Origin of the sequence: Pseudomonas sp. Z4-20 (genome assembly GCF_051131955.1) — a bacterium.
In the GTDB taxonomy this organism is placed as follows: domain Bacteria; phylum Pseudomonadota; class Gammaproteobacteria; order Pseudomonadales; family Pseudomonadaceae; genus Aquipseudomonas; species Aquipseudomonas marvdashtae.
Window position 1 is genome coordinate 5,231,270 of record NZ_CP071641.1, and the last position, 57,671, is coordinate 5,288,940.

The 57,671-nt window shown below is 61.2% G+C and carries 50 protein-coding genes and 1 pseudogene (1 of these 51 cut by a window edge); 22 read left to right on the plus strand and 29 right to left on the minus strand.

Annotated features, from left to right (window positions below):
• The 7 genes from aroB to J3P82_RS23870 all read right to left on the minus strand — a co-directional run.
• Positions 1–99 carry the 5' portion of a 3-dehydroquinate synthase gene (aroB, locus tag J3P82_RS23840; protein WP_434559063.1) on the minus strand. It extends 1,002 nt beyond the left edge of the window, so the window shows 99 of its 1,101 coding nt (coding positions 1–99); it begins with the start codon at positions 97–99; its stop codon lies off the left edge, out of view.
• 148 nt (positions 100–247) lie between these two features.
• Entirely contained in the window at positions 248–766 is a 519-nt protein-coding gene (aroK, locus tag J3P82_RS23845; RefSeq protein ID WP_186611754.1) for a shikimate kinase AroK, read from the minus strand.
• Between the two features lie 4 nt (positions 767–770).
• Positions 771–2,843, minus strand: coding sequence for a type IV pilus secretin PilQ (gene pilQ / locus J3P82_RS23850; RefSeq protein ID WP_434559065.1), 2,073 nt, complete (start codon positions 2,841–2,843; stop codon positions 771–773).
• Between the two features lie 13 nt (positions 2,844–2,856).
• A complete protein-coding gene (locus J3P82_RS23855) occupies positions 2,857–3,384 on the minus strand; it encodes a pilus assembly protein PilP (protein WP_434559067.1) in 528 nt (175 codons plus the stop codon).
• Complete coding sequence (gene pilO / locus J3P82_RS23860) at positions 3,381–4,004, minus strand: type 4a pilus biogenesis protein PilO (RefSeq protein WP_186611751.1); 624 nt, start codon at positions 4,002–4,004, stop codon at positions 3,381–3,383. The genes J3P82_RS23855 and pilO overlap by 4 nt, the downstream gene beginning before the upstream one ends.
• On the minus strand, positions 4,001–4,567 hold the full coding sequence (locus J3P82_RS23865; RefSeq protein WP_434559069.1) for a PilN domain-containing protein: 567 nt from the start codon (positions 4,565–4,567) through the stop codon (positions 4,001–4,003). The genes pilO and J3P82_RS23865 overlap by 4 nt, the downstream gene beginning before the upstream one ends.
• Entirely contained in the window at positions 4,567–5,631 is a 1,065-nt protein-coding gene (locus J3P82_RS23870; protein ID WP_434559071.1) for a pilus assembly protein PilM, read from the minus strand. The genes J3P82_RS23865 and J3P82_RS23870 overlap by 1 nt, the downstream gene beginning before the upstream one ends.
• A gap of 207 nt (positions 5,632–5,838) precedes the next feature.
• On the opposite strand from J3P82_RS23870, the gene J3P82_RS23875 reads away from it, so the two are divergent.
• On the plus strand, positions 5,839–8,283 hold the full coding sequence (locus J3P82_RS23875) for a penicillin-binding protein 1A (protein WP_434563947.1): 2,445 nt from the start codon (positions 5,839–5,841) through the stop codon (positions 8,281–8,283).
• Between the two features lie 163 nt (positions 8,284–8,446).
• Here the strand turns inward: J3P82_RS23875 and J3P82_RS23880 are convergent, their stop codons facing one another.
• From J3P82_RS23880 to rpmE, 3 genes are all read right to left on the minus strand, one after another.
• Complete coding sequence (locus J3P82_RS23880) at positions 8,447–9,715, minus strand: malic enzyme-like NAD(P)-binding protein (RefSeq protein WP_434559072.1); 1,269 nt, start codon at positions 9,713–9,715, stop codon at positions 8,447–8,449.
• A gap of 185 nt (positions 9,716–9,900) precedes the next feature.
• Positions 9,901–10,683: a thermonuclease family protein gene (locus tag J3P82_RS23885; protein WP_434559074.1), complete on the minus strand. Its 783-nt coding sequence runs from the start codon at positions 10,681–10,683 to the stop codon at positions 9,901–9,903.
• Positions 10,684–10,724: 41 nt separating this feature from the next.
• A complete protein-coding gene (gene rpmE / locus J3P82_RS23890) occupies positions 10,725–10,949 on the minus strand; it encodes a 50S ribosomal protein L31 (protein ID WP_434559076.1) in 225 nt (74 codons plus the stop codon).
• 169 nt (positions 10,950–11,118) lie between these two features.
• Here rpmE and J3P82_RS23895 point away from each other — a divergent pair, with 169 nt between their 5' ends.
• The 10 genes from J3P82_RS23895 (at position 11,119) to J3P82_RS23940 (ending at position 23,955) form a co-directional block, all read left to right on the plus strand.
• Positions 11,119–13,338 carry a primosomal protein N' gene (locus J3P82_RS23895; RefSeq protein ID WP_434559078.1) on the plus strand — a complete coding sequence of 740 codons (2,220 nt, stop codon included), beginning with the start codon at positions 11,119–11,121 and terminating at the stop codon, positions 13,336–13,338.
• Between the two features lie 155 nt (positions 13,339–13,493).
• The gene (argS, locus tag J3P82_RS23900; protein WP_434559080.1) at positions 13,494–15,230 is read left to right on the plus strand and encodes an arginine--tRNA ligase; all 1,737 of its coding nucleotides are present in this window, start codon (positions 13,494–13,496) and stop codon (positions 15,228–15,230) included.
• Between the two features lies 1 nt (position 15,231).
• Positions 15,232–15,927 carry an SPOR domain-containing protein gene (locus J3P82_RS23905; RefSeq protein WP_434559082.1) on the plus strand — a complete coding sequence of 232 codons (696 nt, stop codon included), beginning with the start codon at positions 15,232–15,234 and terminating at the stop codon, positions 15,925–15,927.
• A 269-nt stretch (positions 15,928–16,196) separates the two neighbouring features.
• The gene (gene hslV, locus J3P82_RS23910) at positions 16,197–16,727 is read left to right on the plus strand and encodes an ATP-dependent protease subunit HslV (protein WP_003186641.1); all 531 of its coding nucleotides are present in this window, start codon (positions 16,197–16,199) and stop codon (positions 16,725–16,727) included.
• A 41-nt stretch (positions 16,728–16,768) separates the two neighbouring features.
• Positions 16,769–18,106, plus strand: a complete 1,338-nt coding sequence (hslU, locus tag J3P82_RS23915; RefSeq protein WP_186615681.1) for an ATP-dependent protease ATPase subunit HslU — start codon at positions 16,769–16,771, stop codon at positions 18,104–18,106.
• A 95-nt stretch (positions 18,107–18,201) separates the two neighbouring features.
• Positions 18,202–18,579, plus strand: coding sequence for a gamma-butyrobetaine hydroxylase-like domain-containing protein (locus J3P82_RS23920; RefSeq protein WP_434559084.1), 378 nt, complete (start codon positions 18,202–18,204; stop codon positions 18,577–18,579).
• Positions 18,580–18,857: 278 nt separating this feature from the next.
• Positions 18,858–20,537 (plus strand): class II poly(R)-hydroxyalkanoic acid synthase, encoded by a 1,680-nt coding sequence (gene phaC, locus J3P82_RS23925; RefSeq protein WP_434559086.1) that lies wholly within the window; start codon positions 18,858–18,860, stop codon positions 20,535–20,537.
• Between the two features lie 85 nt (positions 20,538–20,622).
• Positions 20,623–21,480 (plus strand): poly(3-hydroxyalkanoate) depolymerase, encoded by an 858-nt coding sequence (gene phaZ / locus J3P82_RS23930; RefSeq protein ID WP_186639630.1) that lies wholly within the window; start codon positions 20,623–20,625, stop codon positions 21,478–21,480.
• 111 nt (positions 21,481–21,591) lie between these two features.
• Positions 21,592–23,274: a class II poly(R)-hydroxyalkanoic acid synthase gene (gene phaC / locus J3P82_RS23935; RefSeq protein ID WP_434559088.1), complete on the plus strand. Its 1,683-nt coding sequence runs from the start codon at positions 21,592–21,594 to the stop codon at positions 23,272–23,274.
• A gap of 60 nt (positions 23,275–23,334) precedes the next feature.
• The gene (locus tag J3P82_RS23940) at positions 23,335–23,955 is read left to right on the plus strand and encodes a TetR/AcrR family transcriptional regulator (RefSeq protein WP_434559090.1); all 621 of its coding nucleotides are present in this window, start codon (positions 23,335–23,337) and stop codon (positions 23,953–23,955) included.
• Between the two features lie 119 nt (positions 23,956–24,074).
• Here the strand turns inward: J3P82_RS23940 and J3P82_RS23945 are convergent, their stop codons facing one another.
• The 3 genes from J3P82_RS23945 to J3P82_RS23955 all read right to left on the minus strand — a co-directional run bounded on the left by J3P82_RS23945 (position 24,075) and on the right by J3P82_RS23955 (position 25,883).
• Positions 24,075–24,974, minus strand: a complete 900-nt coding sequence (locus J3P82_RS23945; protein WP_434559092.1) for a phasin family protein — start codon at positions 24,972–24,974, stop codon at positions 24,075–24,077.
• Positions 24,975–24,984: 10 nt separating this feature from the next.
• Positions 24,985–25,407 (minus strand): phasin family protein, encoded by a 423-nt coding sequence (locus J3P82_RS23950; protein ID WP_434559094.1) that lies wholly within the window; start codon positions 25,405–25,407, stop codon positions 24,985–24,987.
• A gap of 200 nt (positions 25,408–25,607) precedes the next feature.
• Positions 25,608–25,883, minus strand: coding sequence for a polyhydroxyalkanoic acid system family protein (locus tag J3P82_RS23955; RefSeq protein ID WP_186615665.1), 276 nt, complete (start codon positions 25,881–25,883; stop codon positions 25,608–25,610).
• Positions 25,884–26,038: 155 nt separating this feature from the next.
• Here J3P82_RS23955 and ubiE point away from each other — a divergent pair, with 155 nt between their 5' ends.
• The 11 genes and pseudogenes from ubiE to J3P82_RS24010 all read left to right on the plus strand — a co-directional run bounded on the left by ubiE (position 26,039) and on the right by J3P82_RS24010 (position 35,906).
• Positions 26,039–26,809, plus strand: a complete 771-nt coding sequence (ubiE, locus tag J3P82_RS23960; RefSeq protein WP_186615663.1) for a bifunctional demethylmenaquinone methyltransferase/2-methoxy-6-polyprenyl-1,4-benzoquinol methylase UbiE — start codon at positions 26,039–26,041, stop codon at positions 26,807–26,809.
• Positions 26,809–27,433 (plus strand): annotated as a pseudogene (locus J3P82_RS23965) (ubiquinone biosynthesis accessory factor UbiJ). The gene ubiE and the pseudogene J3P82_RS23965 overlap by 1 nt, the downstream one beginning before the upstream one ends.
• Complete coding sequence (ubiB, locus tag J3P82_RS23970; protein ID WP_434559096.1) at positions 27,430–29,034, plus strand: ubiquinone biosynthesis regulatory protein kinase UbiB; 1,605 nt, start codon at positions 27,430–27,432, stop codon at positions 29,032–29,034. Before J3P82_RS23965 ends, ubiB begins: the two are co-directional and overlap by 4 nt.
• A 132-nt stretch (positions 29,035–29,166) precedes the next feature.
• Positions 29,167–29,565: a phosphoribosyl-AMP cyclohydrolase gene (gene hisI / locus J3P82_RS23975; RefSeq protein ID WP_434559098.1), complete on the plus strand. Its 399-nt coding sequence runs from the start codon at positions 29,167–29,169 to the stop codon at positions 29,563–29,565.
• Positions 29,558–29,890: a phosphoribosyl-ATP diphosphatase gene (locus tag J3P82_RS23980; protein ID WP_003186671.1), complete on the plus strand. Its 333-nt coding sequence runs from the start codon at positions 29,558–29,560 to the stop codon at positions 29,888–29,890. Before hisI ends, J3P82_RS23980 begins: the two co-directional genes overlap by 8 nt.
• A 24-nt stretch (positions 29,891–29,914) precedes the next feature.
• Positions 29,915–30,199, plus strand: coding sequence for a twin-arginine translocase TatA/TatE family subunit (locus J3P82_RS23985; protein WP_186639612.1), 285 nt, complete (start codon positions 29,915–29,917; stop codon positions 30,197–30,199).
• Positions 30,200–30,209: 10 nt separating this feature from the next.
• Positions 30,210–30,623: a Sec-independent protein translocase protein TatB gene (gene tatB / locus J3P82_RS23990; protein WP_434559100.1), complete on the plus strand. Its 414-nt coding sequence runs from the start codon at positions 30,210–30,212 to the stop codon at positions 30,621–30,623.
• A complete protein-coding gene (gene tatC / locus J3P82_RS23995) occupies positions 30,620–31,417 on the plus strand; it encodes a twin-arginine translocase subunit TatC (protein ID WP_434559102.1) in 798 nt (265 codons plus the stop codon). Before tatB ends, tatC begins: the two co-directional genes overlap by 4 nt.
• Positions 31,414–32,121, plus strand: a complete 708-nt coding sequence (locus tag J3P82_RS24000) for a 16S rRNA (uracil(1498)-N(3))-methyltransferase (protein WP_434559104.1) — start codon at positions 31,414–31,416, stop codon at positions 32,119–32,121. The genes tatC and J3P82_RS24000 overlap by 4 nt, the downstream gene beginning before the upstream one ends.
• A gap of 213 nt (positions 32,122–32,334) precedes the next feature.
• Positions 32,335–34,251, plus strand: coding sequence for a methyl-accepting chemotaxis protein (locus J3P82_RS24005; RefSeq protein ID WP_434559106.1), 1,917 nt, complete (start codon positions 32,335–32,337; stop codon positions 34,249–34,251).
• 1,313 nt (positions 34,252–35,564) lie between these two features.
• Positions 35,565–35,906 carry a DUF6124 family protein gene (locus tag J3P82_RS24010; protein WP_434559108.1) on the plus strand — a complete coding sequence of 114 codons (342 nt, stop codon included), beginning with the start codon at positions 35,565–35,567 and terminating at the stop codon, positions 35,904–35,906.
• 84 nt (positions 35,907–35,990) lie between these two features.
• Here J3P82_RS24010 and J3P82_RS24015 read toward each other — a convergent pair whose 3' ends face one another.
• From J3P82_RS24015 to hutU, 16 genes are all read right to left on the minus strand, one after another.
• Positions 35,991–37,139, minus strand: coding sequence for a hypothetical protein (locus J3P82_RS24015; protein WP_434559110.1), 1,149 nt, complete (start codon positions 37,137–37,139; stop codon positions 35,991–35,993).
• A gap of 651 nt (positions 37,140–37,790) precedes the next feature.
• Positions 37,791–40,361, minus strand: a complete 2,571-nt coding sequence (gene mdoH, locus J3P82_RS24020) for a glucans biosynthesis glucosyltransferase MdoH (protein ID WP_434559112.1) — start codon at positions 40,359–40,361, stop codon at positions 37,791–37,793.
• Positions 40,354–42,096, minus strand: coding sequence for a glucan biosynthesis protein G (locus tag J3P82_RS24025; RefSeq protein WP_434559114.1), 1,743 nt, complete (start codon positions 42,094–42,096; stop codon positions 40,354–40,356). The genes mdoH and J3P82_RS24025 overlap by 8 nt, the downstream gene beginning before the upstream one ends.
• 350 nt (positions 42,097–42,446) lie before the next feature.
• Positions 42,447–42,884: a D-aminoacyl-tRNA deacylase gene (gene dtd / locus J3P82_RS24030; RefSeq protein ID WP_434559116.1), complete on the minus strand. Its 438-nt coding sequence runs from the start codon at positions 42,882–42,884 to the stop codon at positions 42,447–42,449.
• The gene (gene pip, locus J3P82_RS24035; protein ID WP_434559118.1) at positions 42,881–43,852 is read right to left on the minus strand and encodes a prolyl aminopeptidase; all 972 of its coding nucleotides are present in this window, start codon (positions 43,850–43,852) and stop codon (positions 42,881–42,883) included. The genes dtd and pip overlap by 4 nt, the downstream gene beginning before the upstream one ends.
• A gap of 105 nt (positions 43,853–43,957) precedes the next feature.
• Entirely contained in the window at positions 43,958–44,869 is a 912-nt protein-coding gene (locus tag J3P82_RS24040; protein WP_434559120.1) for an alpha/beta hydrolase, read from the minus strand.
• Between the two features lie 93 nt (positions 44,870–44,962).
• Entirely contained in the window at positions 44,963–45,910 is a 948-nt protein-coding gene (locus tag J3P82_RS24045) for a choline ABC transporter substrate-binding protein (RefSeq protein ID WP_434559122.1), read from the minus strand.
• A gap of 258 nt (positions 45,911–46,168) precedes the next feature.
• A complete protein-coding gene (gene hutG / locus J3P82_RS24050) occupies positions 46,169–46,972 on the minus strand; it encodes an N-formylglutamate deformylase (RefSeq protein WP_434559124.1) in 804 nt (267 codons plus the stop codon).
• A gap of 11 nt (positions 46,973–46,983) precedes the next feature.
• Complete coding sequence (gene hutI / locus J3P82_RS24055) at positions 46,984–48,186, minus strand: imidazolonepropionase (protein ID WP_434559126.1); 1,203 nt, start codon at positions 48,184–48,186, stop codon at positions 46,984–46,986.
• Between the two features lie 18 nt (positions 48,187–48,204).
• Positions 48,205–49,743, minus strand: a complete 1,539-nt coding sequence (hutH, locus tag J3P82_RS24060; RefSeq protein ID WP_434559128.1) for a histidine ammonia-lyase — start codon at positions 49,741–49,743, stop codon at positions 48,205–48,207.
• Between the two features lie 130 nt (positions 49,744–49,873).
• Positions 49,874–51,397, minus strand: coding sequence for a histidine ammonia-lyase (hutH, locus tag J3P82_RS24065; protein ID WP_434559130.1), 1,524 nt, complete (start codon positions 51,395–51,397; stop codon positions 49,874–49,876).
• Positions 51,398–51,591: 194 nt separating this feature from the next.
• Positions 51,592–52,422 carry a quaternary amine ABC transporter ATP-binding protein gene (locus tag J3P82_RS24070; RefSeq protein ID WP_434559132.1) on the minus strand — a complete coding sequence of 277 codons (831 nt, stop codon included), beginning with the start codon at positions 52,420–52,422 and terminating at the stop codon, positions 51,592–51,594.
• Positions 52,419–53,270, minus strand: coding sequence for an ABC transporter permease (locus J3P82_RS24075; RefSeq protein ID WP_186613288.1), 852 nt, complete (start codon positions 53,268–53,270; stop codon positions 52,419–52,421). Before J3P82_RS24075 ends, J3P82_RS24070 begins: the two co-directional genes overlap by 4 nt.
• Before the next feature lie 71 nt (positions 53,271–53,341).
• Positions 53,342–54,310 (minus strand): ABC transporter substrate-binding protein, encoded by a 969-nt coding sequence (locus J3P82_RS24080; protein WP_434559134.1) that lies wholly within the window; start codon positions 54,308–54,310, stop codon positions 53,342–53,344.
• A 70-nt stretch (positions 54,311–54,380) separates the two neighbouring features.
• A complete protein-coding gene (locus J3P82_RS24085; RefSeq protein ID WP_434559136.1) occupies positions 54,381–55,844 on the minus strand; it encodes a purine-cytosine permease family protein in 1,464 nt (487 codons plus the stop codon).
• A gap of 49 nt (positions 55,845–55,893) precedes the next feature.
• Positions 55,894–57,582, minus strand: coding sequence for a urocanate hydratase (gene hutU, locus J3P82_RS24090; protein WP_434559138.1), 1,689 nt, complete (start codon positions 57,580–57,582; stop codon positions 55,894–55,896).
• Positions 57,583–57,671: the final 89 nt, after the last annotated feature.

The window sequence follows — 57,671 nt, forward strand, 5'->3', positions numbered from 1 at the left end:
AGCGATGTGTGGCGCCAGCAGTTCTGGCTGGTCCAGCAAGCCTTCGCCAATGTGAATCGGGTAGCTGCGCTCGCCCAGATCGACCTTAAGTGTCTGCATGTGTCCCCACAGTGAAGATGAAATCAGGCGTCCTGCCTGCAATTAACGAAAGTCCGTGGCGCCTGCCATGGCGCCAGTTAATGGCCATCCGCCACGCCCCAGTCGGGCTTGGACGGGATGCCGAGGATAGCGCATTTCGCGCGGCGCATTAACGGGGGGGCAATTGTTGGAGGCGCTCCAGAATTTCCAGCACCACCATCCGTGGCGGACGCTCATCGGTTTCGATGACCAGATCGGCTATTTCCCGGTACAGCGGGTCACGCACCTCCAGCAGGTCCCGCAAGGTCCTGGCCGGGTCGGCGGTACGCAACAGCGGGCGGTTGCGATCACGGGCGGTGCGGCCGACCTGCTGTTCAACGGATGCATGCAGATAGACCACTCGTCCGCCGGCATGCAGCGCCCGACGATTGGCTTCGCGCATCACCGCGCCGCCGCCGGTGGCCAGCACCACGCCTTCGAAACCACACAGCTCGGCAATCATCGCCTGCTCGCGGTCGCGAAAGCCCGGCTCGCCTTCCTTATCGAAGATCCACGGGATATTGGCACCCGTGCGCAATTCAATTTCCTTGTCGGAATCTTTGAATGGCAGGCGCAGCTCTTTGGCCAGCAGACGGCCGATGGTGCTTTTTCCAGCCCCCATCGGTCCAACAAGAATCAAATTTCGCACAGAATCAACGACTCACAGCAATCGCCTGGTTGTTCATGATACGCGGAGTGAGAAACACCAGCAGCTCGGATTTTTTCTCCGAAACCACATCACGCCGGAAAAGGCGGCCAAGATACGGCACATCGCCAAGAAATGGCACCTTATCTACGACCTTGCTCTGAGTATTTGAGAAAACCCCGCCGATCACAATGGTCTCGCCATCATTGACCAGCACCTTGGCGTTGACCTCGTTTTTCTTGATGGGCGGTACATCCTGGACCTTGTTCAAGTAGTCCGGCTCATCCTTGGTGACCTTGACCTCCATGATGATTCGGTTGTCCGGGGTGATCTGCGGCGTGACTTCCAGCGATAGCGAGGCTTCCTTGAACGACACCGAGGTGGCGCCGCTGGAGCTGGCTTCCTGGTAAGGGATTTCGGTGCCCTTGAGGATTTTCGCGGTCTCCTTGTCGGAGGTCACCACTTTGGGCTGGGAGACGATTTCCCCATTGCCGGTTTTTTCCATCGCCGTCAGCTCCAGGTCCAGCAACACGTTGTCGGTGATGAACGCGATACCGATTCCCGAAGTATTGCCTGACGCGCCCAGGTCGACGAATGGCTGGTTGGTGCTGGTGCTGCCCGGCGTGCCAATGGTGGTGGAGTCACCGGTGGAGACGCCGGAAGAATTCCAGTTGCCCTTGTTCTGGATCGAGCCGCCCCAACGCACGCCCAGGCTTTTGTCGTAATCGACGTTGGCCTCGACGATTCGCGCCTCGATCATCACTTGGCGCACCGGAATATCCAGCTGCGCCACGATCCGGCGCAGCTCGTCGAGCCGGTCCTGGGTCTGGTAGGCAATGATGTTGTTGGTCCGCTCATCGACCGTGATCGTGCCACGCTCGTCAGCCTTCGCCTCGGCACTGGTCACCGACTGGAACAGCTTGGCAATGTCGGCCGCCTTCGCATAGTTGACCTGCAACAGCTCGCGCCGCAGCGGCGCCAGGTCGGCAATCTGCTTCTGGGATTCCAGCTCCTGGCGCTCGCGTGCTGCAATCTCATCCGCTGGCGCCACCAGCAGCACATTGCCAACCATGCGCTTGTCCAGCCCCTTGGTCTTGAGCACAAGGTCCAACGCTTGGTCCCAAGGTACGTTCTGCAAGCGCAGGGTGATCCCGCCCTGCACCGTGTCGCTGGCCACCAGGTTCAGATTGGTGAAGTCGGCGATCAACTGCAGTACCGAGCGCACTTCAATGTCCTGGAAGTTGAGGGACAACTTTTCGCCGTTATAGGCGGCACGATCGGTGTTGCGTTTTTGCAGGTCCTCGACGCTCATTGGCCGGACACTGACGGTCAGCTTGTTGTCGGTCTGGTAGGTCGAATAGTCGAACGTGCCGCTGGGCTCGATGCTGATGGTGGCGCGGTCGGCGCCAGCACTGGCATTGACGAATTGCACCGGGGTGGCGAAGTCCTTGACGTCCAGGCGCACCCGCAACGGTTCGGGCAACTGCGTCCTGGCAAAATTGAGGATGATCTTGCCTTCGCGCTCCTGGATGTCGGGAGCGATGGATGGGTCCGACAGGTCGATCACTACATTGCCTTCACCCTGGGTGCCACGCTGGAAATCCACCCCCCTGATGGCTTTGCCCACCGGGGCGCTGGCCCTGGCGGGCGCAGGGCTGGCGATTGCCGGGCGCGGGGGTTGCGCGGAGGTCCTGGCAGCCGCGCCCTTGCCGACCACCACGAACAGGTTGTTTCCCTCGATTCGCGTGTCATAAGGCGCCAATTGCGTAAGACCGATGATCAACCGGGTTCGCTCACCCGCCTCTACCACCGTGGCGCTGCGCGCATTGCCTGCGCCAAGGTCACGGCTCTTGCTGGCTAATTTACTGGTCACGCCAGGCAGGTCCAGCGCGATACGGGCCGGTTGTTCGGTGGTATAGCCTCGCGGCGTCGGAGGTGGCCCGTCGAAGGTGAGCTTCAGCTCGATACGGTCACCCGGCAGCGTCGCGACGTCGAGCGTCTTCAGGCTGGCCCCATGAACCATCGGCGACAGCAGCGCTATCCATAGCGAAATACCGAGGGCTGGAAAAATCCTGTTCATTGTTCGAATTCCACTATGAGTGCTCTTTCAAAGGAATGGTCCGCGGCCGCTCCAGCCAGGCACCTTCGCCGTCCGGAACGATTTCGACCACATCGACCTGGGTGGCGCTGATGGCGACGATCCGTCCGTCGTTGCGCCCCAGATAGTCACCGACCTTCAACCGATGCACCCCACCCGCGCCGCGCAAGAGCGCAAATGAGCCACTGGCATTGGAGATCGTCCCGACCATTTCAAACTGCTCGATGTTGAAGCCTTCCAGGTATTGCTTGGCTCGATTGGGGTCGGGCCGCACGTTGCGCGAGCCCTGTTGCCGGCCGGCCTGGTCCACGCGCACCTGCTGGGAGAATGGGCTACGCAGATTGGCGGCGCTGTAGGTAAAGGTTTCGTTAGGCCTGAAGGTCGGCGTGGGTTCTATCTTGCCGGGCGGGCGCAGGCGCACCTCGTTCATGTAGGCGTCCAGGTCGCTGAAGCCGTCGCCGTTGTTGCATCCAGCCAACGCGAGTAACCCGACCAGCAGGCTGATGCGACAGGTCGACCTCATGGCTGGGCCTCCTGCTCGTTGTACCGGTAGGTCTTGGCCTGGATGCTCATGCGCAGCTTCGCCCCTGCTTCGGGCTCCATCGGTGCGATTTCGAAATCGTGCAGGGTGACGATCCGGGGCAATCCGGCCACACCGCTGACGAAAGTCGCCAGGTCATGGTAGCCGCCCGTCACGGTGATCTGGATCGGCAACTCGATGTAGAACGGCTGGGTGACTTCCGGCAACAGCTTGATTTCCTCGAACTCCAGGCCGCTGCCCAGGCCCGTGCGAGTGATATCTTCCAACAGGCCGGGCACCTCGGTATCACTGGGCAGTTGCCGCAACAGCACGCCGAAGGACGTCTCCATCTGCTTCATCTGTTCGGTGTAGCGCTCCAGGTTCGCCGCCATGTGGGCCTTGCCCGCAAATTGCGCCTTGAGGGTATTTTCTTCCTCGCGCACCTGCTGCAGCTGGGTTTGCAGGTCGCTCAAAGCAAAGTTATAGCCCAGTCCCAGCACCAGGATGACCAACAAGATGCCGGCCAGCCACTTGACCGCCATGGGCCACGAACCGACGTTGTTGGTATCCAGGTCGCTGATGTCGATCTTGCGCAGCGCGTCCAGCCACTCCCCCGGCTTCATTGGGCGTCCTCCGCATCGGCCGGGCGGGTCTGGCGAACCGTCAGCTGGAAAACGTTCGCCTGGTCAAGCTGGCCTGCCGTGGTGGCCTTGACTTCCGTCAGGCTGGGCGCGTCGAACAGGTCCGATGAGTCCAGGTTGCGCATCAGGTCCGAGACGCGGTTGTTGGACTGCGCCGCGCCCTTGATGGAGAGCGTGCCCTCCTCCATCTTTACCTCGGTGAAATACACGCCGTCCGGCAAGGTCCGCGCCAGCTGGTCGAAAATGCGTGCGCTGACCGGTCGGTTACCTTGCAAGTCCTGGATGATGCGCATGCGCTCCAGCAGTTGCTGCCGACGAGCCTTGAGCTCGCTGATCTGCTGGATGCGTTCGTCGAGTATCGCAATCTGCCCGGTGATGTGGCCGTTACGCGCCGTTTGATAGTCGATGGCACTGTTCAGGTACTGCACCGCAATCAGCGTCAGCCCTACCGCGCCGACCAGCGCTCCCACCAGCGCCAGTAAAAAGCGTTTGCGACGCTCTTCGCGCAGCTCTTCGCGCCAGGGTAGAAGGTTGATCCGCGCCATCAGTCAAAACTCCTGAGGGCCAGCCCGCAGGCGATCATCAGCGCCGGCGCGTCACTGGCCAGGGCGCCCGCATTGACCTTGCTGCTCAAGGCCATGTTGGTGAACGGGTTGGCCACTTGGGTCGGTGTGCCCAAGCGCTGTTCGATCAGCCGATCCAGGCCCGCAACCGACGCCGTGCCACCGGCCAGCAGAATGTGATCCACCGCGCTGTACTGGCCCGAAGCGAAGAAGAACTGCAAGGAGCGCGACACCTGCTGGACCAGCGCTTCGCGAAACGGTTGCAGCACCTCGCTGAGATAGTCGTCCGGCAAGCCGCCCTGTTTTTTCGCCTGGCCGGCCTGCTCGGGGGTCAGGCCATAGCGGCGCTGGATCTCCTCGGTCAGCTGGCGACCACCAAACAGTTGTTCCCGGGTATAAATGATGCGGCCATTGTGTAGCACGCTGAGCGTGGTCATCGTGGCACCGATGTCGATCACCGCCACGGTCAGGCGCTCCTGGGACGCGGCCAGCTGCGTGGCGAGCAGGCCAAAGGCGCGCTCCAGCGCGTAGGCTTCCACGTCAACCACGCGAGCGGTCAGCCCGGCGAGCGCCAATGCGGCCTCGCGAACCTCGACGTTTTCCTTGCGACACGCCGCCAGCAGCACTTCGACCCGCTCGGTACTGCGGGGCGATGCACCCACCACTTCGAAATCGATCGCCACCTCATCCAAGGGATAAGGGATGTACTGGTCGGCTTCGATCTTGAGCTGGTTTTCCATGTCGTCGTCGGACAGCCCGGCGTCCATCTCGATGGTCTTGGTGATGACCGCCGAACCCGCAACGGCCACCGCCACGTTGCGCAAGGGCGTCTTGGCCTTGGCCAGGACCCGCGATAGCGCCTGTCCCACGCCCTCGAGCTCGGCAATGTTCTTTTCAACCACTGCGTTGGCCGGCAACGGTTCGACCGCATACGACTCGACGCGGTAACGGTCCCCCTGGCGACTCAATTCGAGCAGCTTCACCGACGTCGAGCTGATGTCGATCCCCAGAAGCGCATGGGCTTTTTTATTGAAGAGTCGTAGCACTACCAATTCCCTATGACTATCCGTGAGTTACGGACTCTCTAATATGCGTTGCGTTCAATCCCCCCGGTCCGATGGACGTCCGGATGGCGTTTCCAACGAAAAAAAATGCTTATAATGCCCAGCGTTTTTTTCGCTTTGTTGCAAGCACGGGTCCTTCCCTGCACCTGGCGCCTTTTTCATTCTTTGCCTGGATATCCAAAAGCCTTGATTCGTCTGCTGAAATTTTTCGGATGGTCCATCGTCGCCGTTTTCTGCGGACTGCTCCTGGGTCTGAGCGGTGCGTTTCTTTACCTTAGTCCGGGATTGCCGTCCGTGGAGGCGCTGAGAAGTATTCAGTTGCAGATTCCTTTGCGGGTGTACAGCAGCGACAACAAGTTGATCGCCGAATTTGGCGAAATGCGCCGCACGCCGATCCGTTTCGCCGACATTCCCCCCAATTTCATCAATGCGTTACTAAGTGCTGAAGACGACAACTTCGCCAATCACTATGGTGTTGATCCAGGCAGCCTGATGCGCGCGGCCAGCCAATTGATCAAGAGTGGTCATATCCAGTCGGGCGGCAGCACCATCACCATGCAGGTGGCCAAGAACTTCTTCTTGACCAGCGAGCGCAGCTTTTCGCGCAAGACCACCGAGATTCTCCTGGCCTTGCAAATCGAGCGGCAGCTGACCAAGGACGAAATCCTCGAGCTGTACGTGAACAAGATTTACCTGGGCAACCGCGCCTACGGCATCGAGGCGGCGGCGCAGGTGTATTACGGCAAGTCGATTCGCGACGTCAGCCTGGCGCAGATGGCGATGATCGCCGGCCTGCCCAAGGCACCGTCGCGTTTCAATCCCCTGGCCAACCCGGCACGAAGCAAAGAGCGCCGCGACTGGATCCTGGGGCGCATGTACAAGCTCGGAAAAATCAGCGAAGCCGACTACACCGCCGCGATCAACGAGCCGTTGAACGCCAGCTATCACGTGCCGACCCCTGAAGTGAACGCCCCGTACATCGCCGAAATGGCCCGGGCCGAGATGGTCGGGCGCTATGGCAGCGACGCCTACACCGAAGGTTTTCGCGTGACCACCACGGTACCGAGCAATCTGCAGGAAATGGCCAATACCGCGCTGCATGAAGGCCTGATGTCTTATGACCAGCGCCACGGCTACCGGGGTCCTGAATCGCGCCTGCCGGGCAAGACCAAGGAAGCCTGGGCCCTTGAGCTGACCAAGCAACGCACCATCAGCAGCCTGGAACCGGCCATTGTCACCCAAGTGGACAAGGACGGAATCAAGGTGCTGACGCGCAATGGCCAATCGGAAGAGCACGTGGCCTGGGACACCATGAAATGGGCCCGCCAGTTCCTCAATACCAACAGCATGGGGACCAATCCTCGCCAGCCCTCGGACGTTGCCCAGGTCGGCGATCTGATCCGGGTGCAGCGACAGCCGGACAACGCCCTTAAATTCAGCCAGATTCCCGCCGCCCAAGGCGCGCTGGTGTCGTTGGATCCGCAGAACGGCGCCATCCGCTCCCTGGTGGGCGGCTTTGCCTTCGAGCAGAGCAACTACAACCGTGCGTTGCAGGCCAAGCGTCAACCCGGCTCGAGTTTCAAGCCGTTCGTCTACAGCGCCGCACTGGATAACGGCTACACCGCCGCCAGCCTGGTCAACGACGCGCCAATCGTGTTTGTCGACGAGTATCTGGACAAGGTATGGCGTCCGAAGAACGATACCAACACTTTCCTCGGGCCGATTCGCCTGCGCGAAGCCCTGTACAAGTCGCGTAACCTGGTATCGATCCGCCTGTTGCAGGCGCTGGGCGTGGACCGCACCATCGACTACATCAGCAAGTTCGGCTTCAACAAGCAGGACCTGCCACGCAACCTGTCCCTGGCCCTAGGCACCGCGACCCTGACCCCAATGGAAATCGCCACGGGCTGGAGCACGTTCGCCAATGGCGGCTACAAGATCACCCCTTACATCATCGACAAAATCGAAAACCGCAATGGCGACACGCTGTTTGTCGCCAATCCGCCACGGGTGCCCTCCGGCGAAGAGGCCAGCGAGGGTGTCGCGGCGCCGCCCACCGAGACGTTCACGGTCAACCCGGTGGCAGGCGAAGCCACCAGCGCCCCCGCCGCTCCCCAAGCGCCAGCCATCGCCGAGCGCATTGTTGACGGCCGTACCACCTACATCCTCAACAGCATGCTGCAGGACGTCATCAAGCTCGGCACCGGTCGCCGCGCCCTGGCGCTGGGTCGTACCGACCTGGCAGGCAAGACCGGGACCACAAACGAATCCAAGGATGCCTGGTTCTCCGGCTACAACGCCGATTACGTCACCACCGTCTGGACCGGTTTCGACCAGCCGGAAAGCCTGGGTCGCCGCGAGTTCGGCGGCACTGTGGCGCTGCCGATCTGGATGACCTACATGGGCGCCGCCCTCAAGGACAAACCGCCCCACACCCAACCGGAGCCGGAAGGCATCCTCAGCCTGCGGGTCGACCCAATCAGCGGCCGCGCCGCTACGCCAGGCACACCAGGGGCGTACTTCGAGCTGTTCAAGAGCGAAGACACGCCGCCGTCGGCCAACGAGCTGGGCAACGGTGTAGCACCAGGCAGCCCGCTGCCGGCGGATGAAGCCGCGCCAATCGATTTGTTCTAGGAAAGCAGCGGTAAGCTTCAAGCTGCAAGCTTCAAGTTAAGGGCAAGAGCAAGAGCAGTACGTGCTGCTTTTAACTTGCCGCTTGAAGCTTGAAGCTTGAAGCTTGAAGCCCATAAAAAAACCCTGGCTGTTCAGGCCAGGGTTTTTTATGGGCGGGCTGCCGTTAACCGTTGAACACGTCATCCACGCTCTTGAGCGGGTAGTTCTTCGGATACGGCAGGGTGGCCACGCCAGTCTCGATGGCGGCCTTGGCCACGGCGTCGGAGATCAGGGTGATCAGGCGGGCGTCCATTGGTTTCGGAATGATGTACTCACGGCCGAACTCCAGCTTGATGCCGCCGTAGGCGTCGCACACTTCCTGGGGCACCGGCAGCTTGGCCAGTTCGCGCAGGGCGTTGGCGGCCGCGACTTTCATCTCTTCGTTGATGCGCTTGGCGCGAACATCCAGGGCACCACGGAAGATGAATGGGAAGCCCAAGACGTTGTTGACCTGGTTCGGGTAGTCCGAACGGCCGGTGGCCATGATTACGTCATTGCGGGTCGCGTGAGCCAGTTCCGGGGAGATTTCCGGGTCCGGGTTCGAGCAGGCGAACACGATCGGGTTCGGCGCCATGCGCAGCAGGTTTTCCGGGCTCAGCAGGTTCGGACCCGACAGGCCAACGAAAACGTCGGCACCGTCCAGGGCGTCCGCCAGGGAGCGCTTGTCGGTGGCGTGGGCAAACACGGCCTTGTACTGGTTCAGGTCGTCACGGCCGGAGTGGATCACGCCGGTACGGTCGACCATGAAGATGTTTTCGATCCTGGCACCCATGCTCACCAGCAACTTCATGCAGGAGATGGCCGCAGCGCCGGCGCCCAGGCAGACAATCTTGGCTTCTGGCAGGGTCTTGCCGGCGATTTCCAGGGCGTTGATCATGCCAGCCGCGGTCACGATTGCGGTACCGTGCTGATCGTCGTGGAAAACCGGAATGTCGCACTGTTCGATCAGGGCGCGCTCGATCTCAAAGCACTCTGGTGCCTTGATGTCTTCCAGGTTGATGCCACCGAAGGTGATGGAGATACGCTTGACGGTGTCGATGAAGGCTTGTGGGCTTTCGGAGTCGACTTCGATGTCGAACACGTCGATGCCAGCAAAGCGCTTGAACAGCACGCCCTTGCCTTCCATCACAGGCTTGGAGGCCAACGGGCCGAGGTTGCCCAGGCCGAGAATCGCGGTGCCATCGGAAATGACTGCAACCAGGTTGCCCTTGCCGGTGTATTTGTAGGCCAGTTCAGGGTCGCGAGCGATTTCGCGTACTGGTTCGGCTACGCCGGGGCTGTAGGCCAGCGACAGGTCGCGGGCAGTGGCGGTGGCCTTGGTGAGCTCGACACTCAGCTTTCCTGGACGAGGATTAGCGTGATATTCGAGAGCGGCAGTTTTCAGATCAGACATGTGGGCATTCCGCTTTTACTGTGTTGGACAGACGGACCGCCGAGGATACGCGCCTCGCAAAGTCCCTACAAGACTGACCAGTCACTGCTGTCAAGCGCCCTGCCCTACGACTTTGGGCCAAGAGCTACGAAACACAAGGGCTTGATGCATACAATCCAAGACCATTATGTCTACAATTATTTTTCTCAGCGTAACGCCTGCAGCATCGCAGGATCGGTCAATGGCAGCATCCATCGCGCCTGCCCAGGCTTGGCCGCGCCACGCCGGGAGCGATCAACGACCCAACCGCGTGTCTCGATTTTCCGCCCTTCCAGACCCTTGAGCATCGAGGCATCGAAGTTTCGCTGCGCATGGGGTGCGATGTGCAGGACAACCGATCCCTGCAATTGAATCCAGATACCGCCGCGATTGCGCTGCACGCTGGCTACCCGCCCACTGGTCAGTACGAAACCAGGTGCGCTGATCCGCTCCGCTCGCACCACCGGGGACTGCTTCCACAGGCCCAGCCCGGCTTGCCGCGCCTGGCGCTCCGCTGCCTGCTGGCAGCCGACCAGATCGACGTTTGGAGCGACGGCTACGAGGAACCCCAGCCCCTCGGCAATCAATTGCTCCTCCAGGTTTCGGCCTTGGCTGTCATAGACATGAGCAAGCGTGCGCCCATAGTCGTCCCGGTCGTCCTTGCCGGGCAATACCCTGACACGACCGGTACTGGCAGCTACCAAGGCCTCGAGTCGTTGGTGCGCCGCCACGGCAAACGGCTCGTCGGCACGCCCACGCTTTCCCAGCTCCGGGCTGTTGAGGCCAATCATGCGGATACGACGGCCATCCTCAAGGTACAAGGTGTCGCCATCCACCACACGCTGCACCTGCGCCTCAGGCACGCTGGCCTGCAAGGGACAGGACGCCTGGGCACCGCTGAGCCAAATCGCAGCCACAAAAAAGGCGCCCGCAAGGGACGCCTTTTTCATCAGTCTGGACCAGTCGAGAAGACCATCCAAAATGATCAGCCTCAGGCTTTTGGAGCAACTTTGCCGAAAGCACCGAAACGATCGGCGAACTTCTGAACACGGCCGCCGGTATCCAGAGTCTTTTGCTTACCGGTGTAGAACGGGTGGCACTCGTTGCAAACGTCGATCGACAAGGCTTTGCCGTAGGTCGAACGCGTTTCGAACTTGTTGCCGCAGCTGCAGGTTACAGCCACAACTGGGTAGTCCGGATGGATATCGGTTTTCATGGTGTTTTCCTCAGGCTAGCGTGCCGCCACCCAACACTATTGTTGAATACCGCACGTAATTAGGCCGCGGATTCTACCAGACAACATTAATCACGCAAGCTACAACTTGTACCAACCGTCTGCTAGGCTCCCGGCCTTCTTCGCCGCTGCCTAATCGAGAATCCACCGCGTGCCCGACGCCATCCTGCGCCTCGCCCTGCCATCGCCCCTGCGCCGCTTGTTCGATTACCGTGCCCCGGCCGGGGTGACGCGCGCCCAGTTGCAACCGGGCATGCGCCTGCGGGTGCCGTTCGGTCGGAGGGAGATGATCGGCATTCTGGTGGAAGTCGCCGATCACAGCGAAGTGCCGGTCGACAAGCTCAAGCCGGCGTTGGCCTTGCTTGATGCTACGGCGCCGCTGCCCGCGTCGTTGTTCAAGCTGTGCCTGTGGACCTCCCAGTATTATCAGCACAGCCTGGGCGACACCCTGAGCTGGGCGCTGCCGGTACTGTTGCGCCAGGGCGAACCGGCCGAAGCGCGCCAGGAACGATTCTGGTCGGCAGCGCCCGGCGCCGCGCTGGACGATCCGCGTATTGCCCGCGCACCGCGCCAGCGCGAGGCCCTGGCGACCCTGGCCCAGCATCCCCACGGCGTGGCGCATCAGCTACTGAGCAAGTTGATGCTCAGTAAAGACAGTCTCGACCTGCTGTTGGCCAAGGGCCTGGTCCAGGTGGAAGTGCGCAAGCACGCCCCGGGCGCACGCCATGAACATTGGCTGGCCCAGCCGGAACTGCCGCTCAACGCCGAACAGCGGGCCGCGTGCGAAGCGATTCGCGCGGGTTTCGATAGTTACCATGCCTTCTTGCTGGCGGGCGTGACCGGCAGCGGCAAGACCGAGGTCTACCTGCAACTGATTCGCGAGACCCTCGAAGCCGGCAAGCAAGCCCTGGTGCTGATCCCGGAAATCAACCTCGGGCCACAAACGCTGGCGCGCTTCGAGCAGCGTTTCAACGCACGGATCGCGCTGGTGCATTCGGCGGTCAACGACCGCGAGCGCCTGGAAGCCTGGCTCGCCGCCCGGGACGGCGAGGCCGACATCATTATCGGCACCCGCTCGGCCCTGTTCACGCCGATGAAAAACCCTGGCCTGATCATCATCGACGAAGAGCACGACGGCTCCTATAAACAGCAGGAAGGCCTGCGCTACCACGCCCGCGACCTGGCACTGGTGCGCGCCCGCCAAGAGAACATCCCGATTGTCCTCGGTTCGGCCACGCCCTCCCTGGAAAGCCTGCACAACGCCTACACCGGTCGCTACGGCCTGCTACGCCTGAACGAACGGGCCGGCGGCGCCAAGCAACCGCGTTTCCTGCGCCTGGACGTCAAGAGTCGTCCGCTGGACAGCGGCATTTCCGGACCGATGCAACAAGCCATCGGCCAGACCCTGGCCGCCGGGCAACAGGTCCTGGTGTTCCTCAACCGTCGGGGGTTCGCCCCGACCCTGCTCTGCCACGACTGCGGTTGGATGTCCGGTTGCGAGCGATGCGACGCGCGAATGACCGTGCATCAACGCTACGGCGAATTGCGCTGCCACCATTGCGGGCACTCCGAGCGCGTGCCGAGGCACTGTCCGCAGTGCGGGAAAGTGGATCTGCGCCCGGTGGGCGCCGGCACCGAGCGCGCCGAGGAGCGGTTGGGCATCCTCTTCCCCGATTTCCCGGTGCTGCGGGTGGATCGCGACAGCACCTCGCGCAAAGACGCGATGAATCAGTTGTTCGCCACGATCCAGAAGGGCCAGCCATGCATTCTGGTGGGCACGCAAATGCTCGCCAAGGGGCATCACTTTCCCCGGGTGACGCTGGTGTCGATCCTCGATGCCGACGGCGGGCTGTTTTCCGGGGATTTCCGTGCCAGCGAACGCATGGCGCAGTTGATCGTCCAGGTGGCGGGCCGTGCCGGACGAGCCGAGGAACCGGGCAAGGTCATTATCCAGACCCACTTGGCGGACCATCCGCTGTTGATCCAGTTGACCGAGCAGGGTTATTTTGCCTTTGCCGAACAGGCGTTGAGCGAACGACGCAGCGCCGGGCTGCCGCCCTTTGCACACTTGGCGCTGCTGCGGGCCGAGGCTCACAAACCGGGACAGGCGGAAGGTTTCCTTGACGAAGCGTGCAGCGAGGCAGAGCGCTTGCTGGCGGAGCAAAGCCTCACTGGCATCGAACTATTGGGCCCGGTCCCGGCTCCGATGGAGCGGCGGGCCGGGCGTTATCGCGCCCAGCTTCTGTTGCAAGCCAATGCCCGGGCGCCGCTGCATCGACTGTTGAGTGCCTGGTTGCTGGTGCTGGAGCAACTGCCCAGCGGCCGGGCGGTGCGCTGGTCACTGGATGTGGACCCGGTGGATTTGTATTAGATGGCGATCGCCCACGTGCGACGAAGCCAGAATAGTCATCACATGGACCCAACCGACCCGCTACAGTTGGCAAGCTCGCCCGCGCCACGGATAATGCCCAGTTTTTCCACCAGCGCATCGAAGCGCCGCCGCGCCTGCGGTTGAAAGAGAAGACCATGAAAGACACCATCCGCCAGCTCATCCAGCAAGCCATCACCCAACTCGTCACTGAAGGTGTGCTGCCAGAAGGCCTGTCGCCGGCGATTCAGGTCGAAAACACCCGCGACAAGACCCACGGCGACTTCGCCAGTAACATCGCGATGATGCTCGCCAAACCGGCCGGCATGAAGCCGCGGGACCTGGCGGAGAAAATCATCGCGGCCCTGCCGGCCGACGAGAGCGTCAGCAAGGCGGCCATCGCCGGCCCCGGTTTCATCAACTTCTTCCAGAACACCCAGGCCCTGGCTTCGCGCCTGGACGCGGCCCTGGCCGACGAGCGCCTCGGCGTGCGCAAGGCCGGCCCGTTGCAGCGCACCGTCGTTGACCTCTCGGCCCCCAATCTCGCCAAGGAAATGCACGTCGGCCACCTGCGCTCGACCATTATCGGCGACGGCGTCGCCCGGGTCCTGGAGTTCCTTGGCGACACCGTGATCCGCCAGAACCACGTTGGTGACTGGGGCACCCAGTTCGGCATGCTGATGGCCTATTTGCAGGAAAATCCGATCACCAGCGACGAGCTGTCGGACCTGGAGAATTTCTACCGCGCCGCCAAGCAACGCTTCGACGAGTCCCCCGAGTTTGCCGACCGCGCCCGAGGCCTGGTGGTCAAGCTGCAGGCCGGCGATGCCGAGTGCCTGGCACTATGGACCAAGTTCAAGGACATCTCCCTGTCCCACTGCCAGAAAATCTACGAGCTGCTGAACGTCAAATTGACCATGGCCGACGTGATGGGGGAAAGCGCCTACAACGATGACCTGATCAATGTGGTCAACGACCTCAGGGCCAAGGGCATGCTGGTGGAAAGCAATGGTGCCCAGTGCGTGTTCCTCGACCAGTTCAAGACCGCCGATGGCGAGCCGCTGCCGGTGATCATCGTCAAGGCCGACGGCGGTTACCTCTATGCCACCACCGACTTGGCGGCCGTGCGCTACCGCAACGGCGTGCTCAAGGCCGATCGGGTGCTGTATTTCGTCGACCAACGCCAGGCGCTGCACTTCCAGCAAGTATTCGAAGTGGCCCGCCTGGCTGGCTTCGTGACCCATCCGATGGAAATGGAACACATGGGCTTCGGCACCATGAACGGCGCCGACGGCCGCCCGTTCAAGACCCGCGACGGCGGCACGGTGAAGCTGATCGACCTGCTGACCGAAGCCCAGGACCGCGCCTACACCCTGGTCAAGGGCAAGAACCCGGAGCTGGCCGAGGACGAGCTGCGCAAGATCGCCCAGGTCGTGGGCATCGACGCGGTGAAATACGCCGACCTGTCCAAGCACCGCACCAGCGACTACAGCTTCAACTTCGACCTGATGCTCAATTTCGAAGGCAACACCGCGCCGTACCTGCTGTATGCCTACACCCGCGTGGCGGGCGTGTTCCGCAAGCTCGGCAAAGAATTCAATGAAATAGACGGCCAGATTGTGCTCCAGGCCCCGCTGGAGCAGGAGCTCGCGGCGAAACTGGCGCAGTTCGGCGAAGTGCTGAACAACGTCGCCGACAAGGGCACACCGCACACTCTGTGCGCCTACCTGTACGACGTTGCCGGCCTGTTCTCCAGCTTCTACGAGAACTGCCCGATCCTGAATGCCGAAACTCCCGCGCAGATGCAAAGCCGCCTGCGCCTCGCAGCGCTGACCGGGCGTACCCTCAAGCAAGGCCTGGAACTGCTGGGCCTGGAAACGCTGGAGCGCATGTAAGTTGGCCGCCAAGAAAAAACCTGTTCCCAAGCGCGGCGCCAGTCGTTACCAGCCTCCAGCCAAGAAACCGATTCCGGGCTGGCTGTGGATGGCCATCGGCCTAACCGTTGGCGCTTTCATCGTGTTCCTGATGAAACTGGAGCCGGGCCAGGGCGATGACGTCAAGCGCGTCCGCCAGGAGCAACAGAAAGCCACGCGCATCGCCGAGGCGAACAAGACCCCGCCGAGCCCGACGCAACCGGTGAAGCCCAAATACGACTTTTATACCTTGCTGCCGGAGTCGGAAGTCATCGTGCCGCCCGACGCCGTGCCGGAGAAAACCCTGCCGACGCCGCAAGTGCCCACCACGCCGGTGACCCCGGCTGAAGCGGCGAAGATCGACACCGCCCGCGCCCAGGCGGCGCTGGCCGGCATCACGCCGCCACCGGCCCCACCCGTGCAGAAGGCTGCGCCGGTGACGAAGTTCTTCCTGCAGGCCGGCTCGTTCCGCAAGGAAGCCGACGCCGACAAGGTCCGAGCGCAGATCATTCTGTTGGGCCAGTCCGTGTCGGTTGAGTCCGGGACGGTGAAGGACGAAACCTGGTATCGGGTACTGGTCGGGCCGTTTAGCAATCGTGAAGACTTGACCAAGGCCCAAAAACAGCTGGCTGGCAGTGGTTTCAGCAACCTGCTGTTACAACAACGCCAGAGCCGCTGATCCAAGCGAAGGCATCTGTGGCAGCGGCGCTTTTCGTGGCGAGGGGGCTTGCTCCCGCTGGGCCGGTCCGACGCCTCGGGCATAGCAGCTCCAAAAGCTTGGGACCGCTGCGCGGTCCAGCGGGAGCAAGCTCCCTCGCCACAAGAGCGCTCCGCTAGAAACACCCAATGCCACTCATCCCCTCCCCCACCCCGCAGTTGAAAAACCCCACGCCACCCCCATATGAGTTTCATCCGGGCATTTTCGCCCCGCTGCGTGGAGACTCTCCCTTGACCACCATCGTTTCAGTCCGCCGTCACGGCAAAGTCGTCATGGGCGGCGACGGCCAGGTTTCATTGGGCAACACCGTGATGAAAGGCAACGCGAAGAAAGTCCGCCGCCTGTACCACGGCCAGGTCATCGCCGGTTTCGCCGGAGCCACCGCCGACGCCTTCACCTTGTTCGAGCGTTTCGAAGGCCAACTTGAGAAACACCAGGGCCACCTGGTCCGCGCCGCCGTCGAGCTAGCTAAGGAATGGCGCACCGACCGCTCCCTGAGCCGCCTCGAAGCCATGCTCGCGGTCGCCAACAAGGACGCCTCGCTGATCATCACCGGCAACGGCGATGTCGTTGAGCCCGAAGACGGCCTGATCGCCATGGGTTCCGGCGGTGCCTACGCCCAGGCCGCGGCCAGCGCGCTGTTAAAAAAGACCGACCTGTCGGCCCGCGAAATCGTCGAGACTGCCTTGGGCATTGCCGGCGACATTTGCGTGTTCACCAACCACACCCAAACCATTGAGGAGCAGGACCTCGCGGAATAAGCCCGTCCAGGCCCGAATTCCTGCTTGAGGACCCCAATATTATGTCCATGACTCCCCGCGAAATCGTCCACGAACTCAACCGTCACATCATCGGCCAGGACGATGCCAAGCGCGCCGTTGCCATTGCCCTGCGCAACCGCTGGCGGCGGATGCAGCTGCCTGAGGAGCTGCGCGTTGAAGTGACCCCCAAGAACATCCTGATGATCGGCCCGACCGGCGTCGGTAAAACCGAGATTGCCCGTCGCCTGGCCAAGCTCGCCAATGCGCCGTTTATCAAGGTCGAAGCCACCAAGTTCACCGAAGTGGGCTATGTCGGCCGCGACGTCGAGTCGATCATCCGTGACTTGGCCGATGCCGCCATCAAGCTGCTGCGCGAGCAGGAAATCACCAAGGTCCGTCATCGCGCCGAAGACGCCGCCGAAGAGCGCATCCTCGACGCGCTGCTGCCGCCGGCGCGCATGGGCTTCAACGCAGACTCCGCCGCGACCCAGGATTCCAACACCCGCCAGTTGTTCCGCAAGCGCCTGCGCGAAGGCCAGCTGGACGACAAGGAAATCGAGATCGAAGTGGCCGAGATGGCCGGCGTCGACATTTCCGCGCCGCCGGGCATGGAAGAAATGACCAACCAGTTGCAGAGCCTGTTCGCCAACATGGGCAAGGGCAAGAAGAAAAGCCGCAAGCTCAAGGTCAAGGAAGCGCTGAAGCTGGTGCGTGACGAAGAAGCGGGTCGGCTGGTCAACGAAGAAGAGTTGAAGGCCAAGGCGCTGGAAGCGGTGGAGCAGCACGGCATCGTATTCATCGACGAGATCGACAAGGTCGCCAAGCGCGGCAATGTCGGCGGCGCCGACGTGTCCCGTGAAGGCGTGCAACGTGACCTGCTGCCGTTGATCGAAGGCTGCACGGTGAACACCAAGCTGGGCATGGTCAAGACCGACCACATCCTGTTCATTGCCTCCGGTGCGTTCCACCTGAGCAAGCCGAGCGACCTGGTGCCCGAGCTGCAAGGCCGCTTGCCGATCCGTGTCGAACTCAAGGCGTTGTCGCCAGAAGATTTCGAACGCATCCTCAGCGAACCCCACGCGTCGCTGACCGAGCAGTATTGCGCGCTGCTCAAGACCGAAGGCCTGAACATCGAGTTCGCGCCCGAGGGCATCAAGCGCTTGGCGCAAATCGCCTGGCAGGTCAACGAGAAGACCGAGAACATCGGTGCCCGTCGCCTGCACACGCTGCTTGAGCGCCTGCTCGAGGAAGTCTCGTTCAGTGCCGGCGACCTCGCTAGCGCCCACAATGAAGCGCCGATCATCATCGATGCCGAATACGTCAACAGCCACCTGGGAGAACTGGCCGAGAACGAAGACCTGTCGCGGTATATTCTTTAAAGCTGCAAGCTTCTAGCTGCAAGCTGCAAGCGGGTCACCTCCAGCTTGTAGCTTGTAGCTTGTAGCTTGTAGCTTGTAGCTTGTAAGCTGCTTCTATGACCAAACTCCCCACCGCCATCAACCTGCACAAAGCCTCCAAGACCCTGACGCTCAAATACGCGCCGGACGAGGAATACCACTTGCCCGCCGAATTCCTGCGGGTGCATTCACCTTCCGCGGAGGTCCAGGGCCATGGCAAACCCATCCTGCAATACGGCAAGCTGGGCGTCGGCCTGACCAAGGTTGAACCGGCCGGTCAGTACGCACTGAAATTGACCTTCGACGACGGCCACGACAGCGGATTGTTCACGTGGGACTACCTGTACCAATTGGCGCTGCGCCAAGAGGACCTGTGGAACGATTATCTCGCCGAGCTCAAGGCCGCCGGAAAAACCCGCGATCCGAACGAATCCGTGGTCAAGCTGATGCTCTAGCTCAAGGGCTGGCGCTTTAGGGCGAATTTTCTAGACTCATCTGCTTGAATGCCCGCGCGGCAACGTCAATGACTGGCCTGCTTGCGAAAAAAATTAAACTCGGGTAACCAATGGAGCTGGCAAGTTCCCTGCAAAGGAACCGGCGAGTTCCTGGCACACGTTTCCTCATTGGCCTCGATGCGGAATTAACGGTCACCCCGAGCAGCGTACCTGGTAATGGCCGTGTGGCTTCATCGCTCGGCCCCGGTACTCGTCTGAAGGACAATGGAGCGTCGTAGATGAGCAACAAGAACAACGATGAGTTGAAGTACCAAGCCTCGGAAAATACCTTGGGCTTGAATCCCGTCGTCGGCTTGCGCAGGAAAGACCTGCTGGCCTCTGCCCGGATGGTGCTGACCCAGACCATCAGACAACCGCTGCACAGCGTCAAGCACGTTGCCCATTTCGGCGCTGAACTCAGGAAAGTCCTGTTCGGCAAATCCGAGTTGCAGCCCGCCGGTGACGATCGTCGTTTCAACGACCCGGCGTGGAGCCAGAACCCGCTTTACAGACGTTACCTGCAAACTTATCTGGCGTGGCGCAAGGAGCTGCATGCCTGGATAGACGACAGCAGCCTCTCGCCCCAAGACATCAGCCGAGGGCACTTCGTCATCAACCTGATGACCGAAGCCATGGCTCCGACCAACTCGGCGGCCAACCCGGCGGCGGTCAAGCGCTTCTTCGAAACCGGCGGCAAGAGCCTGCTCGATGGCTTGTCCCACTTGGCCAAGGACCTGGTGCACAACGGCGGCATGCCGAGCCAGGTCGACATGGGCGCGTTCGAAGTCGGCAAGAGCCTGGGCGTGACGGAAGGCGCCGTGGTCTTTCGCAATGACGTGCTGGAGCTGATCCAGTACCGCCCCATCACCGAGCAGGTCCATGAACGACCGCTGCTGGTGGTCCCGCCGCAGATCAACAAGTTCTATGTCTTCGACCTAAGTCCGGACAAGAGCCTGGCGCGCTTCTGCCTGCGCAGCAACGTGCAGACCTTCATCATCAGTTGGCGCAACCCCACCAAGGCGCAGCGCGAGTGGGGCCTGTCGACCTACATCGAGGCGCTCAAGGAAGCGGTGGATGTGGTCACGGCCATCACCGGCAGCAAAGACGTCAACATGCTGGGCGCCTGCTCGGGCGGCATCACCTGCACCGCGCTGCTTGGCCACTACGCCGCGCTGGGCGAGAAAAAGGTCAATGCCCTGACCTTGCTGGTGAGCGTGCTGGACACCACCCTGGACACCGACGTGGCGCTGTTCGTCGACGAGCAGACCCTGGAAGCCGCCAAGCGCCACTCGTACCAGGCCGGCGTGCTCGAAGGTAGCGACATGGCCAAGGTCTTTGCCTGGATGCGCCCCAACGACTTGATCTGGAACTACTGGGTCAACAATTACCTGCTGGGCAACGAGCCGCCGGTGTTCGACATCCTGTTCTGGAACAACGACACCACCAGGCTTCCGGCGGCCTTCCATGGCGACCTCATCGAGATGTTCAAGAACAACCCGCTGATCCGCCCCAACGCCCTGGAAGTGTGCGGCACGCCAATCGACCTCAAGCAGGTCACTGCGGATATCTTTTCCCTGGCCGGTACCAACGACCACATTACCCCATGGAAGTCCTGCTACAAGTCGGCGCAACTGTTCGGCGGCAAGGTGGAATTCGTGCTGTCGAGCAGCGGTCATATCCAGAGCATCCTCAACCCGCCGGGCAACCCCAAGTCGCGCTACATGACCAGCGAGGACATGCCCGCCAAGGCCGAGGACTGGATGGAAAACTCCACCAAGCACACCGACTCATGGTGGTTGCACTGGCAAGCCTGGCAGGCCGAGCGCTCGGGCAAGCTGAAAAAAGCACCGACCGTACTGGGCAACAAGACTTATGTGGCGGGTGAAGCGGCGCCCGGTACGTATGTGCATGAAAGATAGCTGCAAGTTGCAAGCTTCAAGCGCCAAGCTGTCCTCGTGCAGCTTGAAGCTGCTTTTTCTGCTTTTCTACCCCAGGACTTGAAGCATGCCGCAACCGTACATCTTCCGTACCGTCGATCTGGATGGCCAGACCTTGCGCACCGCGGTACGTCCCGGCAAGCCTCACTTGACGCCACTGCTGATCTTCAACGGCATCGGCGCCAACCTGGAGCTGGTGTTCCCGTTCATCGAGGCCCTGGACCCGGACTTGGAAGTGATTGCCTTCGATGTGCCTGGGGTCGGCGGCTCGTCGACACCGAGCCGGCCCTATCGCTTCCCTGGCTTGGCCAAGCTCACCGCGCGGATGCTCGATTATCTGGACTATGGGCAGGTCAACGTGATCGGCGTGTCCTGGGGCGGCGCTTTGGCCCAGCAGTTCGCCCATGATTATCCGGAACGCTGCAAGAAGCTGGTGCTCGCCGCTACGGCCGCCGGCGCGGTGATGGTGCCGGGCAAGCCGAAGGTGCTGTGGATGATGGCCAGTCCCCGGCGCTACGTTCAGCCATCCCATGTGATGCGCATCGCCCCGTTGATTTACGGCGGCTCGTTTCGCCGCGATCCGAGCCTGGCGGCCCGTCACGCCGCCAAGGTTCGGTCGGCGGGCAAACTCGGTTACTACTGGCAGTTGTTTGCTGGCCTGGGCTGGACCAGCATCCACTGGCTGCACAAGATCCACCAGCCAACCCTGATCCTCGCCGGGGATGACGACCCGCTGATCCCATTGATCAACATGCGCATGCTGGCCTGGCGCATACCAAACTCGCAGTTGCACATCATCGATGACGGCCATTTGTTCCTGATCACCCGGGCCGAGGCCGTGGCACCGATCATCATGAAATTTCTGGAGGAAGAACGTCAGCGCGCGGTCATGCATCCGCATCCCGCGCCGCTGAGTGGCGGCTGACACCGCCGAGAGCGCCTGGCAGGACGCCGGATCATGCAGCCATCCGAAACAGCGACTATGTTGTCTGGTTCGGTGCGTTTGTTTTTAGCCTGATGACGAAGGAGTTGACTCATGCGCGACAAACCGGCGAAGGGTTCCATGCCCGCCCCTGCCAGTTTCATCAATGCACAAAGCGCGGTCACCGGCCTGCGCGGCAGGGATCTGCTTGCCACCTTGCACAACGTCGCCGTCCATGGCTTGCGCAACCCGGTGCACAGCGCCCGGCATGCATTGCGGCTGGGCGGTCAACTGGGGCGCGTGCTGCTGGGCGAAACGCTGCACCCCACCAACCCCAACGACAAGCGCTTCGCCGATCCCACCTGGCGGCACAACCCGTTCTATCGGCGCAGCCTGCAGGCGTACCTGAGCTGGCAGAAGCAGGTCAGGAGCTGGATCGACGAAAGCGACATGAGCCCGGATGATCGCGCCCGCGCTCACTTTACCTTTTCGCTGCTCAACGATGCCGTGTCGCCCTCCAATACCTTGCTGAACCCCGTGGCGATCAAGGAACTGTTCAACACTGGCGGCACCAGCCTGATTCGCGGCATCGGCCACCTGGTGGATGACTTGCTGCACAACGACGGGTTGCCCCGGCAGGTCACGCCCCAGGCCTTCGAAGTCGGCAAGACCCTCGCCACTACTCCCGGCGCGGTGGTGTTTCGCAACGAGCTGCTGGAGCTGATCCAGTACAAGCCAATGAGCGAAAAGCAATATGCCAGGCCATTGCTGATCGTGCCGCCGCAGATCAACAAGTTCTACATTTTCGACCTGAGTCCTTCCAACAGCTTCGTCCAATACGCCCTGAAAAACGGCTTGCAAGTGTTCATCATCAGTTGGCGCAATCCCGACGTGCGCCACCGCGAGTGGGGCTTGTCCAGTTACGTCGAGGCGACGGAGGAGGCGATGAATGTATGCCGGGAGATCACCGGCGCGCGCGAGGTCAACCTGATGGGCGCCTGCGCCGGTGGCATGACCATCGCCGCCTTGCAAGGTCACCTGCAGGCCAAGCGCCAACTGCGCCGGGTCGCCAGCGCCAGCTACCTGGTGAGCTTGCTGGACAGCGAGATCGAAAGCCCGGCCACGCTGTTCATCGACGAACAGACCCTTGAGGCTGCCAAGCGCCGCTCTTACCAGAAAGGCATTCTCGATGGTCGCGACATGGCCCGGGTGTTCGCCTGGATGCGCCCCAACGACCTGATCTGGACTTATTTCGTCAACAACTACTTGCTGGGCAAGACGCCGCCGGCCTTCGATATCCTCTACTGGAACAACGACTGCACCCGGCTTCCAGCGGCGTATCACGGCGACCTGCTGGATTTTTTCAAGCACAACCCGCTGACCCATCCCGGCGGCCTGGAAGTCTGCGGCACGCCTATAGACTTGCAGAAAGTCACGGTGGACAGCTTCAGCGTGGCCGGCATCAACGACCACATCACCCCTTGGGACGCGGTGTATCGCTCGACGCTGTTGCTGGGCGGCGAAAGGCGCTTCGTACTGTCCAACAGCGGCCACGTCCAAAGCATTCTCAACCCGCCCGGCAACCCCAAGGCCAACTACATCGAAAACCCGAAACTGAGCAGTGACCCTCGGGCCTGGTACTACGACGCCAAGCACATCGATGGCAGCTGGTGGCCCCAATGGCTGGGCTGGATCCAGGAACGCTCCGGTGCCCAACGCGAAACACAGATGGCCTTGGGCAACGTGAAATACCCACCCCTGGAAGCCGCGCCCGGAACCTATGTGCGCGTGCGCTGAGCACTTCACTCCACGGTCGCGCTTCCGACCGTGGCACGACTTCATCACTAAGAAGACCGGATGAAAACCCGCGACCGCATCCTTGAATGTGCCCTGCAGTTATTCAACGAAAAGGGCGAGCCGAACGTCTCCACCATGGAAATTGCCAATGAAATGGGTATCAGCCCTGGCAACCTCTATTACCACTTCCATGGAAAGGAACCACTGATACTGGGACTGTTCGAGCGATTCCAGGCCGAGCTCGCGCCGCTGCTGGACCCACCGGCCGATGCGCAACTGGCGCCGGAGGATTACTGGTTATTCCTGCACCTGATCGTCGAGCGCCTGGCTCAATACCGGTTTCTGTTCCAGGACCTGTCGAACCTGGCCGGGCGCCTGCCAAAACTGGCCAAGGGGATTCGCCAGTTGCTCAACGCGCTGAAGCGGACCCTGGCCTCATTGCTGGCGCAACTCAAGGCCCAGGGGTTTCTGGTCAGCGATACACAGGCATTGGGGCAACTGGTGGAGCAGATCACCATGACCTTGCTGTTCTCGCTGGACTATCAACGGATCCTGGATCGCGAAGGCGAAGTTCGCCTGGTGGTCTACCAGGTCATGATGCTGGTGGCGCCGCACTTGCCGCCTGCGGTCAAGGTCGCGACCGAACAGATGGCGCTGCGGTACCTGGAAGAGCACGATTGACGCCAGCGTGACGCTCAGCGCCCCAAACAGCGGAACGCAGCTGGAGACATTCCCACGCGGGAGCGTGGGAACGAGCGCCCGGCCTACATAAGCCGGGCGTCTTTGCCTGCCCTGGAAAATCAGGACTGACTGGTAGGCGTCGACGGAGCCGGCGCTGGAGTCGAGGTGGCCACCGGAGTCGGAGCCGAAGCGGAGTTCGCCGTGCCCGTTGGGGTTGCCGGTTTGGCGGTCGCGGTCGGCGCCTTCGGTGCGGCTGCTTTTGGCGCAGTCGCTTTTTTCACCGCTGGCTTTTTCGCCGCGGCGGGTTTGGCGGCCGGCTTCGCAGCGGCTTTTGCCGCAGGTTTGGCCGCAGCCGGTTTAGCTGCTGCAGTTTTAGCCGCTGGCTTGGCAGCAGGTTTGGCAGCGGCCTTGGCTGCTGCTTTTGCCGCGACGGGTTTGGCCGCCTTGGCTGCTGGTTTGGCCGCTGCGGTTTTAGCCGCTGCTTTGGCCGCAGGTTTGGCGACGGTTTTTGTCGCTGCCTTGACCAGTGGCTTGGCTGCCGTCTTCGTCGCGGGTTTGGCCGCCACCGTCTTGCTTGCAGTAGCCTTGGTCGCGACAGGCGTGACCTTGGCCCCGGTGAGTTTTTCGATCTGCTTGGTCAGGGTGTCGACCTTGCTGTGCAGTTCCTTGACTTCATTGCGGCTCGGCACGCCCAAGCGGGAAATTGCACTGTTCAGGCGCTTGTCGAAGGCACCCTCCAGCTCATCCCATTTACCCAGGGCTCGATCCTTCACGCCGCCGATTCTTGATTTCGCCGACTCGGCGGAGACCGTAGCCGCATCGACTTGTTTGCCAACCGCCGTCTTGGTGAGTTTTTCGGCCTTCTCGCCGTCCTTAACCAGGGACTCGAAGAGTTTGCTGCCGTCAGTGTCGATCTTCGAGTACACGCCTAAACCAGCAAGCCAGATTTTGCGGGAGTACTTTTCAATCTTCCCGGCCCACGAGCTGCCTTCTTTATCGGTGATTTTCTTGCCAGCCATCCCGTTCTCCTTAATGTTTACGCGCGACACGTTCGAGCAATGCCGTCAGCTCATCGAGCTTAGCAGAGAGTGTCTCAACGTCATGTTTAGACGGAATGCCGATACGATTCAAGGCACTTGCAACACGCGCGTCGAACACCTTCTCGACTTTGTCGAGTTGGACTTCAACCCTGGCCTTGAAAGTATTGACGTCGGTCTTGGCTTCAATCAGTTCGCTGTTGGCTGCTTGAAGTGTTCCGGCAATGTTCTTTTTGCCTTTTGTTTCAATAACTTCGCCAGCCTTGACCAACTCCTGGAAGTACTCGCTGCCTTCCTGGCCCACCTTGGTATAGGCGCCCAGGCCAGCCAGCCAGATCTTGCGCGCGTACGTTTTCACGTCGCTCAGCGTGGAAGATTCAATGTCGGTTTTTTTCTTCAAAATAACTTTGGCCATGGTGCACCTCACTCGAAGACAGATGGGAGGAACTGCCCGTACAGGGTCGGGCTCAGGCACAAAGTAGTGACAATAATTAGAAAGGGCACCCTAACAAAACGGATAGGCCCAAGGGAATGACGCCCTGGTGGAAGCAGGCTCGCTTGCACCAGGGCTAGTCAGGCAACTGAATTCCATATCCCAATTCGCCAGTGGGTTAATCAAGCCAACGCCTTGTCCAAGGCTTTTTCGATTTCCGTCTTGATCGTGCCACTCATGGCAGACATCAACATGCCCAGTTCCACATCGACGCGGATCGAATCTTCGCCTACATGCACTTCGCCCTTGACCCCGGAACGCTTGAGCTTCAGCGTGTCGCCCTCCCACCGGGGCTCCAGGCCATAGCTGTCGGAAAGTTTCTGCGCCAACTTGTCAGCCTTTTCGCGGGCCGCTTCCTTGCCCAGGGCATGGGCACGCTCAACAGTAATACGGGCCATCTGATAACTCCTGTTTGATCGAGACTTGCCTGAACGTTTCAGACCCTGCCTGCGTCAAAACGTCCTGGCAGTGGTTCATCTTACCTGCAGCCTTGCCAAGACAAAGCACTCCACCGGGATTAGAATGTCCCGCATTCTTTTTTGGTGACAGCGATATGACTGATCAGCGCAAAGGCAGCGATGCCGAACCCACCACTCACTTCGGCTTCAAGAACGTGCCGGAAAGCCAGAAGGCGGAAAAAGTCGCTGAGGTTTTCCACTCGGTAGCCGCCAAGTATGACCTGATGAACGACCTGCTCTCGGGCGGCATGCATCGCTTGTGGAAGCGCTTCGCGATCGAACTGTCGGGCGTGCGCACCGGCAATCGTGTATTGGACATCGCTGGCGGCACGGGTGACCTGACTAAAAAATTCTCCCACATCGTTGGCCCGACCGGCCATGTGGTGCTCGCCGACATCAACGAATCCATGCTCAAGGTGGGTCGCGACCGCTTGCTGGACCTGGGTGTGGCGGGCAACGTCGAGTTCGTCCAGGCCGATGCCGAGAAGCTGCCGTTCCCGGACAACCACTTCGACTGCGTCACCATCGCCTTCGGCCTGCGTAACGTCACCCACAAGGAAGACGCGCTGCGCTCCATGCTGCGCGTACTCAAGCCCGGTGGCCGGCTGCTGGTGCTGGAATTCTCCAAGCCGACCAACGCGCTGATGTCCAAGGCCTACGACGCCTACTCGTTCGCCTTCATGCCGCTGATGGGCAAGCTGATCACCAACGACGCGGAAAGCTATCGCTACCTGGCCGAATCGATCCGCATGCATCCAGACCAGGAAACGCTGAAGTCGATGATGGTCGAAGCCGGTTTCGACCGCGTGACCTACCACAACATGACCTCGGGCATCGTTGCCCTGCACCGCGGTATCAAGCCCTGATGCTGCTCACCGGCCTGCTCGCCGGCGTCGAACTCGGCATCAACCGGGTCCTGCGCCTGGACAGCACGGCGCCGATGCGCCTGGCGCATTTGAGTGGCAAGGTGATTGCCGTCGATTGTCGCAGCCCGGCGCTCAAGCTGTTTATCCTGCCCAGTGATGAGGGCCTGATGCTCGCCTCTCATTGGGTGGCGGAGGCGGACTGCACGCTCCGAGCCCCGGCGTCGAACCTGCTGGAGCTGGCGCTGAGCCAGAACAAGACCGCCGTGCTGCATGGCCCCGATGTCGAACTCGACGGCGACAGCGGCGTGCTGCTGGAGCTGGCGGCGATTCTCCAGGACCTTGAGCTGGACTGGGAATACGAGGTGTCCCGCTGGATCGGTCCGGTGGCCACCCAGTTGCTCAGCGGTCATCTGCGCAGCCGTACCCGCTGGTATCGCCAGGGCTTCGCCAGCCTGGGACAGAATCTGAGTGAATACCTGGCCGAAGAATCGCGTACTCTCGTAGGCCAACGCGAAGCCCAGGCCCGTTTTGATGAACTGGACCAGATCAAGCTTGATCTGGAACGTCTCGAGGCGCGTTTCGAGCGCCTTTCCCGATCCCTTGAAACCAAGCGATAACGCATGAAGCTGCTTGCCGTCCGCCGTCTGTTGCGCATCCAGCGCGTCGTGATCCGCTACCGCCTCGATGACCTGCTGTTCGCCTTGCCGCTGCCCTGGTTTCTCCTGGCGCTGCGCTTCGTGTTGCCGTGGCGCTGGTTCCCACGCCGAACCCTGGAGTTGAGTCGCGGCGCACGCTTGCGCCTGGCCTTGCAGGACCTGGGCCCCATCTTCATCAAGTTCGGACAGATTCTCTCGACCCGTCGCGACCTGCTGCCCGAAGACATCGCCGACGAACTGATGCTGCTGCAAGACCGCGTGCCCCCCTTCGACTCGAAACTGTCGGTAGCGCTGATCGAGGAACAGTTGGGCAAGAAGATCAGCGAAGTCTTCAGCCGTTTCGATGTCGAGCCCCTGGCCTCGGCGTCGGTCGCCCAGGTTCACGCCGCACAACTCAAGACGGGTGAGGAAGTGGTGGTCAAGGTGATTCGCCCGGGCCTCAAGCCGATCATCGCCCAGGACCTGGCCTGGCTGTTCATCCTCGCGCGCGCCGCCGAGAGGGTGTCGGCCGATGCACGCCTGCTGCACCCGGTGGACGTGGTCCAGGACTACGAGAAAACCATCTTCGACGAACTCGATCTGCTGCGCGAAGCCGCCAACGCCAGCCAGTTGCGCCGCAACTTCGAAGGCTCGCCGCTGCTTTACGTCCCGCAAGTCTATTGGGACTGGTGCCGGCCGAAAGTGTTGGTGATGGAGCGCATCTACGGCATCCAGGTCACCGACCTCGCGACCCTGGCCGACCAGCGCACCGACATGAAACTGCTCGCCGAACGCGGCGTGGAGATTTTCTTCACCCAGGTGTTCCGCGACAGTTTCTTCCACGCCGACATGCACCCGGGCAACATCTTCGTCAGCACCGTGCAGCCGTGGAGTCCGCAATACATCGCCATCGACTGCGGCATTGTCGGCAGCCTCACCCCCGAGGACCAGGATTACCTGGCCCGCAACCTGTTCGCCTTCTTCAAGCGTGACTACCGCCGCGTCGCCCAGTTGCACATCGATTCGGGCTGGGTGCCGGCCGAGACCAAGCTCAACGAGTTCGAAGCGGCGATCCGCACGGTGTGCGAACCGATCTTCGAAAAACCGTTAAAAGATATTTCATTCGGCCAGGTGCTGATGCGCCTGTTCCAGACCGCGCGCCGCTTCAACATGGAAGTTCAGCCGCAACTGGTGCTATTGCAAAAAACCCTGCTGAACATCGAAGGCCTGGGCCGCCAGCTCTACCCAGATCTGGATCTCTGGAACACCGCACAACCATTCCTCGAGCGCTGGATGCGCGAGCGGATGAGCCCGAAGACCTTGCTGGGCAACGTGCAGAGCCAGTTCGAACAACTCCCGCACCTGGCCAACATGACCCGCGACCTGCTCGAGCGCATGTCCCAGCCCCACGCCCACGATCCCGCGCCACCGTGGAAACGCCGTCGGGACGACTGGTTCCTGCGCCTGCTCGGCGCGGCCCACCTGGGTGGCGGCGCGGTGCTCGCGGCCGGTGGCCCACTGAGCGAACTGGGTCATTGGCCCGCCGGCATCATGGTGGCCGTGGGTTTGTATCTGGTCGTTCGCCGATAGCCGGATTGAGCTGCAAGCGATAAGCTGCAAGCCGCAAGTGCGTGGGTTGTACCTATCTACTTAAGCACCACACAGAATCGCTTTTACTTGCAGCTTGAAGCTTAAAGCTTGCAGCTGCCGTCAGGACCCAAAATGAAAAACTGGCAGGACGAGATCAAGTGGGACGCTGACGGACTGGTTCCGGCCATCGCCCAGGATCACAAGACCGGGCGCGTGCTGATGATGGCCTGGATGAATCGCGAAGCGCTGGCACTGACCGCCGCCGAGAACCGCGCCATCTATTGGTCACGCTCCCGTGGCAAACTGTGGCGCAAGGGCGAGGAGTCCGGGCACGTACAACACTTGCACGAGATGCGCCTGGATTGCGATGGCGACGTCATCATTTTGATGGTCGAACAGGTTGGCGAAATCGCCTGCCACACCGGCCGGCGGAGCTGCTTCTACCGCGTCTTCGAGAACGGCGACTGGAAAACCGTCGACCCGGTGCTCAAGGACCCGCATGCCATTTATCCAGGACATTCCCATGAGTGACACCTTGACCCGCCTGGCCCAGGTGCTGGAAGAGCGCAAAGGCGCGGCCGCCGACAGCTCCTATGTCGCCAGCCTGTACCACAAGGGCTTGAACAAGATTCTGGAAAAGGTCGGCGAAGAATCGGTCGAGACCATCATCGCCGCCAAGGACGCCGCCATCAGCGGCGATTGCAGCGACGTGATCTACGAGACCGCCGACCTGTGGTTCCACAGCCTGGTCATGCTGGCCCAACTGGGTCAGCACCCGCAGGCTGTACTGGATGAACTGGACCGTCGCTTCGGTCTGTCCGGGCACGTCGAGAAAGCCTCGCGCCCGTCCGCCTGATCAATTTTTGAGAGGAGTAGCCACATGGGTATCTTTGACTGGAAACACTGGGTCGTCATCCTGGTTGTCGTGGTGCTGGTATTCGGTACCAAGAAACTGAAAAACCTCGGCACCGATGTCGGCGAGTCGATCAAGGGCTTTCGCAAAGCCATGAACGATGACGAAAAACCGGCCGACACCACCGCCCAGGCCCAACCGGTACAGCCGGCCCAACCGGTGCACCCGCAAGCCGCCCAGCCCGTGAACGCACCGAATACCATCGACGTGCAGGCCCAGAAAGTCGAAGAGCCAACCCGCAAAGACTCGTGAGCACTGACTAATGTTTGGGATCAGCTTCACTGAACTGCTGCTCGTCGGCCTCGTCGCCCTGCTGGTACTGGGCCCCGAGCGCCTGCCGGGTGCTGCGCGCACCGCCGGTCTCTGGATCGGGCGCCTGAAGCGCAGCTTCAATGCGATCAAACAGGAAGTTGAGCGTGAAATCGGTGCCGACGACATTCGTCGGCAACTGCACAATGAACACATCCTCTCGCTGGAGCAGGAAGCGCGGAAGATCTTCACACCGACCCAGCAGGAACCGACGCCGGTCCAGCCCGTCGCCGAGCCGACCATTGCTCCCCAGGCACCGGCTGTCGAAGCTGCGCCAGTGGCCGCTGAACCGGCAAAACCGGTTGAACCGGCGACCACGACGACTGCGACTCCCCACGATCCTACTTTGCCGCCGCGAGCCCCATGAGCGATATCCCTGAAAACGACCAGCCGATGCCGCTGGTATCGCACCTCACCGAGTTGCGCACCCGCCTGCTGCGTTGCGTCGCGGCGGTTTTCGTCATCTTCGCCGGGCTGTTTGCCTTCACCCAGCAGATCTACACCTTCGTCTCCACGCCGCTGCGCGAGTATTTGCCGGTAGGCGCGACGATGATCGCCACCGACGTGTCATCACCGTTCCTGACGCCGCTGAAGCTGACGATGATGGTCTCGCTGTTCCTGGCGATCCCGGTGATCCTGCATCAGATCTGGGGGTTCATCGCGCCGGGCCTGTACAAGCATGAGAAACGCATCGCCGTGCCGCTGCTGGTGTCGAGCATCCTGCTGTTCTACACCGGCATGGCCTTCGCCTATTTCTTCGTGTTCCCATTGATCTTCAAGTTCTTCGCCGCCGCCACCCCGGCGGGCGTCGAGATGATGACCGACATCACCAGCTACCTGGATTTTGTCATGACGCTGTTCTTCGCCTTTGGCGTGGCGTTTGAAATCCCGGTAGCGGTGGTGTTGCTGGTGTGGATCGGCGTGGTGGACGTTGCGTACCTGAAGAAGATCCGTCCCTACGTGATCATCGGTTGCTTCGTGGTCGGCATGATCCTGACCCCGCCGGACATCTTCTCCCAGACCTTGCTGGCCGTGCCGATGTGGCTGCTGTTCGAGATCGGCATCCTGTTCGGCGGCCTGGTGCGCAAGCGCCGGGAAGAAGAACCCGAAGTCCAGCCCGTGGACGACCACAACGACCAGCCGCCAGCAACCCAAGCGTGAACCTGCTGCTGCTCGAAGAGGCCGATTTCATCGGGCCGGACCGGGTCATCCTGAGCGATCGCCGGTTGACCCACATGCAGGAAGTCCACCGCAGCGCTGTCGGCGACAGCCTGCGGGTCGGGCGCATCGGCGGGCTGATGGGCTCGGCCCAGGTGCTGCGCCTGGAGGCTCGCGAAGCCGAACTGCAAGTGACCCTCGACCAGACGCCGCCCGCCAAATTACCGTTGACCCTGGTGCTCGCCCTGCCGCGTCCGAAAATGCTCCGGCGAGTGTTCCAGACCGTTGCGACCATGGGTGTGCCGCGGGTGATCCTGGTCAACAGCTATCGCGTGGAAAAGAGTTTCTGGCAGACGCCGTTCCTGGAACCAGAAGCCATTCGCGAGCAGCTGGTCCTGGGGCTGGAGCAGGCCCGGGACAGCGTATTGCCTGAAATCATCATCGAAAAACGCTTCAAACCCTTCGTCGAGGACCGGCTGCCGGCCATCGCGGACGGTACCCTCGGGCTGGTCGGCCATCCCGGCAATCACCCGCCCTGCCCGCGCGCGCTGACAGGACCAGTGACCTTGGCCATCGGCCCGGAAGGCGGCTGGATTCCCTACGAGATCGACCTGCTGGGCAAGGCCGGTCTACAGCCGGTGCAGCTCGGCGAGCGGATCCTGCGGGTCGAGACCGCCGTTACAGCCCTGCTTGCACGGCTGTTCTAACGAGCTAGTTGCTCTCCTGTGGCGAGGGAGCTTGCTCCCGCTCGGCTGCGAAGCAGTCGTAAATCCTTGGCCCCCAGGTGGCCGCTTCGCGACCAAGCGGGAGCAAGCTCCCTCGCCACGAAAAGACCCACCGCGTCTATTTTCTACAGATCCCGCCAAAGTCGCCGATACAGTCCCCATAAAACCAATTCAACGCTCCAAGGGAGTATCAGCATGTTCCGGTGGCTTGCCCAGGGTCTGGGAAATGTAAGCGTTAATCGCAAACTCGGTGCAGGCTTCGGCCTGGTGCTGTTCCTTACCTTGATGATCGCGTTCACCGGTTGGTCCGGCCTGGGCAATGTCATCAGCCGGGGTGACAAGCTGGGGTTCATTGCCAGTCTCAACGACTTGAGCAAAGACTTGAACCTGGCCAGCATCGACTACAACACCACGCGAGGCGAGAAAGGGCCGCAACAGGTCAACGATCTGCTTGGCAGGCTAGAAGCCGGGCTGAAAACTGCTCGTGATTCGATTGAGCAGCCGGCTGATGTGGCGCTGATCGACACACAACTGGCTGCCGTTGCCGAATATAAAAGCGCCTTCGCCCAAATGACCAGCGCCACCGTCAACCGCGAAGACGCCCGCAGCAAGCTGGGCGCCAGCGCCGATAGCGCCGTGGCTCGCGTCGCCGAGGTGGAAAAAGCGCTGTTGCAAGGCGGCGACGTCACCCAATTCAACAGCGTGGTGGCCCTGAGCAAAGCGATCCAACAGGCCCGTTATCAGGTTCGCGGCTACACCTACAGCGGCAAAAACGAAGCCCAGCAGCCGGCCATCGATGCAATCACCGATGCCCTGAAACTACTGGCACGCTTGCCAGCCCAGTTGCCTGAAGAGCATGCCGATAGCCTTCAACAGGCCAACGACTCGTTCAATCTCTACCGCGCCGCAGTCGCCCAGTTCCGTGACTCGCAGATCGATAACGCCGCCGCGCAGCAGCGCATGGCTGAGCAAGGCCAAGTGCTGATCGATTCCAGCCAGAAGCTGACCGTGTCACAGACAGCCGTGCGCGACCACGACGTCGCCCAAGCCAAGATGCTGCTGATAGTGGCGGCCGCGCTGGCCCTGCTGTTCGGCGTAATCGCCGCCCTGCTGATTACCCGTCAGATCGTAGGCCCGCTGGATGAGACCCTGAAGGTGGCAGAACGCGTCGCCGCGGGCGACCTGACCCACAACCTCACCTCCGAACGCCGCGACGAACTCGGCCAACTGCAACGTGCCATGCAACGCATGACCGTAGGCTTGCGGCAGTTGATCGGCGGTATCGGTGAAGGCGTCACCCAGATCGCCAGCGCCGCTGAACAGCTCTCGGCGGTGACCGAACAGACCAGTGCCGGGGTCAACAGCCAAAAGATCGAGACCGATCAGGTCGCCACCGCCATGCATGAAATGACCGCCACGGTGCAGGAAGTGGCGCGCAACGCCGAGGAAGCCTCCGAAGCCGCCGTCGCCGCCGACCAACAGGCCCGCGAAGGCGACAAAGTCGTCGGCGAAGCCATCGCCCAGATCGAACGCCTGGCGCGGGAAGTCGGTAACTCCACCACCGCCATGGGCGATTTGAAGCGCGAAAGCGACAAGATCGGCAGCGTCCTGGACGTGATCAAGTCCGTGGCCCAGCAAACCAACCTGCTGGCCCTCAACGCCGCCATTGAAGCCGCCCGTGCCGGTGAAGCCGGACGAGGCTTCGCCGTGGTAGCCGATGAGGTCCGCAGCCTGGCCCAGCGCACGCAGAAGTCCACCGAAGAAATCGAAGAATTGATCGTCGGCCTGCAAAACGGTACCGAACAAGTCGCGACCATCATGGAAAACAGCCGCAGCCTGACCGACAGTAGCGTCGAACTGACCCGCCGCGCCGGTGGTTCGTTGGAGAACATCACTCGCACGGTTTCGGCGATTCAGTCGATGAACCAGCAGATCGCTGCGGCGGCTGAGCAGCAAAGCGCCGTGGCTGAAGAGATCAACCGTAGCGTGCTGAATGTGCGTGATGTGTCGGAGCAGACGGCGTCGTCCAGTGAGGAGACTGCTGCTTCCAGTGCTGAGCTGGCGCGGTTGGGGGTTCATTTGCAGACGTTGGTGGGGCGGTTTCGGGTTTGATTCGGGTGTTGATGTTGGGTGTATATCCGTTATCTAGGTAATGGCTACTTAGGGTTTCGCCCTTACGGCGAGTCACTTTCGAAAGGCGCGAAAGTAACCAAAGCGCCTCTGCCCCACCACTTGGCACCTCGCTTAGGCTCGGTGGGCCCTCACTCCGGCATTGCTCCGTGGGCCCACCGCGAAGGCCCATCCATGGGCCAGCGCGGCTACCTCGGCATCCATGCCGAGGTGCCCACTGCGCAATACCTGCGTTCGGCCAGCGTGGTTAACGGGGCGCCGAGATCAACGTCCACCACGAGGCGGCCTTATAGCCGACCTGTTTCTTTGGTGACCGCGTTTCCATGTGGGACCCGAGCTTGCTCGCGATGGCGGTGGGGCTATGAGCTGGCCTTCGCTTCCCACATGGAAAACCATTTTCCTAAGCAAACAACAAACCCGTGGCGAGGGAGCTTGCTCCCGCTCGGCTGCGCAGCAGTCGTAAAAAACCACCCTGCTTTTTTCCAGATACACCTTGGAGAATGGTTTTGGGGCTGCTCCGCAACCCAGCGGGAGCAAGCTCCCTCGCCACAGGGTTAATGCCGCCATCTACGCAAATTGTCGAATGTGCAGGCTGTTCGCGAACAAACCCATTCCGACAGGATGAACGCGGTCACCTAGAGACAGGTCGGCTTTCAGGCCGCCTCGCGGCGGACGTTGATCTCGGCGCCCCGTTAACCACGCTGGCCGAACGCAGGCATTGCGCAGTGGGCATCCCGGCATGGATGCCGGGATAGCCGCGCTGGGCCATGGATGGCCCTTCGCGGCGGGCCCACGGAGCAATGCCGGAGTGAGGGCACACCGAGCCTAGGCGAGGTGCCAAGTGGTGGGGCAAAAGCGTTTTGCTTACTTTTACGCTTCATAAAAGTGAGTCGCTGTAAGAGCGAAACCCTAAGCAGCCGTTACCTAAATAACGGATACACACACAAAAACACCCACGTCCCACAATCCGTCATCCCAAGGCTACGACGTCTTGCGCCATTGCCTACAACTACGCCAGAATCCGCCGGCTTGTGCGCCTTGACTCTGGGCTCTAACGTTTGCGGGTCGCTGTCAGTTCAGCGATCGGGTTTAGCAGCCTGGACAATCCTAGACGTACGCTCTCCACATGCGTGAGCAGGCTTCAGCGCCTGCGCATCTATGTCATGGCGGTTGTGCGTGGGAGACCTTCGGGTCTGCCGGGTTCTAGGGTCCCGGTCTGCTAACCCGCGTACAGTCGCCACCCTCCTCGTTTAGCAGCGATATCTGGCGGCTCCATAACCCTAGGAGCGACAACCATGTACAAGGTCACACCCAACCCACCAGAACCAGAAACCGATCCCAAGAAACTCCAGGAAGCCACCGACCGCGCGCTCGATTACTACCTGAAACCCGAACAGAACAAACCCAGGAACAAACAACCGTCAGACCCGCTCTTCACCGTCGTCGACGGCATCGACACCGAAAGCCTGCTGGCCAACCTCAGCGAAACCCTGGCCTCAGCCGATGCCATGATCAACGACCTTGCATTCGACCTTGAAGGCTCCCGGCGCCAAGTTGCGCTTGGCATCTTGCAACTGATCGAGCTGAGCGGTTTGCTGACAAACCGGATGCTGGATAACGTCAATCCACAACACTGACCGACACCGCACAAGGCCCCGTTTTCTTCAAAACGGGGTTTTTGATTATCTATAAGACGAAAACCAGCGCAATCGACGAATGAATTAACGCACCGTCAAATCCATTCGGTATCCCGCTCCCGGAACGCCCTCATGTAGTGCCAACTGAATTTTTTCATACAAAGCATTGGCCTCGGCGGTTGTTATTGATCGGGAACAATCACGCAGTACCACGCGCAATAGAACATTCTCCTGATCGTCCAACAGACCGAGTCTCTCGATAGCTTGAGGCGGCAACTCTGACGAAACCCAACGTCCTTTGACCTGCATTTCCTCAATCCAGCCAGAACAGTCGCCAGCCGCCTGCAACATCTTTTCGGTCAACACCTCCTCACTCAACCCAGGCGACACCGCCACCGAGATATCTCGAGAAATCGAAGGTAAGCGAGAGACGGCACTCCAAGGGCGCAGGTCTTGCATTTGTGCTTGTACCCGTTCGTTAGGGTCACGCAACAGACGGATATCTGGTATTCCCTTTCGTAGCATGGTCAACCGATCTAGACCCATTCCCAAAGCCAGGCCTCCATGACACTGAGGATCGATTCCCAATCGCCGCAACAACGAAGTGGCAATAACACCACATTCAAGTACTTCAACATCGGTGCCATCGTTAGTTACATTCACTTCGATCCCGCCCTCGGTGTAGTGATGCGGGCTATCGCTGTAGACCCAAGGCTTATCGGGAACGGCGGTTCCGAGAATATCACCGACCAGACGCAACAGATGCTCCCGATCCGAAAGCGCCGGATCCCCCAATACCCAAATATCCATTTGGTGCGGTTCGGCACAATGCCATCTATCCCGGCTGTCGCGTCGAAATGTGATGCCTGGGGCGGCGAGCAAAACCATTTCTCCCGGTTTGCGCTCTTGAGCAGCACGTTGGAGGGCGACGGGAATCTGACTGGTGGTTTGTGTACGCAACAGTGAATGCTCGCTCACCCAGCGTGTGTGCTCACTGCCCAAGGTGATCTCTGTCGGGTCGTAGCCCAGCAGTCCATAATTTTCTTCAGCAGATACGATACGCGGGCCAGTCTGAAGACGTGCCCGAGGCCAGCCGTTAAGAACTAATCCCTCGACGATTTCGTCAACCATTAGGCGAACTGCGTGAACGGGTGCGCGTATTTCTGTCAGATCTATAACGGACAGCGCTTGCTGAAGAGCTGTATCAGACAAATATTTTTTCGTACCTGTCATTTCCTTCCCCTTCAATTAAAAAATTCAAACGACGGCAACCAAACCTATCAACGCTAGATCAACCAGACAACACTCGAGCGCCGTTCCATAAATTTTCAGAAAGTCATTACAGACACTTCCTACACAAATAACCATCAGACCGCAAAAATAAAAACTACAAGATAATCAGTTCTAAAAATTCAAAAAACAGCCATTCCACATTTTAAACAGACCTGCATTAATACAAGCACCCTTGTTCACCCAACGGATAATCGATAACAAGATCTCTAGAATATTAACCATACTAAGAAAACCCAACCCGCACTTACCTACAAACCGAAGACGGCGAACATATCGAAATCTTGGAGTCAGCTGCCGGGGCTAGGGGCCTGGAACTTACCGAGTTTGCAATTGGCGTCAACGATGAAATAGTTCCCTTTTTAGACTACAAGGTGAACTCTCAAATGAATGAAGGGGTTAGGGGTATCCATTTAGCTATTGGGGATGGCTCCAGCGGCTTTCACATTGATTTCCTCAGTCCAGCTGTCGGTGTCACTCCAGTTGTACAATAAACCTAGTCATTTAGAGTGCGGCAAGTCTCAGGCGCAAATCCTTAGCCCAACAAAAAGCCCCGCTTCCTTCCAGAAGCGGGGCTTTTTGCGTATCAGGCGATCAAGCCAGTTGAGGCTGTACGCTCACCGGCTGAAGCGGCAGCAACGGTGCATGGGGATCGGCCTTCACCGACTCACGCCACGCCGCCAACCACTCGGGATGCGCCTCGCTCCAGACCTGCTCATGCAGACGGGACAAGGCCACCGGATCACTCAACAGCGCCAGTCGCTCGGCGTTGTTAAGCCCCTCCGGGCCGACCTTCAGGGCGTGACGAACACGTTCGACCCGCAGCCATTCGATCGGCTCGGCCTTGCCGTGACGCGAGGTGGCCAAGGCATACGCCAAGGCGTTCTGTTGCGGGTCGACCACTGCCCGGATGAAGCCGTCGTTCAGTGCATGCCAACGGTTCTCGTGGGTGTACTGGTCAGTCGACAGCAACTCCTGCGGCGGTGCGTATTCCTCAGGAATCAGGAACAGGCTTTCATCGCGGGATTTCAAGCCCAGGCCCACACGGCTGGAGATCACCGAGACCGGGATCGACAGCATCAAGGAACCCACGATCGGCACCAGCCACCACAGGAAGCTCGGGTTCAACCAAATCACCAGCAAGGCCCAGAAGAAGCCCAACAGGGTTTGTGGACCGTGGCGCTTGACCGCTTCGCTCCATGGCGTGGAGTCATCATCACGCTTGGGCGAATTCCAGGTCGCGGCCCAACCCAGGAAGGCGGCAAGGACGAAGCGAGTGTGGAAAATCATCCGCACCGGCGCCAGCAGCATGGAGAAGAACATCTCCAGCAGCATCGACAGGGTTACCTTGAACTTGCCGCCGAACTCCTTGGCGCCTTTTGCCCAGATCAGGATGATGCTCAAGAGCTTGGGCAGGAACAGCAACACGATCGTGGTGGAGAACAGCGCGATGGCTTTTTCCGGATGCCACTGCGGCCACAGCGGATACAGCTGGCGCGGCTCCAGGAAGTATTGCGGTTCCATCAGTGTATTCACCGCCAGCAGCGCGGTGGACAGCACCAGGAAGAAGAACCACAGCGGCGCCGACAGGTAGGACATCACGCCGGTCAGGAACACCGCACGGTGCACCGGGTGCATGCCCTTGACCAGGAACAGCCGGAAGTTCATCAGGTTGCCGTGGCACCAGCGACGGTCACGCTTGAGTTCGTCCAACAGGTTCGGCGGCAATTCTTCGTAACTGCCCGGCAAGTCATAGGCAATCCACACGCCCCAGCCGGCGCGGCGCATCAGCGCGGCTTCGACGAAGTCGTGGGACAGGATCGCTCCAGAGAACGCGCCTTTACCGGGCAACGGCGCCAAGGCGCAGTGATCGATGAACGGCTTCATGCGAATGATCGCGTTGTGGCCCCAATAATGGGATTCGCCCAACTGCCAGAAGTGCAAACCGGCCGTAAACAGCGGACCGTACACCCGAGTGGCGAACTGCTGCATGCGCGCATACAGCGTATCCATGCCCGAGGCACGTGGCGCGGTCTGGATGATGCCCGCGTCCGGCGTGGCTTCCATCAGCCGTACCAGGCTGGTCAGGCATTCGCCGCTCATGACACTGTCGGCGTCGAGCACGACCATGTACTTGTAGTCGCTGCCCCACCGACGGCAGAAATCGTCGAGGTTGCCGCTCTTGCGCTTCACGCGACGGCGACGACGGCGGTAGAAGATCTTGCCGAAGCCACCGGCTTCACGGCAGACATCCATCCAAGCCTGCTGTTCGGCGACACAGATATCGGTTTCGTTGCTGTCGCTGAGTACAAAGAAGTCGAAGCGATCCAGGTCACCCGTGGCCGCGACGGACTCGAAGGTGGCGCGCAGGCCAGCGAATACCCGTGGCACGTCCTCGTTACAGATCGGCATCACCAGCGCAGTGCGGGCGTCTTTGGGAATCGGCTCATTACCGGCGCTGGCGCCGGAGATACGGTACTTATCGTGCCCGGTGAGCAGTTCGAGAAAGCCCATCAAAGCGGTCCAGAAACCGGCCGACACCCAGCAGAACAGGATCCCGAACAAAATCAGGATGCTGGTTTGCAGCGCATACGGCAGCACTTGCGTGGCTGTTTGCAGCAGCGGCTGGTGCAGGACTTCGTCCAGGTCCACCAGCGACCAGCCCTGGTACGGCATGATGCCTTTCATGTACCAGCCGGCAACGATGGTCTGGCCGAGCATCAGGATCAGCAGGATGTAGCGGCGGATCGAGCCCACGGTACGCCAACGCGCGTGCGGCAATACGCGCTCGTCCTTGGGCGGTTTCGGCGGGTTGGTGCGGCCAGTCAGGCGGCGCCAGGCGCGCACCAGGATATTGGTGCGCCACGGCTCCGGCACGACCTTGGTCCGACGAATGGGCGGAGTCGCCTTCAAGCACACCCGGCCGCTGGAATCGAGGGCCAGCATTTCGGCTTCCTCGAGTTCCTCGGCAGTGCTCAACGTCAGGCGACGGCCCACCGAGGCTTGCGCCGCCTCGTTGGGTGCATCGAATGTCGGTGAAGCCAGGCGCTCGTGCAACTCGCTGAAAGACTTGCAGCCCGCCAGTTCGGCGCGCTGCTCATCGGTCATCGGCAAATGGGCCAGATACTCGCGAAGAGATTCTGGTTGTACGGAAGTATTACTCATCGGCAGGCAACTGGTAGCTCCAGGTCTCGGTCAGGACTTGCTCAGTCTGTTCCGGTTCCTGTGGGGTTGGGGTCGGCTCGGCAGCGGCGGTGGACGCTGTGACGGCCTTGGCTTCTTTCTGCTCGCCGGCTTGCTCGTTGGCTTTCTCTTTTTCGCTCTGCTGCTTGGCGACCTTGTCGGCCTTGGCCAGGGTCGTCACCGAATGCGAGGTGGCTGGCAGCTCGACAGGAACCAGAGGTCGGACCAACGCGGCACGCATCTCGGTCGCCTTGCTCGGATCCTTGATCTTCAAGCGCAGCGTCAAGCGCCAGCCCTTGGTTTCAGGGTTGTAGCGCACGCTGTTCTCGACGATCTCGCCATTGTCGCCAATGCTCACCTGGCTACGCACATCGGCGTCTTCAGGCAGGGCTTGCAGGGACGGACCCTCGAAATCCACCAGGTAGGCCACGCTGCCGTCCGGTTGACGGATCAGGTTGGACTGCTTCACATCACCCGTGGAACGCAGGGTCTGCTTGACCCAGGCGCTGTCTGGCGAGTGCAGGTTGGCTTCGTCGAGGGTCCAGTGCAGACGGTAGGCGAAGTCCAGTGGCTGGCCTGGCTCAGGCAGCTTTTCCGGGCTCCAGAACGCAACGATGTTGTCGTTGGTTTCGTCGGCGGTCGGGATCTCGACCAGGTTGACGGTGCCCTTGCCCCAATCGCCTTTCGGCTCGATCCAGGCACTTGGGCGTTTTTCGTAGCGGTCGTCGAGATCTTCGTAGTGGCTGAAATCGCGGCCGCGCTGCAGCAAGCCGAAGCCACGCGGGTTTTCTACCGAGAAGTTGCTCACGGCCAGGTGTTTCGGGTTGTTCAGCGGACGCCAGATCCACTCGCCGTTGCCGGCATGGATGGACAGGCCGCTGGAGTCGTGGAGTTCACGACGGTAGTTCAGCACCTTGGACGGCTGGTTGGCGCCGAACAGGAACATGCTGGTCAACGGCGCGATACCCAGTTTGTTGACGCGATCACGCAGGAACACGCGTGATTTGACGTCGACGACGGTGTCGGTGCCCGGACGCACGGTCAGGCGATAGGCGCCGGTGGCCCGTGGCGAGTCCAGCAAGGCGAAGATCACCAGGTGCTTGTCGGTCGGTTTCGGACGCTGGATCCAGAACTCGCGAAAGCGCGGGAATTCCTCACCGGATGGCAACGCGGTGTCGATGGCCATGCCGCGGGCGGACAAGCCATAAACCTGACCCTTGCCGATAACGCGGAAATAGCTCGCGCCCAGCATGGTCATGATCTCGTCTTGCTTGTCGGCCTTGTTGATCGGGTACAGCACGCGGAAACCGGCGTAGCCCAGCTGTTCGGTGGCCTTGGGATCGAACTTGACGTCGCCGAAATCGAAACGTGTCGGGTCGTACTTGATCTCGTCGACAGTGGTCGCGGTGATTTCGTTGATCTTCACCGGCGTATCGAAATGCATGCCCTGGTGATAGAAGGACAACCGGAACGGCGTCTTCTGGTCGGCCCATTCCGCTTTTTCGGTGCGGAAACGGATTTTCTGATAATCGGCGAATTTCATTTCGCGGAATTCGTTCGGCAGATTGCTGCGCGGGGCTTCGAATTTCTGCCCGGCCAGTTCTTGTGCCTTCGCCGATACATCATCCAGGCTGAATGCCCACAGTTGGCCGGCGCCAAACAGGCACAACAGGGCCGAGCCCGCTACCAGAGCGTTTCTAAACCGTTTGGCAGTCATTTTTGGTGCATTACAGGGACTAACAATCACGAGCAACCCTCGCCGAAAACTGATCAAAAAACCAACGGCCAGATAAAGTATCTGCACGGTAACGGCGCTGAAAAACCGTTCCTGCCGACCACTCTTGCCAAGTTGGCGAGCATTGTTCCGACTCCGACGGGACAAAATGATTCCCCAAACGGTTCAGGACAAGTCTCTACCTAAGTCAAATGGACCAGCGAACGCTGGTCCCCCGTAGCGCGCGATTATCTAGTAGGCCGCGTGACAACGCATCAGGGCTAGCAAAGTATTTATCGAGAAAACTCCGTGTTTTGCCTCGAAACCGGACCGAAAAGATGTTTCAAACGCTTTCAGACCTGTAACAGGAAGGTCACCGGGCCATCATTGACCAGATGCACTTGCATGTCGGCGCCGAATCTACCTGATGCCACGGTGCCATGCACCTGTTTCGCCTGGCTTAGCAGATAGATGAACAACTCTTCCCCGAGGGCGGGAGGCGCGGCAGTCGAAAAGCTCGGACGCAGGCCGCTTTTTGTGTCCGCCGCCAAGGTGAACTGCGACACCAGCAGCAACCCTCCCCCGACATCCGCCAGGGACAGATTCATCTTGCCCTCGGCGTCGCTGAACACCCGGTAGTTAAGCAGCTTGTGCAGGAGTTTGTCGGCGCTGGCCCGGGTATCTCCAGGCTCGACGGCGACCAACACCAGCAAGCCGTGATCCACGGCCCCGACGATCTCGCCAGCGACTTCGACCCGGGCGCCGCGAACCCGCTGCAGCAGCCCCTTCATGCTTCTTCGGGTGGCAAGTCGAGCAGGCGCCGGGCCAGTTGCGCGGCGGCGCGCACCAGCGCATCGGTAATCCCCGGCTCCGAAGCGGCGTGACCGGCGTCGCGGATCACCTGCAGTTCGCTGTTGGGCCAGTTCTGATGCAACTCCCAGGCATTGTCCAACGGGCAGATAACGTCGTAGCGGCCATGGACGATGACGCCCGGCAAATGGGCGATCTTGCCCATGTCGCGAATCAACTGGTTGGGTTCGAGGAAAGCGTTGTTGGTGAAGTAGTGGCATTCGATCCGGGCAATCGACAGCGCGCGCTGCGGCTCGGAGAAGCGGTCGACTACCAGCGGGTTCGGGCGCAGGGTCGCGGTACGGCCCTCCCAGGTAGACCAGGCCTTGGCCGCGTGCATCTGGGCGATCTGGTCGTTACCGGTCAGGCGCTTGTGGAAGGCGCTGAGCAGGTCTTCGCGTTCGTCCAGCGGAATCGGTGCGATGTAGTCCTGCCAGTAATCAGGGAACAGGCGACTGGCGCCGGCCTGGTAGAACCACTCGATTTCCTGCGGCCGGCAGAGAAAGATCCCCCGCAGAATCAAGCCGTGCACCCGCTCCGGATGGGTCTGGGCGTAGGCCAGGGCCAACGTCGAGCCCCAGGAACCGCCAAACAGCACCCATTTTTCGATGCCCAGGTGCTTGCGGATGCGCTCGAGGTCTTCGACTAGATCCCAGGTGGTGTTGTTTTCCAGGCTGGCGTGAGGGGTCGAACGACCACAGCCGCGCTGATCGAAGGTGACAATTCGGTACAGGTTTGGATCGAAGTAGCGACGGCTCTGTGCATCGCAACCCGCCCCAGGGCCGCCGTGAATGAACACCACCGGCAGGCCTTCCGGCGAACCGCTTTCATCGACATAGAGCGTATGGGTGTCATCGACAGCCAGATCGTGCCGGGCATGGGGTTTGATCTGCGGGTACAAAGTCTGCATTGCGCGCTCCGTAAGGGGTCGAGTCATCCCTGTGGGGACGTCTATTTAGTCTGCCGTCCGGCATCATAAACCCGAATTACCCGAATGAGCATGCCCCGTACGCAGTCAAAGGGTGTCAGCCAGGTACGCCAGCAGCGTGCGATACAGCTGATCGACCTCTGGCACCTGGTTCCGGCCGCGCAGGCAACCGTGGACGAGGCCTTCGCCCCGGTACAAAACAGAGGCCACCCCCGCGGCATTCAACCGATCGCTATAAAGGACACCGTCGTCGCGCAAGGGATCCCATTGCGCGACGGCGACCAGCGCCGGCGGCAGGCTGCTCAGATCGCCTGCGTTCAACGGCATTGCATACGCTGACGGTCGGGCGCCACCCAGGTACAGCGCCTCATAGCGATCCAGGTCACGACTGCTCAGCAGCGGAGCGTCGAAGCATTCCTGACGCGACGGTAACTCTGCGGGACCGCCGAGCGCTGGATAAATCAACACTTGGGCCCGAGGCAGCACCTGCCCTGTATCGCGCAAGGCCAGGCATAACGCAGCAGCGAGGTTGCCGCCCGCGCTGTCGCCAGCCACCGCGCGGCGACGTGGATCAATGGCAAACGGGGCATCCGCCAGGTGGCGCCACACCGCGAGGCAGTCTTCGAAAGCGGCCGGAAACGGATGCTCTGGGGCCAACCGATAATCCACCGCCAACACCAGCGCGCCCAGCTCAGCGGCCAGCTCCATGCAGATGAAATCATGGGAATCCAGGTCCCCCACGACCCAACCGCCACCGTGCAGGTAAAGCAGGCATGGCCAGCCAGCGAGCGGCGGCGAGGTACGTGGGTGATAAGCCCGGACAGCCACGCCGGCCAGTTGCAGATCCTCGACCGCGAGCGTAGGCGGACACGGCGGCGTGAACGCGCGGCACATCTGGCTGTAGGCCTGGCGCGAGCCGGCGAGGCTGTCGTCCGGGCAGGTGAAGCCCAGGGTCTTGTCGATGAAGGCGGACATTGCCTGGGAGAGTGGGTAGGCCATGGGGTGACAACCAGATATCTGTGAACAAAGCGCAACCTGTGGCGAGGGGATTTATCCCCTCGCCACAATGGTCTCATCGCCTGCAAGACTGTGTCAGTTCTTGAGGCTGGCCTGCACCGCCGCCACGCCATCCTTGCCATCGAAGCTGGTCACGCCGGCCAGCCAGCGCTGTAGATCCTCTGGATGATCCAGCAGCCATTGCCGGGCGACATCCTGAGGCGTCTTGCGCTCCATGATCGGCACCATCAACTGGCTTTCCTGGGCTGCGGTGAACGTGAGGTTTTCCAGCAGCCGTTGCACGTTTGGACAGCGCTGGGCGTAGTCCGGCGCGGTCACGATAGAGACGGTCGCGGCACCTTCATTGGGGCCATAGACGTCTTCGCTGCCGGTCAGGTACGTGATGTCCATGTTGATGTTCATCGGATGCGGGGTCCAGCCGACGAAGACCACGAATTCCTTGCGATTCACTGCCCGCTGCACCGCTGCCAGCATCCCGGCCTCACCGGATTCGATCAGTTTGAAATCCTTGAGACCGAAGTGGTTGGTCTCGATCATGGTCTTGATGGTGGTGTTTGCGCCGCTGCCCGGCTCGATGCCGTAGATTTTCCCACCGAGCTGATCCTTGAACCGCGCGATGTCAGCGAAAGTCTTGAGTCCCGCCGCCGCTACATAGTCCGGCACCGCCAGGGTGGCCTGGGCATCGGCCAGGCTGGGTTTGTCCAATACTTTCACCTGATTGGCGGCCAGGAACGGTGCGATGTTCTTGTCCATCGCCGGTTTCCAATACCCCAGGAAAATGTCGAGGCGCTTATCGCGAATGCCGGCGAAGATGATCTGCTGCACAGCGCTGGTCTGCTTGCTTTCGTAGCCCAAGCCGGTGAGCAACACATCGGCCATGCCGCTGGTGGCGATCACGTCGGTCCAGTTGACCACGCCCATGCGCACGGATTGGCAGGACGCGGCCTCGGCGGCCATCGCACCAGAGCTCAACAGGACGGTACCGCAGAGGATCGACAGACAGCGCTTGAACGGTCTTTTCATCGCAGGGTCTCGGCGGCAGTGGATTGTTATAGGTCGGTGTCTTTGCGCACCGTGCCTGGAACATTACGCAGCGTCGAGGGGGCGCAGATGAACTGTGGCGACTCGGTTTTGCACGGTGGCGACAGGTTGAGAAGCATGAATGCTCTTGTGGCGAGGGAGCTTGCTCCCGCTGGGCTGCGCAGCGGCCCCAAATTTTGCGAGCGCTACGCACTCGAGCGGGAGCAAGCTCCCTCGCCACAGAAGCTGACTCGCCACAGGTTAGCGTTTGTAGGTGTTGCGCCCCCACGCCAGGAAACCTTCCAGTAACTCCCTGAGCACCACTTGAGTCGGCGCCGCCAGATCCGGGCGGTAGTTGAACGGTTCGAATTCTTCCATGTAGGTGCTCTGGCACAGTTCCAGTTGCACCGCGTGGATGTCCTCGGCCGGGTTGCCGTAGTGCCGGGTGATGTGTCCGCCCTTGAAACGCCCGTTGAGCACATGGGTGAACTGGCCGTGGCGGGCGCAGATGGCTTCGAGCTGGCTGGCCAGGGTCGGGTCGCAACTGGCGCCGTTGAACGTGCCCAGGTTGAAGTCCGGCAGCTTGCCGTCGAACAGGTGCGGGATCACCGAGCGAATCGAATGGGCATCGAACAGCAAGGCATAGCCGAACTCGGCCTTGAGCCGCGCCAGTTCCTGCTGCAACGCCTGGTGGTATGGCATCCAGACCTGTTGCAGATACGTCGCTCGCTCCTCGGCCGAGGGCTCCAGGCCTTCGCGGAACAACGGCACGCCATCGAACAATGTCGCCGGGTACAAACCGGTGGTGGCGCCGACGTACATCGGCTTGTCATCGGCGGGGCGATTCAGGTCGACGACGAACCGCGAGTACCCTGCGGCCAGGGTGCTGGCGCCCAGCTCAGCGGCGAATTCGTAGAGCTTGGGAATGTGCCAGTCGGTGTCCGGCAGGCTCTGGGCTTCGGGGATCAACCCAGCCTCCACCGCCGGCGTCAGGCGCAGGCCGGCGTGGGGCATGCTGACCAACAGTGGCACGCGCCCTTGCTTGAAATTCAGGACCTTTTCCACAACCACTCTCCTCAATCGATTTCGACGCCGTGACGCACGACGCGTTTTTCCAGATCGCCACCGAGCCAGTACGCCAGGTCGGCCGGGCGGTCGATGTGCCAGGCGACAAAGTCCGCGACCTTGCCGGCCTCCAGCGAACCGAGGGTCTGGGCCATGCCCAGGGCTTGCGCCGCATGGATCGTTGCTCCCGCCAGGGCTTCTTCCGGAGTCATGCGCAAACAGGTACAGGCCATATTCAGCATCAGGCGCAGCGACAATGCCGGCGAGGTGCCGGGGTTGAGGTCGCTGGCCACGGCAATCTTCACGCCGTGCTTGCGCAGCGCATCCATGGGCGGCAGCTGGGTTTCCCGCAGGAAATAAAACGCCCCCGGCAACAACACCGCCACGGTACCGGATACGGCCATGGCCTTGGCATCGTCCTCGGTCATGAATTCCAGATGATCAGCCGACAACGCCTGGTAGCGCGCCGCCAGGCTGGAGCCATTGAGCGACGACAATTGTTCGGCGTGCAGCTTCACCGGCAGGCCCAGCCGTTGCGCGGTGACGAATACCCGCTCGACCTGTTCCGGGGAAAAGGCCAGGTATTCACAAAAGGCGTCCACCGCATCCACCAGCCCCTCGGCCGCCAAGGCAGGAAGCATTTCGCTGCAGATATGCTCGATGTAGTCATCGGCGCGGTCTTTGTATTCCGGCGGCAGGGCGTGGGCCGCCAGGCAGGTGCTGCGCACGCTGACCGGCAACTCGGCGCCAAGGCGGCGAATGACCCGCAGCATCTTGCGCTCGCTGGCAAGGTCCAGGCCGTAGCCGGACTTGATTTCCACCGTGGTCACGCCGTCGCGCATCAGGCTTTTCAGGCGTTTGGCGGCGCTGGCGAACAGCTCGTCCTCACTCGCGGCACGGGTCGCCCGCACGGTGCTGGCGATGCCACCGCCGGCGGCCGCGATCTCGGCGTAGCTGACGCCTTGCAGGCGCTGCTCGAATTCACCGCTGCGGTTGCCGCCGAATACCGCGTGGGTGTGGCAATCGATCAGGCCCGGCGTGACCCAGGCGCCGTTGAGGTCGTTGACCATCGGGTAGTCACTCGTCGGCATTTCGGCACGCGGGCCGATCCAGTGAATGTGCTCGCCCTGGGTGACGATGGCGGCGTCTTCGATGATCGAGTAGACGCCCTGGGCCATGGTGGCGGCGTGGCAGTTTTGCCAGAGGGTTTTCATTGGACGTCCTCCGTCAGATCAGCCTTGGAAACTCGGCAGCAATTGCGCCGTGACCAATGCATTCAGGCACCGACTCGCCAGCAACTCACTGGCCGCGTTGATGTCTGGCGCAAAGAAGCGGTCCTTCTCGTAAAACGGTACCTCGGCACGCAACAGAGCCCGGGCCTGTTCCAGTTTGGCAGAGGTCTTCAAGCCGCCGCGCAGGTCGAGCCCCTGACACGCTGCGAGCCATTCCACCGCGAGAATCCCACGGGTGTTCTCGGCCATTTCCCACAGGCGCTTGCCGGCGGCAGGGGCCATGGAAACATGGTCTTCCTGGTTGGCAGAGGTCGGCAGGCTGTCCACCGAATGAGGATGGGACAGCGCCTTGTTTTCACTGGCCAGTGCGGCAGCGGTGACCTGGGCGATCATGAAACCGGAGTTCACCCCGCCATTGGCCACCAGGAACGGCGGCAACTGCGACATGTGCTTGTCCATCATCAACGAGATGCGCCGCTCGCTCAGGGAGCCGATCTCGGCAATTGCCAAGGCCATGTTGTCGGCGGCCATCGCCACCGGTTCGGCGTGAAAGTTGCCGCCGGAAATCACGTCGCCCTCGGCGGCGAACACCAGCGGGTTGTCCGACACCGCGTTGGCCTCGATCACCAGCACCTCGGCGGCCTGGCGGAACTGGGTCAGGCAGGCGCCCATTACTTGCGGCTGGCAGCGCAGAGAGTACGGGTCCTGGACCTTGTCGCAGTTCTGATGTGAGTCGGAGACTTCGCTGCGCTCGCCCAGCAGATCGCGATACGCGGCGGCGGCATCGATCTGGCCTTTCTGGCCGCGAGCCGCGTGGATACGTGCATCGAATGGCGAGCGCGAGCCAAGCACCGCTTCCACAGTGAGGCTGCCCAGGGCCACGGCGCTGGCGAACAAGTCTTCGCCCTCGAACAGGCCGCGCAAGGCAAACGCGGTAGACACCTGGGTGCCGTTGAGCAGCGCCAGGCCTTCCTTGGCGGCCAGGGTCAACGGCGCGAGACCGGCGACTTTCAGCGCGTCGACTGCCGGCAGCCATTCGCCTTTGTAACGGGCCTTGCCCTCGCCCAACAGCACCAGGGACATGTGGGCCAGAGGCGCCAAATCGCCGGAGGCACCGACCGAACCCTTGAGCGGAATGTGCGGGTAGACCTCGGCGTTGATCAGCGCGATCAGGGCATCGATCACCTGCCGGCGAATGCCGGAGAAACCCCGGCTCAGGCTGTTGACCTTGAGCACCATGATCAACCGCACCAGCGCGTCACTGATCGGCTCGCCGACGCCGGCGGCATGCGACAGCACCAGGGAGCGCTGCAGGTTTTCCAGGTCTTCGCTGGCGATACGGGTCGAGGCCAACAGGCCGAAACCGGTGTTGATGCCGTAGGCGGTGCGATTCTCGGCGAGGATCTGCTCCACACAGGCGACGCTGGCTTCGATTTGCGCCGAAGCACTGGCGTCGAGGCTGAGCGTCACCGGTTGCTGGTAGATATCACGCAATTGAGCCAGGCTCAATTGGCCGGGAATCAGGTTCAAGGCAGTCATTTATTGCTCCTTTTGAGAGTTTTGTTTTGCATTCGCCAGTCGCTCCGGAATGTTCCGTTGTCCGTCACCTTCACCTTTTGGGCGACGCCTTGTGGGCGATAGGTGCCTTGGCACGCTGGCGCTTTTTTGATCAATTCAAATTCGGTAATACGTTGTGCAGCACGTTCGGGTCTTTCAGCAGTCCGGCGGCGCTGGCGATGTCCGGCGCCAGCCAGCGGTCCTGGTCGTAGGCCGGGACGCGCTCGCGCAGCAGTTTCCAGGCAATGTCGGTGCCGGCGCCAAAACGCTGCGCCTTGAGAAACTCAAAGGCCTGGGCCGCCAGCAGGTATTCGATGGCGAGGATCTGTGTGCAGTTTTCCAGCGCCCGGTGCAGCTTCAGGGCGGCGTTGGTGCCCATGCTCAAATGGTCTTCCTGCAACCCGGAAGTGACGAAATTGTCGAGTACCGCCGGTTGCGCCAGTTGTCTGTTCTCCGCGCACAGCGACGCAGCGACGTACTGCACGATCATCATCCCCGAGTTTACTCCGGGGTTCGCCACTAGGAATGCCGGCAGGCCGCTGACGTGCGGGTTGATCAGGCGGTCGAGACGGCGCTCGGCGATGGAGCCGATTTCCGCCATGGCGATCGCTAGCAGATCCGCCGCCATCGCCACTGACTGGCCGTGGGGATTGGCCTGGGACATGACGCGGAAATTGTCCGGTGTACCCAGCAGCAAAGGGTTATCGGTGGCGGCGTTGAGTTCGGTTTCGATCTGTCGGCAGGCGTGGGCCAGTTGATCGCGCGCGGCGCCATGCACTTGGGGGATCGAGCGGATGCTCAACGCATCCTGGGTGCGGATGCCCAGGCTCGCGGCGATCACTTCGCTGCCATCGAGCAGTGCCCGCAAGTTGCTTGCGACCTGCTGCATGCCCGGGTGCGGCTTGAGGGCAATGACTTCGGCGTCGAATGCTGCAATCTGGCCACGCTGGGCCTCGAAACTCATGGCACCGATCACATCGGCCCACTGCACCAGGCGCGTGGCGTCGGCCAGGGCCAGGCAACTGAGGCCGGTCATGCACGGCGTGCCGTTGACCAGGCACAAACCGTCCTTGGCCCCCAGTTGCACCGGTTGCAAACCCTCTGCGGCCAGGGCCTGTTGCGCCGGGACGACTTGCCCGCGATAGCTGACCTGGCCGACGCCCAGCAGCGCGATGCCAATATGGGCCATGTGGGTCAGGTAACCCACCGAACCCTGGGATGGCACTTGCGGCGTGATACCACGATTGAGCAGCGCCAGCAGCGCTTCGACCACCCGACGATGGATGCCGGACTTGCCCTGGCTGTAGTTGAGGATCGCGGCGCAGAGAATCGCCCGAGTCTTTTCAATGGAAAGTACCGGGCCGACGCCACAGGCATGGCTGAGCAAGGTATTGCGTGATAACTGGCTAAGTTGTTCGTCCTTGAGCGAGACATTGCACAAGGCGCCCAGGCCGGTGTTGACGCCATAGGCGCGCTCGCCGCTTTCGACGATGCGCTGGACGATGGCCTGGGCATTGTCGATCCGCGCCCAGGTCTGGGTCGACAGTTCGAGCACAGCGCCGAAGCGGGCGACGGCGACCACGTCCTGCCAACGCAATGGGGCGCCGGTGATGATGATTTTTTCAGCCTGGGACATCTCAAACCTCATTCCAAATTCTCAGTGCGCTGTATCTTGGGCTGAAGGCATCAAACCCGTGGCGAGGGAGCTTGCTCCCGCTGGACTGCGCAGCAGGCCCAAAAGCAGCGGCCGCTGCGCGCCCGAGCGGGAGCAAGCTCCCTCGCCACAACAGCCTGTCAGCTAAAAATTGCTGTTCGCCGGTCACAACAGCCTTACACCACCGCCGCCCGCCGCTGCACAAACCGATCGACATACTCATCCGCCGGCGAGTGCAGGATCTCCCGCGGCGTGCCGACCTGGATCAGCTTGCCGTCCTTGAGAATCGCGATGCGGTTGCCGATGCGCACGGCCTCGTCGAGGTCGTGGGTGATGAAGACGATGGTCTTGTGCAGGGTCTTTTGCAGTTCCAGCAACTGATCCTGCATTTCCGCGCGGATCAGCGGGTCAAGGGCGCTGAAGGCTTCGTCCATCAGGATGATGTCAGTGTCCGCCGCCAACGCACGGGCCAGGCCGACGCGCTGGCGCATGCCGCCGGAGAGCTGGTGCGGGTATTTGTTCTCGTAGCCTTTCAGGCCCACGGTATTGATCCAGTGCAGCGCGCGCTCGGCGCACACTTGCTTGCTCTCGCCGCGCACTTTCAAACCATAGGCGACGTTGTCCAGCACGCTCTTGTGGGGCAGCAGGCCGAAGCTCTGGAACACCATGCTGATCTTGTGCCGGCGAAATTCGCGCAGGGCGTCCATGTCCAGTTGCAAGATGTCTTCGCCGTCCACCAGGATCGCGCCACTGGTAGGGTCGATCAGCCGGTTGAAGTGGCGCACCAGGGTGGACTTGCCGGAACCGGAGAGGCCCATGATCACGAAAATTTCACCGGTGCCGATACTCAACGACAGATCGTTCACACCGACCACGCAACCGGTTTCGGCCAGCACTTGGTCCTTGGTCTTGTTCTGGCGAATCAGCTCCAGGGCTTCCTTGGAACGATTGCCGAAAATCTTGAAGACGTTCCTGACTTCGATCTTGCTGACGGCTGCGTTGCTCATTTGCTCACCTCATGCCGAGGACGACCATAGGCCTGGGTAATGCGGTCGATGACCACGGCGAGAATCACGATGGCCAGCCCCGCTTCCAGGCCGCGCCCGACGTTGAGGGTCTGGATGCCCACCAGCACATCTTCACCCAAGCCGCGGGCGCCGATCATCGAGGCGATGACCACCATCGACAGGGCCATCATGGTGGTCTGGTTGATCCCGGCCATGATGCTCGGCAAGGCCAGGGGCAGTTGCACGCCAAACAGCTGCTGCCAGCGGTTGGCGCCGAAGGCATTGATGGCCTCCATGACTTCGCCGTCTACCTGGCGGATGCCCAGGTCGGTCAGGCGAATCAACGGCGGCGCGGCATAGATCACCGTGGCGAAAATCGCCGGGACCTTGCCCAGGCCGAACAGCATCAACACCGGAATCAGGTACACGAAGCTCGGCATGGTCTGCATGATGTCCAGCAGCGGCATCAATACCGAGCGCAGGCGATTGCTGCGCGCCGAGAGGATGCCCAGGGGGATGCCGATCAACACTGAGATCAGGGTCGCCACCAGCATCAATGCGAGGGTCTGCATCAGCTTGTCCCACAGGCCCACCGCGCCCACCAGGAACAGCAGGCCGACGATCACCGCGGTGGCCACGACTTTGCGGGTGGCGTGCCAGGCAATGCCACCGACAATCGCCAACATCAACCACCAGGGCGCCATGCGCAGCAGACCCTCGAGGTTGACGATGGCCCACAACAGGGTCTCGGAGATGTGCCGGAACACATCGCCATAGTTGGTCACCAGGGAATCGACCCAACCGTTGACCCAGTCGGCGATGGAGAAGGTAAAGCTTTCGGGAAACATAAGAGACTCTCGATCAGGTGGATGCGGTGAACGTCCCGGCCAGCCCCACGGTTGGCCGGGAAATATTCGACCTACAGAGCCGCGTCGATTTTCTTGGCAGCGTCTTCGCTCACCCAGGCGTGCCAGACTTCAGGATGTTCCTTCAGGAAGATCTTCGCCAGTTTCGGCGACTCGATCCGCTCTTTGGCCATGCGCCCGAGGTTCTGGTTCAGGATATCGATTGGCAGGTTGACCTTTTCCAGCACTGCCACCAGCTCGGGGGCTTCGTCGTGGAAGACCTTGGACAGGCCGACCTTGATGCTAACGCTTTTATCCACACCCGGCTTTTCTTCCAGTTTGACCAAGTCCACCTGGCCCATCAGCGGCGTCGGCGACCAGTAGTAGAACAGGATCGGCTCGCCACGCTTGTAGCTCGACAGTACCGCCGCATCCAGCGCCGGACCGGTGCCTGGACGGAAGTTGGTGTAGGTTTTGTCCAGGCCGTAGCTCTTGAGCATTTCGCTGTTGTCCAGCTCACAGGTCCAGCCAGCCGGGCAGTTGTAGAAACGGCCCTTGGATGGCTCTTCCTGATCCTTGAACACGGCGGCGTATTGGCCCAGGTCAGCGATGTTCTTCAGGCCCGGCGCCTTGGCTTCGAGCTTGCGCTTGGCGTCACCCTCGATTACGTAGCGCGGCACGTACCAGCCTTCGATGGCGCCCACCACCGGAGCACCGACGCCGACCACCTTGCCGGCCTTCTCGGCCTTGTTCCACACCTCGCTGCGGCCGACCCACTCTTCGGCGAACACCTGGATGTCGTTGCTGCTCAGGGCGTTCTCCATGGTGATGGAGTTGCCTGGCAAGCTGTCAGTCTTGCAGCCGTAGCCTTTTTCCAGCACCACTTGCATCACGTCGGTCAGCAGCATGCCGCTTTCCCAGTTCAGGCCGGCAAACTTCACCGGTTTACCCGACTCGCACCAACCCGCCGCTTGCGTGGCGCCGGCGCTGGCCAGCAGGCCCATGGAAAGCAGTGTGGTCAGCAGGGTCTTGTTCGACTTCATTATGTGACGCTCCTAATCAGTTGGATTGGCTTACGGCAGTCAAGAGGCATCCAGCCCTGGCAACGTCCCATCAGACCGCTTGGATGCGGCCCGCCCCGCTCGGTTGTGCGTCAACCGCGTCCTGCTCGACCGGCAGGATCAATTGATCGGGTACTGCGCTGTGCCACTTCTTGGCGAGGACGTAGTACAGCGCCGCCGGGACCACCAGGCCGATGATCCAGGAGATGTCCACACCGCCCATGGCCTTCACCAGCGGACCGGTATAGAACTTGGTGGCAATGAATGGCAGTTGAACCAGTACCCCGAAGACATAGACGCTAATGCCGAGGACGTTCCAGCGACCATAACGACCGTTCGGGTCGTTCAGTGCCGGCACGTCATAGCGCTCGCGCGTGATGCAGTAGTAGTCCACCAGGTTGATGGCGCTCCAAGGCGTGAAGAACGCCAGCAAGAACAAGATGAAGGACTTGAACGCACCGAGGAACGAGTGCTGGCCGAGCAACGCGATCAAGGTCGCCGCGCCGACAATGACCAGCACGAAGACCAGACGCTGCAAGCGCGTGACGTTCAGGTGACCCCGGAACCCGCTGATGATCGTCGCGATGCACATGAAGCTGCCGTAGGAGTTCAGCGTGGAGATGGTGACCTTGCCGAACGCGATGCTGAAATACAGCAGCGCAGCGGTGGCGCCGGTCCCTCCCAGACCCACGATGTAGGCCACTTCGTGCCCCGCGAACTGCCCATTGGCCGAGGCGGCGGCAAACACGCCGAGAATCATCGCCACCTGTGCGCCGACGACTGAACCGGCGCCCGCGGCAAAAAAGGTTTTCACCGAGGACGTCTTGCTCGGCAGATAGCGTGAATAGTCCGCCACGTAGGGACCGAAGGCGATCTGCCAGGAGGCCGCGAGGGACACCGCGAGCAGGAAACTGCTCCAACTGAAATGGCGGATTTGCAGGAGCGCACCCACGTCCGTCTGGTTGATCAGGCGAGCGAACAGGTAAACAAAGGCAATCACACCAATGACGCTGGCAATACGACCGATAAAATGAATGACCCGATAACCGAGCACCGTGACCAGCACGATGACACTGGCAAAAATAAAGATGCCGACGCTGTCGCTGACGCCAAACAACTGGCCCAGCGCCTGGCCGGAAAGCACGGTTCCCGTTGCGGTGAAACCCAGGTACATCAGGCATACCAGCACGATCGGAATGGCCGCGCCATACACCCCAAACTGCACGCGGCTGGAGATCATCTGCGGCAGGCCCAGCTTGGGCCCTTGCGCGGCATGCAAGGCCATGACGCCACCGCCCAGCACTTGGCCGATCAGCAAACCGATCAACGACCAGAACACATCCCCGCCCAGCACCACCGCCAATGCACCGGTGACGATGGCTGTAATTTGCAGGTTGGCACCCATCCAGAGGGTGAATTGGCTTAACAGCCGGCCGTGTCTCTCCGCTTCCGGGATGTAGTCGATCGAACGTTTCTCGATCAACTTGCTGCTTGTGCGCGTATTGGTGACAGCCATGGTTCAACCTCTGTGGATTGTTCAGGTTCGGGCGGGCTTTTCGCGCCGGTTACTTGCCAGTGATCATTGGCAGGTTCAGCCCCTGCTCCTTCGCGCAATCAATGGCGACCTGGTAACCGGCATCGGCATGGCGCATCACCCCGGTAGCCGGGTCGTTATGCAGCACACGGGCAATTCGCTCGGCCGCGTCGTCGGTACCGTCGCAGACAATCACCATGCCCGAATGCTGGGAGAAGCCCATCCCGACGCCGCCACCGTGGTGCAGGGAAACCCAGGTCGCGCCGCTGGCGGTATTGAGCAAGGCGTTGAGCAACGGCCAGTCGGATACGGCGTCGGAACCGTCCTGCATGGATTCGGTTTCACGGTTCGGGCTGGCGACGGAGCCGGAGTCCAGGTGGTCGCGACCGATGACAATCGGGGCTGACAATTCGCCGCTGCGTACCATTTCGTTGAACGCCAGGCCCAACTTGGCGCGCTGGCCCAGGCCGACCCAGCAGATACGTGCCGGCAAGCCCTGGAAGCTGATGCGCTCGCGAGCCATGTCGAGCCAGTTGTGCAGGTGGGCGTCGTCGGGGATCAGTTCCTTGACCTTGGCGTCCGTCTTGTAGATGTCCTGCGGATCACCGGACAAAGCGGCCCAACGGAACGGGCCGATGCCACGGCAGAACAGTGGACGGATATACGCCGGGACGAAGCCGGGGAAATCGAAGGCATTTTCGACGCCCTCCTCCTGGGCCATCTGGCGGATGTTGTTGCCGTAGTCGAAGGTCGGCACACCCATTTTCTGGAAGGCCAGCATGGCTTTGACGTGGACGGCCATCGATTGCTTGGCGGCCTTCACCACGGCGGCAGGTTCGGTCTTGGCGCGGGCGCGGTATTCGTCCCAGGTCCAGCCGGCCGGCAGGTAACCATTGAGGGGATCGTGGGCGCTGGTCTGGTCGGTGACCATGTCCGGACGCACACCACGACGGACCATTTCCGGCAGGATTTCAGCAGCGTTCCCACACAGCGCAATGGAAATCGCCTTGCCTTCGGCGGTGTATTTCTCGATGCGCGCCAGGGCGTCGTCGAGGTCTTTGGCCTGCTCGTCGACGTAGCGGGTCTTCAGGCGGAAATCGATGCTCACCTGCTGGCACTCGATGTTCAACGAGCACGCACCAGCCAAGGTCGCGGCCAACGGTTGCGCACCACCCATGCCGCCCAGGCCGGCGGTCAGGACCCAACGGCCCTTGAGGCTCGCGTCGTAATGCTGGCGACCGGCCTCGACGAAGGTTTCATAGGTGCCTTGCACGATGCCCTGGCTGCCGATGTAGATCCAGCTGCCGGCGGTCATCTGGCCGTACATGGCCAGGCCCTTGGCGTCGAGTTCGTTGAAGTGTTCCCAGCTGGCCCAGTGCGGCACCAAGTTGGAGTTGGCGATCAGTACGCGTGGGGCGTTGCTGTGGGTCTTGAACACGCCCACCGGCTTGCCGGATTGCACCAGCAGGGTTTCGTCATCGTTCAGGTTGGTCAGGCTTTCGACGATCTTGTCGTAGCACTCCCAATTGCGCGCCGCGCGACCGATGCCACCGTAGACCACCAGTTCCTTGGGGTTCTCGGCCACTTCCGGGTCGAGGTTGTTCATCAACATGCGCAGCGGCGCTTCAGTTAGCCAGCTCTTGGCGGTCAGCGTGTTACCGCGAGGGGCGCGGATTTCAACGTCACGGTATTTTTCGGGTTTGCGGGTAGCGTCGGTCACAGCAAAAACTCCTCAGCGATCAATCCAGAACAGCCCGTGCGGCGGGCAATGATTTCTGCAAACGTTGCGTTGAATATCGGTGACTCATA

What these genes read in the sequence shown, in the direction of transcription:
- tatC (WP_434559102.1), top strand. Translation starts at nt 30,620, where the DNA reads ATGAGCGATATCCCTGAAAACGACCAGCCGATGCCGCTGGTATCGCAC.
- J3P82_RS24005 (WP_434559106.1), top strand. Translation starts at nt 32,335, where the DNA reads ATGTTCCGGTGGCTTGCCCAGGGTCTGGGAAATGTAAGCGTTAATCGC.
- J3P82_RS24080 (WP_434559134.1), bottom strand. Translation starts at nt 54,310, where the DNA reads ATGAAGTCGAACAAGACCCTGCTGACCACACTGCTTTCCATGGGCCTG.
- J3P82_RS23950 (WP_434559094.1), bottom strand. Translation starts at nt 25,407, where the DNA reads ATGGCCAAAGTTATTTTGAAGAAAAAAACCGACATTGAATCTTCCACG.
- pilO (WP_186611751.1), bottom strand. Translation starts at nt 4,004, where the DNA reads ATGAAGCCGGGGGAGTGGCTGGACGCGCTGCGCAAGATCGACATCAGC.
- dtd (WP_434559116.1), bottom strand. Translation starts at nt 42,884, where the DNA reads ATGAAGGGGCTGCTGCAGCGGGTTCGCGGCGCCCGGGTCGAAGTCGCT.
- J3P82_RS23940 (WP_434559090.1), top strand. Translation starts at nt 23,335, where the DNA reads ATGAAAACCCGCGACCGCATCCTTGAATGTGCCCTGCAGTTATTCAAC.
- J3P82_RS23865 (WP_434559069.1), bottom strand. Translation starts at nt 4,567, where the DNA reads ATGGCGCGGATCAACCTTCTACCCTGGCGCGAAGAGCTGCGCGAAGAG.
- hutH (WP_434559128.1), bottom strand. Translation starts at nt 49,743, where the DNA reads ATGACTGCCTTGAACCTGATTCCCGGCCAATTGAGCCTGGCTCAATTG.
- J3P82_RS24070 (WP_434559132.1), bottom strand. Translation starts at nt 52,422, where the DNA reads ATGAGCAACGCAGCCGTCAGCAAGATCGAAGTCAGGAACGTCTTCAAG.
- J3P82_RS24085 (WP_434559136.1), bottom strand. Translation starts at nt 55,844, where the DNA reads ATGGCTGTCACCAATACGCGCACAAGCAGCAAGTTGATCGAGAAACGT.
- hutI (WP_434559126.1), bottom strand. Translation starts at nt 48,186, where the DNA reads ATGAAAACCCTCTGGCAAAACTGCCACGCCGCCACCATGGCCCAGGGC.
- hutH (WP_434559130.1), bottom strand. Translation starts at nt 51,397, where the DNA reads ATGTCCCAGGCTGAAAAAATCATCATCACCGGCGCCCCATTGCGTTGG.
- pip (WP_434559118.1), bottom strand. Translation starts at nt 43,852, where the DNA reads ATGCAGACTTTGTACCCGCAGATCAAACCCCATGCCCGGCACGATCTG.
- J3P82_RS24010 (WP_434559108.1), top strand. Translation starts at nt 35,565, where the DNA reads ATGTACAAGGTCACACCCAACCCACCAGAACCAGAAACCGATCCCAAG.
- phaZ (WP_186639630.1), top strand. Translation starts at nt 20,623, where the DNA reads ATGCCGCAACCGTACATCTTCCGTACCGTCGATCTGGATGGCCAGACC.
- phaC (WP_434559086.1), top strand. Translation starts at nt 18,858, where the DNA reads ATGAGCAACAAGAACAACGATGAGTTGAAGTACCAAGCCTCGGAAAAT.
- J3P82_RS23955 (WP_186615665.1), bottom strand. Translation starts at nt 25,883, where the DNA reads ATGGCCCGTATTACTGTTGAGCGTGCCCATGCCCTGGGCAAGGAAGCG.
- J3P82_RS23885 (WP_434559074.1), bottom strand. Translation starts at nt 10,683, where the DNA reads ATGAAAAAGGCGTCCCTTGCGGGCGCCTTTTTTGTGGCTGCGATTTGG.
- J3P82_RS24015 (WP_434559110.1), bottom strand. Translation starts at nt 37,139, where the DNA reads ATGACAGGTACGAAAAAATATTTGTCTGATACAGCTCTTCAGCAAGCG.
- hisI (WP_434559098.1), top strand. Translation starts at nt 29,167, where the DNA reads ATGAAAAACTGGCAGGACGAGATCAAGTGGGACGCTGACGGACTGGTT.
- J3P82_RS23920 (WP_434559084.1), top strand. Translation starts at nt 18,202, where the DNA reads ATGACCAAACTCCCCACCGCCATCAACCTGCACAAAGCCTCCAAGACC.
- J3P82_RS24045 (WP_434559122.1), bottom strand. Translation starts at nt 45,910, where the DNA reads ATGAAAAGACCGTTCAAGCGCTGTCTGTCGATCCTCTGCGGTACCGTC.
- argS (WP_434559080.1), top strand. Translation starts at nt 13,494, where the DNA reads ATGAAAGACACCATCCGCCAGCTCATCCAGCAAGCCATCACCCAACTC.
- J3P82_RS24040 (WP_434559120.1), bottom strand. Translation starts at nt 44,869, where the DNA reads ATGGCCTACCCACTCTCCCAGGCAATGTCCGCCTTCATCGACAAGACC.
- hslU (WP_186615681.1), top strand. Translation starts at nt 16,769, where the DNA reads ATGTCCATGACTCCCCGCGAAATCGTCCACGAACTCAACCGTCACATC.
- ubiE (WP_186615663.1), top strand. Translation starts at nt 26,039, where the DNA reads ATGACTGATCAGCGCAAAGGCAGCGATGCCGAACCCACCACTCACTTC.
- J3P82_RS23855 (WP_434559067.1), bottom strand. Translation starts at nt 3,384, where the DNA reads ATGAGGTCGACCTGTCGCATCAGCCTGCTGGTCGGGTTACTCGCGTTG.
- pilQ (WP_434559065.1), bottom strand. Translation starts at nt 2,843, where the DNA reads ATGAACAGGATTTTTCCAGCCCTCGGTATTTCGCTATGGATAGCGCTG.
- ubiB (WP_434559096.1), top strand. Translation starts at nt 27,430, where the DNA reads ATGAAGCTGCTTGCCGTCCGCCGTCTGTTGCGCATCCAGCGCGTCGTG.
- J3P82_RS23980 (WP_003186671.1), top strand. Translation starts at nt 29,558, where the DNA reads ATGAGTGACACCTTGACCCGCCTGGCCCAGGTGCTGGAAGAGCGCAAA.
- phaC (WP_434559088.1), top strand. Translation starts at nt 21,592, where the DNA reads ATGCGCGACAAACCGGCGAAGGGTTCCATGCCCGCCCCTGCCAGTTTC.
- J3P82_RS23945 (WP_434559092.1), bottom strand. Translation starts at nt 24,974, where the DNA reads ATGGCTGGCAAGAAAATCACCGATAAAGAAGGCAGCTCGTGGGCCGGG.
- mdoH (WP_434559112.1), bottom strand. Translation starts at nt 40,361, where the DNA reads ATGAGTAATACTTCCGTACAACCAGAATCTCTTCGCGAGTATCTGGCC.
- J3P82_RS23880 (WP_434559072.1), bottom strand. Translation starts at nt 9,715, where the DNA reads ATGTCTGATCTGAAAACTGCCGCTCTCGAATATCACGCTAATCCTCGT.
- J3P82_RS23985 (WP_186639612.1), top strand. Translation starts at nt 29,915, where the DNA reads ATGGGTATCTTTGACTGGAAACACTGGGTCGTCATCCTGGTTGTCGTG.
- tatB (WP_434559100.1), top strand. Translation starts at nt 30,210, where the DNA reads ATGTTTGGGATCAGCTTCACTGAACTGCTGCTCGTCGGCCTCGTCGCC.
- rpmE (WP_434559076.1), bottom strand. Translation starts at nt 10,949, where the DNA reads ATGAAAACCGATATCCATCCGGACTACCCAGTTGTGGCTGTAACCTGC.
- J3P82_RS24075 (WP_186613288.1), bottom strand. Translation starts at nt 53,270, where the DNA reads ATGTTTCCCGAAAGCTTTACCTTCTCCATCGCCGACTGGGTCAACGGT.
- J3P82_RS24025 (WP_434559114.1), bottom strand. Translation starts at nt 42,096, where the DNA reads ATGACTGCCAAACGGTTTAGAAACGCTCTGGTAGCGGGCTCGGCCCTG.